At 46.1% G+C, this 57,671-nt stretch carries 49 protein-coding genes and 1 pseudogene (1 of these 50 running past the window's edge); 12 read left to right on the top strand and 38 right to left on the bottom strand.

Annotated elements, in window-relative coordinates:
* The 5 genes in view from RIF36_RS00250 to mnmA are tightly spaced (at most 12 nt apart) and all read right to left on the bottom strand, a layout consistent with a single transcriptional unit that may run on beyond the window.
* Positions 1 to 260, bottom strand: partial view of a TonB-dependent receptor gene (locus RIF36_RS00250; protein ID WP_350128283.1) — the 5' end (the start) only. The gene continues 2,125 nt to the left of window position 1, outside the view; the window shows 260 of its 2,385 coding nt (coding positions 1-260); it begins with the start codon at positions 258 to 260; the stop codon falls past the left edge of the window.
* Entirely contained in the window at positions 260 to 934 is a 675-nt protein-coding gene (rpe, locus tag RIF36_RS00245) for a ribulose-phosphate 3-epimerase (RefSeq protein ID WP_350149242.1), read from the bottom strand. Before rpe ends, RIF36_RS00250 begins: the two co-directional genes overlap by 1 nt.
* A 12-nt stretch (positions 935 to 946) precedes the next feature.
* Positions 947 to 2,602: a S8 family peptidase gene (locus RIF36_RS00240; protein ID WP_350128278.1), complete on the bottom strand. Its 1,656-nt coding sequence runs from the start codon at positions 2,600 to 2,602 to the stop codon at positions 947 to 949.
* Positions 2,589 to 3,287 carry a hypothetical protein gene (locus RIF36_RS00235; protein WP_350128275.1) on the bottom strand — a complete coding sequence of 233 codons (699 nt, stop codon included), beginning with the start codon at positions 3,285 to 3,287 and terminating at the stop codon, positions 2,589 to 2,591. Before RIF36_RS00235 ends, RIF36_RS00240 begins: the two co-directional genes overlap by 14 nt.
* On the bottom strand, positions 3,271 to 4,389 hold the full coding sequence (mnmA, locus tag RIF36_RS00230) for a tRNA 2-thiouridine(34) synthase MnmA (protein ID WP_350128272.1): 1,119 nt from the start codon (positions 4,387 to 4,389) through the stop codon (positions 3,271 to 3,273). The genes RIF36_RS00235 and mnmA overlap by 17 nt, the downstream gene beginning before the upstream one ends.
* A gap of 224 nt (positions 4,390 to 4,613) precedes the next feature.
* Between mnmA and RIF36_RS00225 the strand changes: the two genes are divergently transcribed.
* The 9 genes from RIF36_RS00225 (at position 4,614) to RIF36_RS00185 (ending at position 12,266) form a co-directional block, all read left to right on the top strand.
* Positions 4,614 to 5,222, top strand: coding sequence for a class I SAM-dependent methyltransferase (locus RIF36_RS00225; protein WP_350128269.1), 609 nt, complete (start codon positions 4,614 to 4,616; stop codon positions 5,220 to 5,222).
* Positions 5,219 to 5,965, top strand: a complete 747-nt coding sequence (locus RIF36_RS00220; RefSeq protein ID WP_350128266.1) for an ankyrin repeat domain-containing protein — start codon at positions 5,219 to 5,221, stop codon at positions 5,963 to 5,965. Before RIF36_RS00225 ends, RIF36_RS00220 begins: the two co-directional genes overlap by 4 nt.
* Positions 5,966 to 6,116: 151 nt before the next feature.
* Positions 6,117 to 7,073, top strand: a complete 957-nt coding sequence (locus RIF36_RS00215) for a hypothetical protein (RefSeq protein ID WP_350128264.1) — start codon at positions 6,117 to 6,119, stop codon at positions 7,071 to 7,073.
* A 309-nt stretch (positions 7,074 to 7,382) separates the two neighbouring features.
* Positions 7,383 to 8,240, top strand: a complete 858-nt coding sequence (locus RIF36_RS00210; protein WP_350078149.1) for a hypothetical protein — start codon at positions 7,383 to 7,385, stop codon at positions 8,238 to 8,240.
* Positions 8,241 to 10,925 carry a CHAT domain-containing tetratricopeptide repeat protein gene (locus RIF36_RS00205; RefSeq protein ID WP_350128261.1) on the top strand — a complete coding sequence of 895 codons (2,685 nt, stop codon included), beginning with the start codon at positions 8,241 to 8,243 and terminating at the stop codon, positions 10,923 to 10,925.
* Between the two features lie 80 nt (positions 10,926 to 11,005).
* On the top strand, positions 11,006 to 11,296 hold the full coding sequence (locus RIF36_RS00200; protein WP_350128258.1) for a nucleotidyltransferase family protein: 291 nt from the start codon (positions 11,006 to 11,008) through the stop codon (positions 11,294 to 11,296).
* Entirely contained in the window at positions 11,289 to 11,549 is a 261-nt protein-coding gene (locus RIF36_RS00195) for a HepT-like ribonuclease domain-containing protein (RefSeq protein ID WP_350128255.1), read from the top strand. The genes RIF36_RS00200 and RIF36_RS00195 overlap by 8 nt, the downstream gene beginning before the upstream one ends.
* Before the next feature lie 8 nt (positions 11,550 to 11,557).
* Positions 11,558 to 11,647: a hypothetical protein gene (locus RIF36_RS00190; RefSeq protein ID WP_350128338.1), complete on the top strand. Its 90-nt coding sequence runs from the start codon at positions 11,558 to 11,560 to the stop codon at positions 11,645 to 11,647.
* Positions 11,648 to 11,663: 16 nt separating this feature from the next.
* The gene (locus tag RIF36_RS00185) at positions 11,664 to 12,266 is read left to right on the top strand and encodes an N-(5'-phosphoribosyl)anthranilate isomerase (RefSeq protein WP_350128252.1); all 603 of its coding nucleotides are present in this window, start codon (positions 11,664 to 11,666) and stop codon (positions 12,264 to 12,266) included.
* A gap of 14 nt (positions 12,267 to 12,280) precedes the next feature.
* Here RIF36_RS00185 and trmB read toward each other — a convergent pair whose 3' ends face one another.
* From trmB to holA, 9 genes are all read right to left on the bottom strand, one after another.
* Entirely contained in the window at positions 12,281 to 12,937 is a 657-nt protein-coding gene (gene trmB / locus RIF36_RS00180) for a tRNA (guanosine(46)-N7)-methyltransferase TrmB (RefSeq protein WP_350128249.1), read from the bottom strand.
* Between the two features lie 2 nt (positions 12,938 to 12,939).
* Positions 12,940 to 14,232, bottom strand: a complete 1,293-nt coding sequence (locus tag RIF36_RS00175; protein WP_350128246.1) for a bifunctional folylpolyglutamate synthase/dihydrofolate synthase — start codon at positions 14,230 to 14,232, stop codon at positions 12,940 to 12,942.
* Between the two features lie 7 nt (positions 14,233 to 14,239).
* Positions 14,240 to 15,187 (bottom strand): hypothetical protein, encoded by a 948-nt coding sequence (locus RIF36_RS00170; RefSeq protein ID WP_350128243.1) that lies wholly within the window; start codon positions 15,185 to 15,187, stop codon positions 14,240 to 14,242.
* A 3-nt stretch (positions 15,188 to 15,190) separates the two neighbouring features.
* The gene (locus RIF36_RS00165; protein ID WP_350097880.1) at positions 15,191 to 15,580 is read right to left on the bottom strand and encodes an ExbD/TolR family protein; all 390 of its coding nucleotides are present in this window, start codon (positions 15,578 to 15,580) and stop codon (positions 15,191 to 15,193) included.
* A gap of 10 nt (positions 15,581 to 15,590) precedes the next feature.
* A complete protein-coding gene (locus tag RIF36_RS00160) occupies positions 15,591 to 16,256 on the bottom strand; it encodes a MotA/TolQ/ExbB proton channel family protein (RefSeq protein WP_350128240.1) in 666 nt (221 codons plus the stop codon).
* An 8-nt stretch (positions 16,257 to 16,264) separates the two neighbouring features.
* Positions 16,265 to 17,077: an SPOR domain-containing protein gene (locus tag RIF36_RS00155; RefSeq protein WP_350097878.1), complete on the bottom strand. Its 813-nt coding sequence runs from the start codon at positions 17,075 to 17,077 to the stop codon at positions 16,265 to 16,267.
* A 147-nt stretch (positions 17,078 to 17,224) separates the two neighbouring features.
* Positions 17,225 to 18,868 carry a hypothetical protein gene (locus RIF36_RS00150; RefSeq protein ID WP_350128237.1) on the bottom strand — a complete coding sequence of 548 codons (1,644 nt, stop codon included), beginning with the start codon at positions 18,866 to 18,868 and terminating at the stop codon, positions 17,225 to 17,227.
* 11 nt (positions 18,869 to 18,879) lie between these two features.
* Complete coding sequence (locus tag RIF36_RS00145; RefSeq protein ID WP_350128234.1) at positions 18,880 to 21,957, bottom strand: tetratricopeptide repeat protein; 3,078 nt, start codon at positions 21,955 to 21,957, stop codon at positions 18,880 to 18,882.
* A gap of 29 nt (positions 21,958 to 21,986) precedes the next feature.
* Positions 21,987 to 23,009: a DNA polymerase III subunit delta gene (gene holA, locus RIF36_RS00140; RefSeq protein WP_350128232.1), complete on the bottom strand. Its 1,023-nt coding sequence runs from the start codon at positions 23,007 to 23,009 to the stop codon at positions 21,987 to 21,989.
* Positions 23,010 to 23,988: 979 nt separating this feature from the next.
* Between holA and RIF36_RS00135 the strand changes: the two genes are divergently transcribed.
* Entirely contained in the window at positions 23,989 to 24,384 is a 396-nt protein-coding gene (locus tag RIF36_RS00135; RefSeq protein WP_350128229.1) for a TerB family tellurite resistance protein, read from the top strand.
* A gap of 44 nt (positions 24,385 to 24,428) precedes the next feature.
* Here RIF36_RS00135 and RIF36_RS00130 read toward each other — a convergent pair whose 3' ends face one another.
* Complete coding sequence (locus tag RIF36_RS00130; protein WP_350128226.1) at positions 24,429 to 24,881, bottom strand: MaoC family dehydratase; 453 nt, start codon at positions 24,879 to 24,881, stop codon at positions 24,429 to 24,431.
* Positions 24,881 to 26,218: an APC family permease gene (locus RIF36_RS00125; protein ID WP_350128223.1), complete on the bottom strand. Its 1,338-nt coding sequence runs from the start codon at positions 26,216 to 26,218 to the stop codon at positions 24,881 to 24,883. Before RIF36_RS00125 ends, RIF36_RS00130 begins: the two co-directional genes overlap by 1 nt.
* A gap of 130 nt (positions 26,219 to 26,348) precedes the next feature.
* Here RIF36_RS00125 and RIF36_RS00120 point away from each other — a divergent pair, with 130 nt between their 5' ends.
* Together RIF36_RS00120 and RIF36_RS00115 are read left to right on the top strand one after the other, a co-directional pair.
* Positions 26,349 to 27,116, top strand: a complete 768-nt coding sequence (locus tag RIF36_RS00120; protein WP_350128220.1) for a glucose 1-dehydrogenase — start codon at positions 26,349 to 26,351, stop codon at positions 27,114 to 27,116.
* Positions 27,117 to 27,259: 143 nt separating this feature from the next.
* On the top strand, positions 27,260 to 27,970 hold the full coding sequence (locus RIF36_RS00115; protein ID WP_350096872.1) for a YebC/PmpR family DNA-binding transcriptional regulator: 711 nt from the start codon (positions 27,260 to 27,262) through the stop codon (positions 27,968 to 27,970).
* An 82-nt stretch (positions 27,971 to 28,052) separates the two neighbouring features.
* Here RIF36_RS00115 and RIF36_RS00110 read toward each other — a convergent pair whose 3' ends face one another.
* From RIF36_RS00110 to RIF36_RS00005, 22 genes and pseudogenes are all read right to left on the bottom strand, one after another.
* Positions 28,053 to 29,201, bottom strand: coding sequence for a DUF2911 domain-containing protein (locus RIF36_RS00110; RefSeq protein ID WP_350128217.1), 1,149 nt, complete (start codon positions 29,199 to 29,201; stop codon positions 28,053 to 28,055).
* Between the two features lie 272 nt (positions 29,202 to 29,473).
* Entirely contained in the window at positions 29,474 to 30,010 is a 537-nt protein-coding gene (locus RIF36_RS00105) for a 1-acyl-sn-glycerol-3-phosphate acyltransferase (RefSeq protein WP_350090201.1), read from the bottom strand.
* A 23-nt stretch (positions 30,011 to 30,033) separates the two neighbouring features.
* On the bottom strand, positions 30,034 to 30,810 hold the full coding sequence (locus RIF36_RS00100) for a patatin-like phospholipase family protein (protein ID WP_350090198.1): 777 nt from the start codon (positions 30,808 to 30,810) through the stop codon (positions 30,034 to 30,036).
* Positions 30,811 to 30,872: 62 nt separating this feature from the next.
* Entirely contained in the window at positions 30,873 to 31,820 is a 948-nt protein-coding gene (locus tag RIF36_RS00095; RefSeq protein ID WP_151996491.1) for an acetyl-CoA carboxylase carboxyltransferase subunit alpha, read from the bottom strand.
* A gap of 149 nt (positions 31,821 to 31,969) precedes the next feature.
* On the bottom strand, positions 31,970 to 32,344 hold the full coding sequence (locus tag RIF36_RS00090; protein ID WP_350128214.1) for a response regulator: 375 nt from the start codon (positions 32,342 to 32,344) through the stop codon (positions 31,970 to 31,972).
* 262 nt (positions 32,345 to 32,606) lie between these two features.
* Positions 32,607 to 34,154 (bottom strand): M20/M25/M40 family metallo-hydrolase, encoded by a 1,548-nt coding sequence (locus tag RIF36_RS00085; RefSeq protein WP_350128211.1) that lies wholly within the window; start codon positions 34,152 to 34,154, stop codon positions 32,607 to 32,609.
* Positions 34,155 to 34,308: 154 nt separating this feature from the next.
* Positions 34,309 to 36,903 (bottom strand): ABC transporter permease, encoded by a 2,595-nt coding sequence (locus RIF36_RS00080; RefSeq protein ID WP_350128208.1) that lies wholly within the window; start codon positions 36,901 to 36,903, stop codon positions 34,309 to 34,311.
* A 4-nt stretch (positions 36,904 to 36,907) separates the two neighbouring features.
* Positions 36,908 to 37,240 carry a PadR family transcriptional regulator gene (locus tag RIF36_RS00075; RefSeq protein WP_350078108.1) on the bottom strand — a complete coding sequence of 111 codons (333 nt, stop codon included), beginning with the start codon at positions 37,238 to 37,240 and terminating at the stop codon, positions 36,908 to 36,910.
* 186 nt (positions 37,241 to 37,426) lie between these two features.
* Positions 37,427 to 38,299, bottom strand: coding sequence for a pirin family protein (locus RIF36_RS00070; RefSeq protein WP_350128205.1), 873 nt, complete (start codon positions 38,297 to 38,299; stop codon positions 37,427 to 37,429).
* A gap of 199 nt (positions 38,300 to 38,498) precedes the next feature.
* A pseudogene (locus RIF36_RS00065) lies at positions 38,499 to 39,749 on the bottom strand (MFS transporter).
* A gap of 938 nt (positions 39,750 to 40,687) precedes the next feature.
* Positions 40,688 to 42,895 (bottom strand): xanthine dehydrogenase family protein molybdopterin-binding subunit, encoded by a 2,208-nt coding sequence (locus RIF36_RS00060; protein WP_350128202.1) that lies wholly within the window; start codon positions 42,893 to 42,895, stop codon positions 40,688 to 40,690.
* Positions 42,896 to 42,907: 12 nt separating this feature from the next.
* Positions 42,908 to 43,363 (bottom strand): (2Fe-2S)-binding protein, encoded by a 456-nt coding sequence (locus RIF36_RS00055; RefSeq protein ID WP_350128199.1) that lies wholly within the window; start codon positions 43,361 to 43,363, stop codon positions 42,908 to 42,910.
* Between the two features lie 269 nt (positions 43,364 to 43,632).
* A complete protein-coding gene (locus tag RIF36_RS00050; protein WP_350128197.1) occupies positions 43,633 to 45,585 on the bottom strand; it encodes a hypothetical protein in 1,953 nt (650 codons plus the stop codon).
* Positions 45,582 to 47,111: an ATP-binding protein gene (locus RIF36_RS00045; RefSeq protein ID WP_350128194.1), complete on the bottom strand. Its 1,530-nt coding sequence runs from the start codon at positions 47,109 to 47,111 to the stop codon at positions 45,582 to 45,584. The genes RIF36_RS00050 and RIF36_RS00045 overlap by 4 nt, the downstream gene beginning before the upstream one ends.
* A 1-nt stretch (position 47,112) precedes the next feature.
* Positions 47,113 to 47,955, bottom strand: a complete 843-nt coding sequence (locus RIF36_RS00040) for a hypothetical protein (RefSeq protein WP_350128191.1) — start codon at positions 47,953 to 47,955, stop codon at positions 47,113 to 47,115.
* A complete protein-coding gene (locus RIF36_RS00035; protein ID WP_350128188.1) occupies positions 47,955 to 49,352 on the bottom strand; it encodes an AAA family ATPase in 1,398 nt (465 codons plus the stop codon). The genes RIF36_RS00040 and RIF36_RS00035 overlap by 1 nt, the downstream gene beginning before the upstream one ends.
* Positions 49,349 to 50,878, bottom strand: coding sequence for an ATP-binding protein (locus RIF36_RS00030; RefSeq protein WP_350128185.1), 1,530 nt, complete (start codon positions 50,876 to 50,878; stop codon positions 49,349 to 49,351). The genes RIF36_RS00035 and RIF36_RS00030 overlap by 4 nt, the downstream gene beginning before the upstream one ends.
* Position 50,879: 1 nt before the next feature.
* Positions 50,880 to 52,562 carry a hypothetical protein gene (locus RIF36_RS00025; RefSeq protein WP_350128182.1) on the bottom strand — a complete coding sequence of 561 codons (1,683 nt, stop codon included), beginning with the start codon at positions 52,560 to 52,562 and terminating at the stop codon, positions 50,880 to 50,882.
* Between the two features lie 2 nt (positions 52,563 to 52,564).
* Positions 52,565 to 53,719 (bottom strand): hypothetical protein, encoded by a 1,155-nt coding sequence (locus RIF36_RS00020; RefSeq protein WP_350128179.1) that lies wholly within the window; start codon positions 53,717 to 53,719, stop codon positions 52,565 to 52,567.
* Between the two features lie 340 nt (positions 53,720 to 54,059).
* Positions 54,060 to 55,064: a type II toxin-antitoxin system antitoxin SocA domain-containing protein gene (locus RIF36_RS00015; RefSeq protein ID WP_350128176.1), complete on the bottom strand. Its 1,005-nt coding sequence runs from the start codon at positions 55,062 to 55,064 to the stop codon at positions 54,060 to 54,062.
* A gap of 3 nt (positions 55,065 to 55,067) precedes the next feature.
* Positions 55,068 to 55,367: a hypothetical protein gene (locus RIF36_RS00010; protein WP_350128173.1), complete on the bottom strand. Its 300-nt coding sequence runs from the start codon at positions 55,365 to 55,367 to the stop codon at positions 55,068 to 55,070.
* 785 nt (positions 55,368 to 56,152) lie between these two features.
* A partial coding sequence (locus RIF36_RS00005) for a DUF4493 domain-containing protein (protein ID WP_350128169.1) occupies positions 56,153 to 57,671 on the bottom strand: 1,519 nt, incomplete at its 5' end.

Below are 57,671 nucleotides of genomic sequence, written 5' to 3'. Positions count from 1 at the left end.
GCGGCAAGGGACACTGGCTTTTGAACTGCCTTATAGCCTACAAAGCTTATTTCAAGCTGATAATTGCCTGGCTCAAGGCATAACAGGAACGTGCCGTCTTTTTCAGCACTGGTTCCTTTAGAAAGGGATGGAACAGATATAGTAGCGCCTTGTAGCGGCACATTCAGGGAATCGAGCACAATGCCCTGGATGCAGGCTTGTTGTGCCCAGGTGGCAAAAGAAAAAGCTAAAAAAGTAATGGTGAGTAAGCTCCTGCGCATCAAACGAATTTTTCCTCGCTGTTCACAGTTTTGAGTTGCGCAATTGTTGCCAATGGATCAGATGCACTGAAAACGAAGTTGCCAGCCACCAGAATGTCTGCTCCCGCCTGGCAAAGCTCCTTTGCATTGTTCATGTTTACACCACCATCTATTTCGATCATGGTATGCGTGCCGGCGTTAAGAATCATCTCCTTGGCATCCCTCACCTTTTGAAATGTTCTCTCAATGAATTTCTGCCCTCCAAAACCAGGGTTCACCGACATCAATAAAATAATATCGGTGAGTTCCATGATGTCCTTCAGTACATTCACGGGAGTGTGTGGATTTAGTGCGACACCTGCCTTGCAGCCCAGCTCACGAATTTCCTGCAACACCCTGTGAAGGTTTGGGCAGGCTTCATGATGCACGGAAATCACCTCGGCACCGGTCTCTACACACTGTTTGAAATAACGAGAGGGCTGCTCGATCATTAAATGGAAATCAAGGGGCTTTTTCGTGTGCTTATTGATAGCTGCTGTGACCGGAAACCCGAAGGAGATATTAGGTACAAAGGTACCGTCCATGATGTCGATGTGCAGCCAATCGGCTTTGCTGCTGTTGAGCATTTCCACATCTCGCTGAAGGTTACCAAAGTCGGCGGCAAGTATGGAGGGGGCAATAAGTGGAAAGTTCATGAATAGGTTTTCTTAGTATCTAAGCAGTTTTACCTGCTTCTCAAATGTGCTTGACGACAACCGTAAAAAATAAACTCCGGGAGTTGTGCCCGAGAATTCAAATATAACAACGTCGTTGATATCGTAGCTATTGTATTCTTTTTGGGCAATCATCTTCCCGTTGGCATCGAACATCTGTACGTAGAGCCCATTGACAGCCAGTTCATTATTGATTTTTATACTCAGCCTGTTCTCCGTAAACGGATTGGGGTATACCTTCACCTTGTCGTTGATCACATCATCCACTGAAAGGATTTTTCCGCCCGTTGCTTTGATAAAATCAGGGATGCCATAGCCAAACAAGGTGTCAGGTTTGGTTGACCTGTTGGCTGAGTTCAGAATATCGTTAAAGAGCTCTTCCCTTGTTTTTTCTGGTTCCGCCTGAATCAATCCGGCCACAAAACCGGCGACCATAGGAGCCGAATAGCTGGTGCCATTCGCAGTGATCAGCGAGCCGCTCTCTGCCCCCACTGTGGCGAAAACACCCAGCGCCACAACATCCGGCTTGATGCGGCCGTCGGCCGTGGGACCGATAGAACTGAAACTCGCCAGCTTGCCGCTGTTGTCAACTGCCCCTACCGACAATACCTTGGGACTGTCGGCTGGCGCTGTGGCCTTTTTCCAGCTATTACTGCCCTCGTTGCCTACACTGGCCACAACAAAAATGCCCTTATCGGCAGCCAGGTTAGCAGCTTGAGTGATGATGGCCGTTTTGCCATCCATTTGCGCCTTTGTGTAGTTCATTTGCGAATCGCTGAACACATTATAGCCCACAGAAGTATGAATGATGTCAGCGCCAAGGCTATCGGCCTTTTCAGCGCCAAAAAGCCAGTTGTATTCCTCGATCCGATACTCGCTTTTCACATCTTCCGTCACGAAAAGGGCAAAATCTGCTGCGGGAGCTGTGCCCAAAATCAGTGTGGTATCCTTGCCTTCTATCTGGACCATTTTAGCCCCAATGGTAGAAAATACCCTGGTGCCATGATCATCAAATGTGTATACCTGTTGCCCATTCGTGACAAAATCGTAGGTCTGGAGTATTCGGTTACTGCTGCGAACGTCCTCAAAAAACGGAACGGCATCAACGCCTCCAAAACCTCCGTCAAATATCGCAATCAGCACGCCCTGCCCGTAGAAACCCTGCCGATGCATGTGCTGAACCGAAAGAAGACTGTTTTGAAATTCGGTGGTGGCGAGTACCCTGGCAGTGGCATTTTTACTCTTGAAGCGGCCGTTAGCTGTTTCGCCTTTGGTAAGCCGTGCTCCCGGTGCTACAAGTTCGACTCGTGAAACGAATGGCAATGCATCCACCGTCAGTACTTTGTTGACGTTGCATTGAATCAACGCCAGGTTCATCCATTTGGAGGTATGATACACCTCAGCGCCGGTTGCCGCCAGCTGATCGAGATACGTTTGGCTGACTGGCAAATCGGTCTCATCTACTTCAACACCCTCTTTCTCCCTCCTTAAAATAGCCTTTTCTGAAAGGAAGTCTTCAGGCCTGTCAACGGAGTAGATGCCTCCTGATTTGTCTGTGAATTGAACAATATACCGATTGACCTGAGCTTTCAGCGAAAGCCCGGACAGTAGTAAAATCGAAATGATCAGAGCTCCTCTACTCCTTACCATGTGCAACAAGTTCCATGTACAATTTTCGGCCAGAATCTATGATCTTCTGACCAAAGCACTCCTCTGTACTGCAGTAATTTAGCTGAATAAATTCTTTTTTCACCAATCCAATCTCCTTGGCAAAGTACTCTCGTCTCACATCCTGAAAAACGATAGTATCCAGCACTTCCCTTTGAAGGATTGTTAGCGTGTTTTCGAATGTGGTGTCACCCACCTCAAGGGCCGCTCCAAGCCCGCTGACCTGATAGGTCTCTTCTCCCCTGTTGTTCAGCGCATTACCGTTCCACTCTTTGCCTTCAGCTAATGGAAAAGTGAGCTTGATAAAGGGCACATTATTTTCAATGCGAACCGCCTGGGTAGTAGAAAGCCTTGCCGTCCAAACGGAGTCGAGCCGCCAGTCTACTTCTGTAGTTTCACGGCTAAAGCGCTCCAGTCTGTAGCTCAGGCTGCCTGATAAATCAGTGAAGGTATCGGCCACCACCTCCCTGAGAAAGTAGTGCGACGGCATAGAGTCCAGCAGGTTGTAGGTAGTTAAGTCTACTTCATATTCCCAGTAGAGGCCCTTTTCCATCGGAAAGAAATCAGCGCCCAGCCTGGAGCTGTCGGGCACAATGGTTTCTTCCTGACAGCTCATTGAAGCCACCAGGAGAACCCAAAGTGTCGATATTTTAAACAGCCTTGGCATGTTGTCTGAAACTTGACTGAATCCAGCCGCCGCCTATTACGTCGTCGCCTTCGTAGAAAACCGCAGCCTGACCAGGAGCAATAGCATTGACTCCGTTGCCGAAGAAAACCTTCATCGTGTCGCCCACTTGCTCAATGACGGCTGGTGCACCGTCGTCGTTATAGCGTACTTTGGTGATAGTATCTAGTCTTTGGCCTGTAAGATCAGTGTATTTCATCATGTTGAGGCCTTTTACGTACATACCGTCTCTGGACAGTTCATCAAAGGTGCCTAACACTACCCGGTTTTTGTCTTTTTGAATTTCGGTCACGTATACCGGATACCCCAAAGTAATGCCCAGACCTTTCCTTTGACCTATGGTATAGAATGGATAGCCCTTGTGCTTACCCAGCACAGTGCCATCTTCCAGCACAAACTCACCTCCGTCGACTTGTTCCTCAAGGCCTTCCACCCTTCTTTTTAGAAAGCCACGGTAGTCATTGTCGGGGATAAAGCAGATTTCATAAGACTCGGATTTATTCACCAGGTCTATAAAACCTCTCTCACTGGCCATCTCCCTTATTTCAGGCTTGCGCAGATGCCCAACAGGAAACATAGTCCGGCTCAGACTCTCTTGCCCCACTCCCCACAATGCATAAGACTGGTCCTTGTTTTCATCTTTTCCTTTGGAAATAATGTAACGATCATTCTCCTGTCTCACCTTTGCATAGTGCCCTGTGGCGATAAACTGGCAGTCCAGCTTGTCGGCACGCCTTAGTAGCGCCTCCCACTTGATGTGCGTGTTGCACAACACACATGGATTGGGTGTGCGGCCTGCCAGGTATTCAGTGGTGAAGTTGTCGATCACATAGTCGCCAAACTCACTGCGAATGTCCAGGATGTAGTGTGGGAAACCCAGGTTGACGGCAATATTCCTTGCGTCGTTGATAGAGTCGAGGCTACAACAGCCTGTTTCCTTTTTGGAGCTGCCTGCGGACGCATAGTCCCAGGTTTTCATTGTCATTCCGATGACTTCATAGCCTTGCTCATGAAGCATCACGGCTGCCAGGGAGCTGTCAATACCACCGCTCATGGCCACCAGTACTCTTCCGTGTTTACTCATTAAGTGTGTCTTTCGCCAGGTTCAAAGCCTGACTTTTACATCGATTAAGTCTCTGAGGACGTCCCTCAAAAAGACGAAGCGAACAGAAATGGTTCGCTTGTGGCACAAAATTACGATAAGTTTTTGGGAAAAACTTTATGTTCTTCGTTCTGCATCGTTTTTAATAAATTAGTTACTTCACATTTCTCCCTTCACCATGCAAATTTTCTGAAACAGCAGCTTATATGGATCCAAAGGTTTTAGGCACAAAATATGATAAAATCGCCCAATGGTGGCATGACGGACACATTGCCTCAAATTATGGCATGGATCAAATCAAAAGGGCGATCAGCTATTGTTCCAACAAAAGAAACGCTCTGGATGTCGGCTGCGGCAGTGGCGGAAGAATAATGAAAGAGCTGCTTGCCAGCGGCTTTAGTATAACCGGATTAGATGTGTCGAGCCAAATGATTGAAATTGCCAGGGCCAATCACCCGGAGGTTAATTTCCTTAACGAAGATATTTGTACATGGCGACCATCAGCAAAATTCGACTTTATTGTTGCCTGGGACAGCATATTTCACCTGCCTTTCAAATCACAAAAGCCCGTCGTTTCCAGACTTTGTGCAATGCTGAATAACGATGGCATACTCATCTATTCATTTGGCAACGACTACGGAGAGCATGAAAATCAATGGAGAGATGACACTTTCTATTACAGCACGATCGGCATCACGGGCAACCTGAGAGTGATCGCCGAAAATAACTGCCAGTGTGTGCACCTGGAGCTTGATCAATATCCCGAGAAGCACGTGTACATAATTGCGAAAAGGATAACACCCCCCTCACAATGAACTCATTAAAGGACATCATCACCCAAATCGAACTCCATTCCATTAAAGGCATTAGGAAGTGCTTTGAAGAGGGAGTCAACCCAAATGGCCTTTTCCGGGATGAGCCCCTCATCTACGAGCTCACCAGCGAGTATACCCGAAGTCCCCGATTTAAGTCGTGCGTGAAGGCTTTTGTTGAAGCGGGGCTGGAGTTTGAGGACAAGGCTTTGCTGGCCGTACTTTTAGATGATGCCGAGGCTCTCGAGCAGGAGCTAGCCGCTAACCCTTCCATCGTTTCCAAAAGTTACTCTTTAAGGTGTGCTTATACACCCTTATTTGAGGCGACCCTTCTTCATATCTGCGCAGAGTTCAATCATGTAGCATGTGCAGCGATGCTGGTTGATAGTGGAGCTGATATCAACGCAAAAGCCGGAGTGGATACACACGGTTTTGGCGGGCAGACTCCCATATTCCACACAGTGAATCAAAACAATAATCAGTCGATTGATATGCTCAACTTTTGCCTGGATAATGGCGCTGACCTGCAAATTACTGCGTCTGGCATTATTTGGGGGAGAGGTTACCCCTGGGAAACCCTCATTCCCTCTGTCAATCCGATCAGCTACGCCATGATGGGCCTCCTTCCTCAAATGCACAGAAACGAGACCACAGTATCGGCTACTGTGAGCAGGCTACTTCACAGGGCTTATGGCATCGATTATAAACCTTTAAATGTGCCCAACGCCTACTTAAGGGGAAGTTGAGTGACTGCTCTTGGTGATGAATGTCGCCAGCGCTACAAATCACTTTCTTCTTTCACTTTCAAATTGGCTGATTGCTTATTATAGGCTAGTTTGATTTTGTAATCAACATGCGGCTCGCTCAAAACACGGGCACTTCCCTGATTATCCACCTATGGCGAAATATCTTCTATCGATAGTTTTCATCTGCCTTTCTCGTTTAGTCATCGCACAAGGTTGCAGCGATGCAGGCTTCTGTACCATGGGAGCCATGAAACCAGACCAGGGCTACAACAGAAGGATTCAGATAAAGCTCAGATCTGTCGAGCTAACCCACTACGTTGGCTTCACCAAATTTGGCGATGTGATCTACAATTACGTGCCAGAGGTCAATATTGGAATGAACGGTAAAACTACCCTGCAGGTGAAACTACCGTATGTTCGGGTCGACGGTGCCCTTGCGACCACTGCCGGCGTTGGGGACTTAAGCCTGAGTTTTACGAGAAATATTATTGAGAAGGAAGGCTATCAGGTAAATACCACCATCGGCACAAAGCTTCCCACTGGTAATTCTAATATAAAAACAGCGGAAGGACTATCGCTCCCGATGTACAACCAAACCGGACTCGGCAGCTACGATGCTATCGCTGGTATTTCCTTTATCAACTCAAAATGGTTGATAGCCACCGGCATCCAAAAGCCGTTTGGAGAAAACAGCAATGAGTTTCTCTGGAGCGATTGGGACGGAAGCCCGCTTGAACGCAAAGCCAACGAATATACACAAGCCAGAGCGCTGGTGAGAGGAACAGATGTCATGTTTAGGGTAGAGCGCAATTTCCGGTTCACCAATTTCAATTTCAGCACAGGCTTGTTACCTATTTACAGGCTCACCGCCGATGTAATCAGATTACCAAAGCTCGACTCAGAAGGAAACTTCATCAAATACTACGATCATATAGTGACTGAATCGACAGGCCTGGCCCTGACTCTGATAATCAGCGGAGGATACGAATTCAACAGCAGGCTGGGCATTAAAGTGATCAACGGCTTCAGGTTGAAACAAAGATTCAAAAACGCCGATGGATTGTCGAGGGAGCTTGTCAATAATATTTCCCTGGTCTACAAATTTTGATTGAACGTTGTCTACTATCTGGCAAACAAGCCGTTACCAGTCACGGAAACGGCTTTCAATGCACTCCAGTCCATCTCAAGAACCCGTGTTACTCCCATTTTTCTTTTAGAAGATCAAGTCAAAAGCGTTACATTTGAACTTTGGTCAATCCGATAATACGGATATTTTTTTCATATTAGTTCACCGAAGCGATTCGTAGAAATCACCATTTATTCTATGAAGTACAAACTTTTATTTTTTTCCTTACTTATCACCCGCTTAAGTTGGTCACAGGGCTGTAGCGACGCCGGCTTTTGTACCATGGGTGCTATGAAACCTGATCAGGGCTATAATAGCCGTATTCAGGTTAAACTGCGGTCGATAGAGTTCACCCACTATGTCGGTCTGACAAGGTTCAAAGACGTGGTCTACAACTATGTAGCCGATGTGAATGTAGGTCTCAACAGCAAAACTACTGTTCAATTGAAAGTGCCTTATGTTTTCGTCGACGGTGCGCTGGCCAACACCAGCGGAATTGGCGATTTGAGTGTCAGCTTAACCCGGAACATTATTAACAGGGAGGCATTTCAGGTAAACGCAACCGTGGGATCCAAAATCCCCACAGGGGATGCCAACATCAAGAATGTCGAGGGGCAATCGTTGCCTATGTATAACCAAACAGGACTTGGCACCTACGACGCTGTGGCTGGTATTTCCTTCATTACTTCCAAATGGCTGCTGGCAACTGGTATTCAACGGCCTTTTGGTGATATCAATAGCACCTTTCTCTGGAGCGATTGGATTGGTGATCCGCTGGAAAAAAAAGCACTGGAATACACGCAAGCCAGGTCTTTAGTGAGAGGAACGGATATCATGTTCAGGGTGGAGCGCAACTTCAGGTTTACAAATTTCAACTTCAGCACAGGGCTTTTGCCAATTTACAGGATCAATAAAGACGTAATTAACATACCAGTGCTGGAAGGTGATCAGGTGGTTGGCTACAAAGACAAAATCATTGATGGTTCGGAGGGTCTTGCGCTAACGCTGCTGATCAGCGGAGGCTATCAATTCAACACAAGACTTGGCCTCAAAGTAATCAATGGTTTCCGGCTGGTGAAACGACCTACTAACCCTGACGGGCTGTCGAGAGAGTTTGTCAACAATGTTTCATTCATTTATAAATTCTAAATGAAACAAATCAACCTATTTTTCTGGCTTTTTCTGTGTATCACATTTGTTACTCAAGCTCAAGAAGCTTTGATGGAGCAGGCAGAAAATGAGCAAATCAAGGCCAACTACTCAGCGGCCTACGATCATTTCGAAGAAGCCTCAGCCAGTTTTTTCAAGGCCAATGAAAAGGAACAGGCTGCACTTTGCCAGCTCCGTATGGCTGAATGCCAGCTGGCCCTGGGCGAGCCACAGCGGGCTCAATCCATTGTTCAGAGCAGCGAGCTAGCAGAGATTATTAAGGGGTCTGGAAGCCTCAGCGCTATCTCCCTGAATATCCTCGGCGATATTTACCTCAGATCTGGAAGAAACGACCTGGCGCTGGAAGAGCTGCTAAAAGCTGAGAAGTTGCTTCCTGCCAACAGCCTTGAACAAGCGAAGTGCTACAACGACCTGGGCGTGGTGTACTGGAACAACGGCAACCGGGAGCTTGCCCTGCAATACCACGAAAAGGCACTAAGCATTCGTCAATCGGCTGGCACTGGCAAGGCGGTGTTGCTTGCGGATTCCTACAACAACATCGGTCTTATTTATTTGCAAGACCTGCCCTCCTTCGCTGTCGACTATTTCAACAAGGCACTGGCCATTTACAAAGACAATCTAGGTGACAACCACCCCAAAGTGGCCAGCGGATACAGTAACCTGGCCTTCGCCACTGCAAACCAGGGAAGCTACGACAAGGCCATAGCTTACCTCGATCAGGTAATGACTATTTGGAATGCCACCTACTCTGGTGACCACCCCAATAAGGCCTTCACCACCAGCAACAAAGGCCGTGTGACTGAGATGAAGGGAGCACTTGAAGAGGCACTGGCATTCCAGGGAGCAGCGCTGCAGATGTACCAACATCTCTATGGGGAGAAACATCCGGAAATAGCTAACACCTATTTTCTCATCGGCTCGATTTACCAAAAGCAGAATAAGTTTGAGTTGGCTGTGGAGAGCTTCCAACAATCCATTTATGCGAATCTTTACTCCCAGAATTATCAGACAATCTACGATTTACCTGAGCTGAGAGATTATTACAATGCAGATATCCTTCTCTCGTCGCTGCAATCAAAGGCCAAGAACATGGAGGCACTGCATTTTGAAAAAACACTGAAGCTCCGGGACATTGACGGGGCCCTTGCTGCCTACGTTGCCTGTGATGAATTGATCACCGGCATTCGACAGATTCGGCTAAACGAAGCCGACAAACTCCGTCTTGGCGCTGTTGCGTATGAGGTGTATGAAAATGGCATTAGTACGGCACTCTACCTGAGCGAAAGAACGTTCAAGAAACAATACTACCAGAAGCTTGCCTTCAATTTCTGCGAAAGAAGCAAGTCGGCGGTACTTCTCGACGCCATCAACGATGCCAAAGCGAAGCACTTCGCTGGTATCCCTGATGAGGAGCTAGCGCTGGAAGACAGCCTGAAGGATCAAATTATTTTTATCGAACAAAAGCTTGCAGGAGGCTCTATTTCCGCTGAAAAAGAGGAAGAGCTGGAGGCAGAACTATTCACCTTTGAGTCCGCCCTGCGAAGCTTTATTGAAAAACTCGAAGATCAGTACCCGGAGTACTTCAAGCTAAAGTACAGCAATACCCTGGCCTCAGTGGAAACGTTGCAACCACTCCTGATTGAGGGTCAAGGCATCCTCTCCTATTTCATAGGTGAGGAGAATGTATATGTCTTTCTGGTAACTAGCAACCGGCTTAATGCCACCACAATCAAGAAAGACCCTGATTTCGCCAGGAACATTGTTGGCCTGAGGAACGCCATTAAGTACAGGCAGCAGGAGGTGTTCCAAAAGGCATCTGAAGCGCTGTACGAACAGCTCATGCCCAAACTGCCTGCCTCGATCAACTCGCTTGCCGTACTGCCCGATGGCCCGATTAGCGCTGTACCATTCGAGTCGCTGGTGACCGGTCGCAGCAAAGATGGCACTATCAACTACCTCATTAGTGAAAAAGTCATTTCGTATGACTACTCAGCTACGCTCCTTGCAGAACGAATCGCCAGTAAATCATCCAGCACGGGAAATGGCATTTTATTATCAGCGCCGCTTTCTTTCGAAAAGAACGAAGTGGTCATGCAGACGCTGCCAGACACGGAAAAAGAAGTGAAGGAGATCAAGTTTCTATTTACCGGATCCGATCAGAAGGCAAACCTTATGTTGAGTGCTTCCGCTTCAGAGAGCTTCATTAAGTCAAACCAACTGGGGCAGTACAAATTTTTGCATTTCGCCACCCATGGCATGGTGAATGAGGCCAAGCCAGAGCTTTCGAGGATTTTCCTGTCGCCAGGAAATGATGAAGACGGCAGCCTTTATTCCGGAGAGATCTATAGCCTCGGTATCAATGCCGATTTGGTCAACCTTTCGGCTTGCGAAACGGGTCTTGGCAAGGTTACCCGTGGTGAAGGCATTATTGGCTTGAGCAGAGCACTGATGTACGCCGGAGCCAAAAACCTGATCGTTTCCCTGTGGCAGGTGGCCGATGCATCAACCGCATCCCTGATGATCGAGTTTTATAAGCAACACCTTTATCATTCTGACAATAACCTCTTCGCAGATGACCTTCGAAAGGCAAAATTAAGCCTGCTCAACTCTGAAAATTACAAGGATCCGTACTACTGGGCCCCGTTTATTTTGGTAGGTTTGTGACGATTACAGCAGTTACTTTGTTCCAATTGGTAGTGAATTGCTAATTTTGTGATAGCAGAGAATCAATACTATCCGGCGCCATGAAATCGCTCGAAGACATCAAACTTACTCTTGGGAAAAATAAGCAATACTTGTTCAACAAGTACCCCATTCAATCGATGGCGGTCTTTGGTTCTTATTCAAGAAATGAACAGGTAGCTGACAGTGACCTTGATGTATTAGTCGAATTCAACGATAAGATTGGCATAAGATTTATTGACCTGGCCAATGAAATCGAGGAATTGGTAGGCTTTACAGTTGATGTGGTGTCAAGAAACGGCATAAAAGAAAAGTACTTCGAAAAAATCAAACCTGACTTGATCTATGTCTAGCCGTGATCTTCTCTTTCTCCTGGAAGATATTCTGGAATCGGCTTTAAAAATCAAAAAGTATACCGAGGGCTTGTCATATGAAACCTTCATTAATGATGACAAAACAATCGACGCTGTGACTCGTAATTTCGAGATCATTGGCGAGGCGTCGAGTCGAATTGACAAAGACTTTAAGATAAACAACCCACATATCGAATGGGATAGGTTAAGAGGCTTCCGCAATCGTATTTTGTTCATGAATACTTTGGGGTAGACTATGAAATTGTTTGGTCGATCATTGAGCAACATCTACAGGTGCTAATCGATAGCATAGAGGGTCTTATTAACGAAACCAGAAACGACACGAAGTAAAAAAGGAAGCATCTTAATGGCATTAAAAGCAATAGTAAAAGTAGGAAGTGTTACCAACCTGAGTGATGCAAGGTATTGTGCTGGCATGGGTGTGGATATGCTCGGCTTTGATATCAACCCGGCAAGCCCAGAATACGTCAATCCGCTAAAGTTTCAGGAAATAACCGGCTGGGTGGCTGGCGTAAAGCTGGTGGGTGAAGCGCATGGGCTTTCAGAAGAAACCATCAGGGCACAACTGGTTCAATACGAGCTTGATTGTCTTGAAATAAGTGATTTATCGCTGTTAGAATCACTGAAGCACACAGACTTAACTTTTATTATAAAAGCCACCACAGAAGCAAGCCTTAATACGGCCATGACTGTGGCCAAAAACACCCCGGCAGTAGCGTATATTTTTGCTGATCTTAATGATCAATTGACCGTCAAGCAAGTCGTTAGTGCAAATTCAGAGGTACCTTTGCTGGTAGGCTACGACGTCAGCCCCGAACAGGTAGAAGGACTTTTAGCTTCAGATAAGGTGAACGGATTTTCACTAAAAGGAAGCCAGGAAGTTAAGCCGGGCTTCAAAGACTATGATGAGCTGGCCGATATGCTGGAAGCCCTCGAAGCAGACGACTGACAAGACCGGGCTGACTAGGCAAACCGAAACTTCATGTACTTGATGGTTTCCCCCTTCTCGGTGAAAATCAACTCGTACTTGGTCTTGATCCCGTAGTGCTCTTCCCAAAGGTCGGACTGATAGAGATCAAAAGTGTACTCCATATCAACGGTAGTGTACTTCTCTTTCAACAAGTCTAATGTGTACTGAAAGAGTGGCGTGTTGTCGGTTTTAAAATACACCCAGCCGTCTTTCTTCAACATGCTTTTGTACATATCAAGAAACCTGGGCGAAGTAAGACGACGCTTCACATCTCGGTCTTTCGGCCTGGGGTCTGGAAAAGTAATCCAAATGGCAGACACCTCCCCTTCTTCAAAAAACTCCTCAAGCTTCTGAATTTGCGTGCGCAGAAACCCCACATTGGTAAGCCCCAGGGCTTGCGCCCGCTGACTTCCCTTCCAAATCCTGTCTCCTTTTATATCAACACCAATAAAGTTCTTGTCGCTGAACCGCTCCGCCAATCCAACAGAATATTCTCCCCTGCCACAGCCAAGCTCTACCACAAGCGGCAAGTCGTTATCAAAAAATTCGTCATTCCACCGTCCCTTAATCGCCTCAAAAAGCGGCTTCCCTTCTTCCAGCACATTCCTGCTTTCACGGTTCTGCTTGTACCTATCGGTCTTGTTTCTCACTACTACAACTGATCAATTTCTGCTACTACAAAAGTACTTCCACCTACAAAAACGACATCCTTTGCTCCAGCTTTTTTGTTTGCCAGGCCAATTCCTTCGTTTACGTCGCTCACCACCTCTCCTGAATATCCCTCCGCTCTTGCTTCCTCATAAAGCCGTTCAGCGGGCAGTGCTCTGGGAATGCTGGCCGCAGTGAAATAGTAGTAGGCATCCCTCGGCAAAACACTCCACAGCTTCGACCTGTCCTTATCGCTCACGACCCCGATAACGATGTACAGTTGCCCATGGATGTTCTCGCTGAGCTGTCCGAACAACTCCCTCATGCCCTCTTCATTGTGGCCTACATCGCATATAATCAGCGGCTGCTGTTGTAGCACCTGCCAGCGCCCTTTCAGACCGGTCAGGCCTTTCACATTACTAAGTCCCTTGGCTACGGCCTCACCAGAAATGTCAAATCCTTTCGTGCGCAGCACATCGACGACGCTGAGAATCCCCGGCAGGTTTTTGAGGTAGTATTGACCGGTTAGATCCAGATTCAATGCCATCAGATCAGAACCACCAGTTTTGGCCACTGTAACCTTTCTTGAAAACAAGCTATACTCCTTATTTTCAACCTTATAGATGTCTCTGGCAATTGTAACCGCACTGTCTTCCCTTTTTGCCTTCGCAATAAACACGGCATCTAGCAACCCGTAATAACCTCCAACCACAACGGGCGTGTTTTTTTTAATAATTCCTGCCTTTTCTCCTGCTATTTCTTCCAAAGTGTCGCCCAGCAAGTCCATGTGGTCATAGCTAATAGAGGTAATGAGCGACACCAGAGGACTGATTACATTCGTAGAGTCCAGCCGCCCACCGAGGCCCACTTCTACCACGGCAATATCGACCTGCTCAGACGCAAAGTGGTCGAAGGCCATGGCCACTGTGGTTTCAAAAAAGCTCGGTTTTACTTCTTCCAGCACCGGCTTCATTCTTTCCACGAAAGCCACCACTTTGTCCCGGGGTATCTCCTCTCCACTGACTCTGATCCGTTCTGTGAAGTTCTTTAAATGAGGGGACGTATACAGACCAGTTTTGTAGCCTGCAGCCTGCAAAATGGCTGCGATAGAATGAGCGCTGGTACCCTTTCCGTTTGTGCCTGCAATATGAACTGATTTGAATTTGTTCTGAGGATTACCAAGGGCCCGGCATAGCGCCAGGGTATTGGTGAGGTCTTTTTTGATGGCCACCTTGCCCACCCGCTGAAACATCGGAAGACTGCCGTACAGGTAGTCCAGCGTTGCCTGGTACGTCATTGGCTAATTAGCGGGATTTGATGATAAAAGTAATTCGGCCCTTAGACCTGGCAGGCATAACGGCGGTAGGATCTTTAGGAATAAAATACAATTTTTCGACTTCACGTTGGTACACCATTGCCACAGCAGCACTAACTCCCCGCTCAATGATTTGAAGTCTGATTATTTCTCCCTTATCGTCCACCTCAATTTCAAATACCAAACGACCACTTTCGTCGGATTTATCATCTGGCCTGGGAAGTTCCTCCCAATCCCAACCCGCCATATCAAGAGCAGCGCCACCTCCGCCACCCGGTGTTCCATACAGCGCACGGGCATCGACAGTTCCTTCTTTGCTTCCTTTATCACCTGTAGCAGCAGTGTTATCGCCCTGGCTGTTGGAGGCTACTACTTTATCGGAGGCAACACCTCCTGATGGTTTCTCCGCAGGCTTTTCTGTGGGCTCTTTCTTCGTTTCTACCGGAGTGGGTTTCGTTTCTGCCACTACGGGCTTGGTTTCCTTTTTCACCTCCTTCGGCTTCTCTTCTTCTTTCTTAGGCGTGGTCACCGGCGTTTTTACAGGTTCTTCCTTCCGCACATCAGGGCTGGCTACATTTTGTGTAACTACAGCTTCCTCTGGCGCATTAGTTGATTCTTCTACCGCCTCTGGCTCTGACGTCTCCTCTACTGGTTCTGTTACCTCAGTCTCGTTGGTCTCCTCAGGAACATCTTCACTGACCTCTTCAGCATCTGACGTGCTTTCGCTTTGCTCCACGGTAGATTCCGGCTGAACAGCGCCGGATCCCTGACTGTCAAGGCCAAAATTCAGCTCGATACCGTATTCAGGAATGGGGGGATTGGGCTCTTTCCAGGCTAAAAGAAAAGCAAATATCAACAAAAGCAAAGCATGGACGCCCAAGGAGACCGCCGTGCCTATTCTTTCATTTTTCTTTTCTTCTTTGCTCTGAAACTCCATTACCTAATTCGGTTTTGTCGCTATCGATACTTTAGCCTCAAGAGCGGTAGCTATGCCTGCCACATAAACCAAGTGCTCCGTAGGAACAGATTTGTCAACATGCAGCACAACAACTCCCTCTTTGCCAGCGAGTTCGTTCCTTAAAACCATTTCCAGGTTGTTCCGGTTCACCAGCTTGTCATTTACATAATAACGTAAATCGCCGCTAATGGTGACACTTACTTTTTGAAGTACAATTGTTGAGCTTTTGCTGGACGGTAAATTTACCGGTAAGCCTGACGGAGTAACAAAAGTGGCAGTAAGCATAAAGAATATCAGCAGGAGGAAGACGATGTCGGTCATCGAACTCATGCTGAATGATGCATCAACCTTATTTTTTGGACGTAGATCCATGCTTCAGTGGTTATTTAGGCTCCTGTAGCAGGTCAATAAACTCAATGGCACTGTATTCCATTCTATGGATGACCTTCTGCATTCTGGTCACGAGGTAGTTGTAGCCAAGGTAGGCAATGATGCCGACCGTGAGACCAGCTGCTGTGGTCACCATGGCTTCGTAGATGCCCGATGACAGCAACTTTGGACTAACCGAGCCTTCTTCCTGCGCAATGGCGATGAAGGCCTGTATCATACCCGTTACGGTGCCCAGGAAACCAATCATGGGGGCTGCGCCTGATATTGTCGCTAAAACACCCAGGTTCTTCTCCAGTTTGTAGATCTCTATTTTGCCGACGTTCTCAATAGACACCTCAATGTTTTTCAAAGGGCTTCCCAATCGGGAAAGGCCTTTTTCGATCATTCTGGCAACAGGTGTGCCAGTTTGGGCGCAAATCATTTTGGCACCATTTACATCTCCAGCCAATACTTTGGCTCGGATGTCGTCGGTAAAGTGGTCGGGAGTCTCACCTGCCTTTCTCAATGTAAGAAACCGCTCCACGAAAATGATAACGGCTACGATGGACAATAATAAAATGGGGATCATCCAGAATCCCCCTTTTAACATCAAATCAATAAGAGTGACCGACTGATCTTCAACGGCAAGATCAGCGGTGTCAATTTGCAGTAACATCATATGTTATATCAATACCTTAAAGCCCAAACTTCACCTCCGTAGGTTGACTTAGCTTTTTCGGCTTCATCCACTGCTTCCTGATAAGAGTCGAAATCGGAAATACTCACTCTGTAAAACCTCGATTTCCCGAAGGGCTTGATAACAGTCGAGTTCAAACCCTCCTTTGCCAGCTTCTTACCATAGTCATCGGCTAAATCCCCATCGAAAAAGCTGCCCACTATTACATAAGAACGACCAGTTCTTTCAGTTAGTGTAACGACTTCGCCGGTTGTGTTAACTGGCTTCTTCACAACAGGCTCTTCTTTTTTAACAGGCTCCGGCTTTGGTTCAACCGGCTTAGGCTCCGCTTTCTCGACTTTTGGCGTTGCTTTGGCAACTACTTTCTTGTCATCATCTTTATGATGCCAGTACAAAAAGGCAAAACCTATAAGAACAAAGGCAACCGCCCCTATGATAATAATCCTTGTGAAGCTCTTGGCCGAGTCGCCACCCTCATTGGCTTCCTGATAAGCCTGTTGTTTGAACGATGGAGGGGGAGTTCCGCCAAATACATTTGAAACCTCCTCTTGGCTTGGCTCCTCAACGTCAAAAATTGAACTCACCTGGCTATCATCTTCCTGAAAAGAAGACGTTTCTGGCTCACCAAAAACCGAGCTGGGTTCTTCAGTTGGAGTATCGCTGGAAGAATCGTCCTCAGCTTCGTCTTCATCGTCATCCAGTGCTTCATATTCAAGTTCCGGAAGCCCGAAGTCCTCATCATCCTGGGGTGCGTTTGAACCACTCTGTTCTTCCTTGTCTTTGTTTGCTTTGCTTTTAGCCATTTATTAAGAGGTTGAGAGTACTTTAGATTCGTTATAAGCTAAACTCAGTTGAAGTAACAATTCCGTAAAATAGAAATTTCTTATGTTTTAATGAAAAAATTCCTAGCCGCAAATAAAGAAACTTTTTTGGAATAATTTAAGAACACCTTAGAATGAATAAGAAAAACCTGCTTTGAAAGTAAGCCCCCTTACCGGATAATTTGAAAGTAATTGATACTGCTGGTTGGCTAAATTGTGAAACTGAAGAAATATTGTTGCTCTTTCAGATAGCAAATAATCAAGATCAATGTAAACGTCAGTCGCTGCTTTCAATTCTTTGGATTGTCCTAAATTCCAGTCGTAGGCTTTTATCCCTCCGAGGTATGCTAAACCTGCCTTTGTTCTCATTTTGTTAAAGGCAAGAAAACTTCCATTGAATGCTATTCTGTAACCCGGCATATGCCAGGCTTCTTCAAAAGTATCGGAGCTGTAATTATAATAATTGACTTGCAGACCCAAATTGATGGAACTTCCCAGGTAAAAGTCGCTGGCCATGTACAAATCCAACACCTTGAAATTGGCGGTATCGTAGGCTAAAATAAACTTTGACGGATCATCAGGCGAGTTGAGAAAAACGCCAAATTGTTTGAAGACCTTTTGCGAAAGGCCCACTTTATAGCTCATAAAAGCCAGATTCCCCTGTGCACCCAGCCCGAGGTTCAAGATATTATTGGAATTATGAATATCTACTCCCTGAGCTAGATAAGGATTGCGTGCACTCATGCCCTGCCATGTATTCAACTGGCTGTTTCCTGATAGTTCACCAAAAATGCCAAAGGATTTGCCGAATTGGTATTTCCCTTTCAAAACGGGGTATACCTGCGAGGCAGGCACCAATGAGTCGGACTGATACACATATCGAATACCAGCTGATACCTGATAATTGTCGCCAGTGTACACCACGGAAGGCTCAAGCCCGATTCTTTGCCTGCTGGTGCTCAAAGAATCTTTGTAACCTATTAAGTCAGCAAAAACGCCCACATGCCCGGTGAGTGCACTTTGCAATTCCATGGAAAGATCCGCATTCACTTTCACCCAGTTTTCCGAGATATCCAGGTTGTCATTTTGTCCATTGTAGGCAAGGCCTCCAGAAATACTGATATCAGACTCGGACGATGAGTTGTCGATATTTACAGACACGCCATACTTATTGAAGTTTCTCTTCAGGCTGTCCTCTCCCTCAGTTACTGAAACTGACGGGTCGTATCCATAAAAATTAAAGCGTGAAAGCTTGTAGTAAGCATCTCCCGATACAGTAAACCCATCCCCAAAATAGCTCGCCTCCCCTTTCAGCAGGGTCTCTCCTGATGCGCTGTTCTTGCCGTCAACAGGGCCTTTGCCAAATGAAAGATGTTTTGCCTGAAACCCGGCCAGGTACTGCTTGTTCCTTTTGTTGTAGAGGTAAAGCTCACCCAGCGGGGAGTTGTAGTTGCCATAGCCAAGCTTCACCAGATTACCATAATACTTTTCCAATGGCTCCGCCTGAAGCTTCAACGCCTTGATGTCGACGGTAGTAGGCGGAACCGTTACGTCGAGGGCGGGGAAAACGTATTCCTGCTTGATACCACCCGTTTCAATGGCTACAGGAGGTATTTTCTCAAAGCTTCGGGGCTGAAAGGGCAATACTATTTCCCTGTCCTTTTCTATTACAACTTCTGCTTCCTGTATTTCCCCTGCTTCTTCCCACTGCTCCTGCGACCAGGCCGACAGACTCATCAAAAGACAAATGCAGAACAGTAAGCTTTTATACATTTTCGGCATAGTTAATTTCTCTTTTGACTTGTGCTATCCTTTTTAATCGGCGACTCTTCGGTGTCTTTTTGTGTTACCGCTTCGGTCTCTCTTTTGTCCACTTCCTGCAACTTGGTTCTTGCGGCCGCTTTCATCTCGGGCAGCGGGCTGTTAGTAATCACCGACTCCAGCGTTGCCTTGGCCTGAAACAGCTCATTCAACGCCAGGTAGTTATCGGCAATAAGCAAAAATGACTTGCCTAACCAATAGTCATAAACTGCATATGACTTATTCAGGCCAAACAACGTTTCAAGCGAGCGCTTGTGCTCTTTCTGTCTGAATTGAATCAGGCCAACGTAATATTGTGACTCTGCGGCATTTATATCCTTAGCGGCATTTACCACAGCCAAAAACTCATCCAATGCAGCGCCATACTGATTACGCTCGAAAGCGATTTTTCCCATATAGGTGCCGGCTTTGTTCTGGGCATTGAATGCCACCTTATCGTCGCCCAGGATTCTCTCAGCATACAGCTGGGATGAATCCAGCGCATTGGCGGCAAAATGAGACTCCATCAGTCCTTCTCTGGCGGTGTACAAATCCCGTTTGCTATCGGACGACACCCTAAGCTTGTGCCAGTATTTGATGGCCACGGGATAGTTTTTGTTGCTATACTCCAATGCGCCGATCCGCTGGTATACCTTGGCCGGAGACACCGTCTGCATGTCTCCAATCAGCTGATAATATGCCTCTAGTGCTGGTGCTGTTTGATTGAGCCTGTAATAGCTCTCTCCTACGTAATAAAGTGCCTCGGCAGCATTGATACTTTGTGGGTACGACACCCTATAACCCTTTAAGGCGGCGATGGCTTCAGTATACTTTTGTTCAAAGTAGAGGTTTCTGGCCCTTTCATATTCGACACTTTCCAACGCTTTGTCATCGGGATTGGCCTTCTTATAAAGGGCTATGTATTGATCAACTTCATTGGATTTACCCATCAATGCCAATACCTCTTGCAGCCCCAACAGAGCACTATTGGCCAAAGTATGCTGCGGGTATTCTTCCAGCACTTTCTTATAGTCGTTGGCTGAGGCAGGATACTCTTTCAAATTGTAGCTGCTCGATGCCCTGCGAACCAATGCGTAAGGCATAAACCCACTGTTGGGGTATTTGCTAATAACGCTGCTAAAACCCGCTTTGGCCCTGGCGTAGTCGCCAGCTTCGAAGTCGAGCTGAGCCGATTGGAACGTGGCGTCGTCAGCATAGCGAGAGTTAGGAAAAGCCTTTGTCACCTGATCAAGCTCTCTCTTTGCATCTTCTCGCCTATTCTGAAAACCAAGAATCACCCCCCGCTGATAGAGCAAGTAGTCCCTTTCCTTAAATCCGTTAGAGCCTGCCTGCTGGTAGAAGGTCAGGGCTTCATCGTATTTCTTCTGAGCATAAAGGCAGTCTGCCAGCCTCACCTCTGCATCACGGTTGTTGTCGGGCCGACGGTTGTTTACATAAGCCTTGAAATAGGTGACAGCCTCAGGGTATCTGTTCAGGTTAAAAAGGGCATAGCCCATGCCATAGTTGGCTTTGTGGACGGTTAAGGAATTGCTCCTCCGTCCCTTTTGCAGTGCCATCGTATAGCTGCCAATGGCGTCTTCATATTTTTTTCCTGTCGAGAAGGCCTCTCCTTTCCAGAACCATGCGTCAATTTCTAATTCTGGATCCAGCGGGTAGCGCAGAGAGTTGTCGAACATCTGCACCGACTCATAGAACTTACCGCTGTTGAACAACTGAGTGGCATTGAGAAAGGCTGCTTTTTGATAGGCCTTTTTGATCCGCTGACTTCCCAGGCCCACTTTCTCGAAATAGGCCAGCGCCCTGTCGTAGTTGCTGGAGTTGACGTAGGCCTCGGCTATCATGTCCTGCGCATCGCCCTTGTCAGACGACTGAGGATACTCCCGCATGTATTTTTCAAGCACAGGAATGGCCTGCTCGTAGTTGCCCAGGTCCAAGTGCACCTGCGCCAACTTAAACATAGCCCGTTCCTTTACCTTCTCGTCGTATTCAGTGTCGGCAGCTTGCTGGTAGGCACTTACTGCAAATGACTTATTGCCCTCCATGATGTAGAGATCGCCCAGGTAATAAGAGGCAGCCTGCCCTATTTCATCTTTCTCCAGGGCCACATACTTAAAGTTCTCAATAGCTTTGGCGGGCTGTTTTGCCTGCATATAGCTGTAAGAAATCCTGAAGAGCACCGGCGCTACAGGCTTCTTGCGCATCGGCTTCATGTACTGCTCATAATAAGGCAAAGCCTTTGCGTAGTCCTTCTGCTCGTAGTAAGCTTCAGCAGCATACAATGCCACCTGATCAACATTCTTCGCTTCCTTCGTGCCCGCCAGGTAAGGCCTGGTATAACTAATCAGTTCTTTGAAATCATTTTTACGGTACAGTGTGGCCGCTACCAGTTCAGGAACAATCGTTTCATAGCCGTCGCTTTCTCCTGCCACCCTAAGGTCAGCCAGGGCATTGTCGTATTGCTTGAGCTGGAAGTAGATGTAGCCTGCGTAGTAATGGGCTGGCGCTTTATATTCTCCATCCGACTTCTTCACCAGATTAAAATGTGGCAAGGCTTCTTCAAACTTCTTCAGCGTGAATAGCGAAAAACCCCAATGGAAGTAAAATTCAGGTCTTTCGGCCGTGGGGAGGCGCTCAGGTTTGGCTTTGGCATAAAACTCTGCTGCCTTGCTATAGTTTTCCTGGCGGTAATAGAAGTTACCAACCTCGTAATAGCCGGTAAGCGCTCTTGGATGGTTTGGATATTCTGTAAGAAACCTCTCGAAAAGACCCTCTGCATCGGCATGCTGTAGTGAGAGTCCGCAAAAAGCCTGAAAATAGAGCGCATCAGCCACATTCGAACCACTCGGGTCTTCTTTTAAATAAGCTTCGAATGATTTTCGGGCTGCCGCAAACTTGTTTTGATTGAACAAGTTTACCCCTTGCTGGTAAAAATTCCCCTCACGGGAGTCGCTGATAGATGTTTGGGCCAACAGGAGCTCGAAGCTACCTGCTAACATCATTGCCATCAATATTAGAATACCTGTCCTTATCTGTTTGGTCACTTGAAAGTAGGTTTAACCCCTTGAACGATTTAATGCATCAACTTGTATACCAATTCTTTCATTAAATCCTCTTCACTTATTGAATTGCTGGTAACGCCCTTTACCTGAAGGTCAGCATTTTTCAGCAAATGGATATTGCGAATAACCATCATAGCGCTGTAGTTTCTGGCTGCCACCTTGTACTCTTTCACAAAGAACGGAGAAACTCCTATTTTTCGTGCAAGTTCGTCGTCGGACGCCTGGTTATTTTTGTGCAAGAGCAGCAGCTTGGTGAAGTAAGTGAACAGAATAACCAAAAGCGGGATAACTGGGTGACTCTTCGTGTTGGCTCCAAAGTACTGGACAATTTGAAAAGCCTTTTTATGGTCTTTCATCCCAATGGCCTTCTGAAGCTCAAATTCATTAAAGTCTTTGCTGATGCCCACAAACCGCTGGATATGATGCTCATCCACCACCGTGTCACCAGGCAGGTTGACCTTCACTTTCTTCAGCTCGTTATGTATCCTTTCAAGGTTGTTACCAATATGCTCTGAAAGCATATACACAGCTTTTTCGCTCAACTTTAGCTGAAGGTCGGCGGCAAACACCTTGATCCACTCAGGCACCTTGTTGTCGTAAATTTTTTTCTCGGCCAGCACCACACAAGCCTTCTCTAATTCCTTCGCCAGCTTTTTCCGGGCATCGATGGTTTTGTATTTGTAACAAAACACAAGCACGGTGCTTATATTGGGCTTTTCCAGATAGGCGGTTAGGGCTTTTTCGCCTTCCTCCCTGTTCAAGTCGGAAATATCCTGGGCTTCCTTCACAAGCACCACTCGTCGTTCTGCCATCATCGGAAACTGGCGGGCATGGTTCAAAATATCGATGATCTTGTTCTCCTTGCCGTAGAGCACTGTTTGATTAAAGCCCTTCAAACTCTCATCAAGGGCATGCTGCTCAATATAGTCGCCTATTGAATCAATAAAGAAGGGTTCTTCTCCCTGGAGCCAATAAATGGGCGCATAGGTATTGGATTTTACGTCTTTGAGAATCTCGTGGTAGCCTTTAGGCATGTAAAGCGGATTGATTTATTCGGCCGCTAAGATAGTTACTTCGAACAAAAGTGAAGACTGCCCTTTCAGGATTATCCCCTTTTTGAGAATAAAAGGTAAGGTTTGATTCGATCTTCCATTTAATGTCACTAAATGTATAAGCGGCGCTAAAAATTACGTTCACTGCAAAGCCCTTAAACATACTCAACGGGAAATACAAGTCCCATTTCAGTGCCGGTGCTCCGCTAATTGTCAAGAATTACCCAAAACCTTACACCGATAATGCTTCACTTTAAATGAGCGAATATGCCGGCCCAATGTAGCATACCTTTGAAATATCAAAAAAACAAAACGTTTACAGCTATGAGAATTCAACAAAGATTTGCCGACTTCAGTCACCTTGGACTAATGCTCGTTGAGATGTTCAGAGGAAAAAAGAAGAGGGGGTAACGCCATCTAAAAAGTTTTCGGCGACTATTATGTGTGCTACATCTAAGCAACACACCAGTTGGTCGTTATTTACCCAATAACAGTTTTATAAAAAATACCTTTGTCAAAAATTAGAAATCATGAGAGCAAAATCAGCCATCAAAGACTTAAATCATTTAGGAATGATTATCGTAGAAATCTTCAAGGGAAAGAAGAAGACACCCTCCAAATAAAAGTACTTTAGAAATACTGAAGAAAATATTTTGCACTTTTCACAGTAAGACAAATTACCCCAGCCTTTTTGGCACCCATGACATATTCCACCGAGAACCCAAATGATCATGGCACAATTGATATGCAAACGCATAGCATGAAATCTTCTCGCTATAGGCTGTGGCCAAAAATATCACAGGAGTGAATTTCCTTACCCATTTGAATATTCCTATGGCTTGCCGCAAAAGTTATATTTTGTAAAAAAGTAACAATAAATTTTGCAGACAAAGATTACAATTTGCGAATATTACGCACTAAATTGTTCATCTGAACAAGTTCACTCTAAAACGACAGACTAATGAATGTTAGAAAACACCTGAGTGCCCTGATAGGACTTGCACTTGTTGACCATGACTTTTCTGATAATGAGAAGCATTTAATACTGTCTATTGGGAAGGCACACAAAATAAGTGAGAGAGAGATTGAGGAGTTGATTCTGCGTCCGGAAAAGGTAGATATGGACTCGCTAAATGACGACCAGAAATTTGAGTTGCTTTATGACTTGGTGTTGCTGATGAAAGTTGACAGAGAGGTATATTATAGTGAGATTAACTATTGCCAGGAAATAGCTACGAGGCTTGGTTTTGACAAAGCCGTAATCGCTGAACTCTCTTCGAAAATATATTCTGATCCAGCCATCACATCCGACAAAGCGCAATTAAGACAGAAAGTTCTTGCGTTTAAGAAGGCATAACCGGATCTAAAATCTTAAATGTAGGCTCACTAGTGAGCCTTTTTTTATGCCACTAGCAGCGTAATAGTTTCCGCTACCAATGCATCTTTTTCACTTCCTTCTAACTCCAGGTTGTTCTTAGTGAATAGTTTAATGCCAGAAGAGCCCTCCTCTATTTTTAATAGCTTTGTCTTCAACCTCACCCTGGCATTTACTGGCACTGGTGCAAGAAATCTGATCTTTTCACTGCCGTAATTGATCGCCATAGCTGCCAGTTTAAACTCAACAAGCTGCGCTTTCAGCCTGGGAAGAAGGGATAGCAGGAAGAAGCCATGAACGATGGTTGTGCCGAAGGCCGAGGCAGCCGCCCTGGAAGTATCCACATGAATCCACTGGCGGTCGCCGGTAGCAGCCGCAAATGCATTGATCATGCCCTGGTCTATTTTCAGCCAGTCAGAGGTTCCTATCTCCTGCCCTACCAGAGCCTCCATTTGCTCAATGCTGGTGATTTCGATCATTAGTGCTTCTTTGAGTTAATCTTTCTTAAAAAGAGGAAAATGGGAAATCCAGCTAATAAAAACAAGGTGCTCACCAGGGCCGCCATCGGGTTTTCTAAAAGGGCGTTGAAAGAAACGATAAGAAGAAAGAGAATAAACACGACAGGAATGACCGGATAGAGCGGCACCTTGAATCCACTGTACGGTTCGTCTTTCATCTTTTTCCGGAGTACAAAAATAGCAGCGGCAGCCGTTGCCAGTATCAGCGTATCGTTGAACATCACCAGGTTGATGATCTGGTCGAACTTACCCTGCGTGATGATAAAAAACAGCACCAGCCCGGTAAATATTGACAGGGCAAACTCCTGTACCTGAGTTTTGGGGTTGACCTTCATAAACAGCCCGGGCACAGCATCGTCCTGTGCCATGGCGTGGTAAGCCCTGGGTAGCTGCATCAGTGTGGCATTGATGAAACCCAGCACCGAAATAAATATCGTGACAGACACGATCCTTCTTCCTACTTCTCCGAACACCACCTCAGCCATGTCGGCAGCGATGAGGTCGGCAGATTTAACCCCTTCAAAGCCAAGCACGGCCACGTACCCCAGGTTAATGGACAAATACAGAAAGAAAATAATGGCGACCCCTCCTATCACTGCCCTTGGAAAGTTTTTTCTTGGGTTGATCACGTCGCCGCCCATATTCATGATCGACTGGTAGCCTCCACAGGTATAAAACACGGAGATCAGGGCGATACCGATGCCTGCGAAACTGAATGCTGAAGGTTCTGTTCTAACTGTGGCCTCTGCAACTTCCGGTGCAAGAAGCCCCAAACCGCTAAAAAGCAAGATCATCACAATCTTGATCACCGTGATTGCGTTCAGTACCCGGGCCCCCATTTTAAGGCCTGCAAAATTGATAAGGAACAACAACACAATGATCATTCCAGCGAGCCATTGGAGACCTGTTTCTCCCTGAAAAAACGTCATGGGAACAAAAGGTTGAATGTACTCCGAGCCAAGTATGGCCACCGCCGCCATGCCGGCCCCCTGCACCAGGATGATCCCAATCCAGTTGAGCATGAAGGCCAGCGCAGGATGAAAACTTTCTGAAACGATCTTATAATACCCACCCGCCATGGGCTTTCTACAGCCAATTTCGGCATACGTCAAGCCCCCAAAAAGGGCAATCACACCGCCTATTACCCAGGCCAGAAAGAAAGCAGACTCCGAGCCTGCCGCATTGGCTACCAGAGAGGGTGTGCGGAAAATACCTATTCCAATCACCAAACTGACCACTATCATGGTGGTGTCGAACAAACCGAGCTTCGGCTCTATGTCGTTGATCTTGTCTTTCATCGTTGCCGAAAATAGGTATTTCGATCAAACAAATCGTACACAGCCCAATCAAAGGCGTGATTCGACTTTAAATGGGGCAAATTCATGTCGTGGGTGTATTATTTATTTATCTTCCCTAAAAAGACATCCAATGACTATTCAGGAAAAATTCAGGCTCGATGGAAAAGTAGCAGTGATTACCGGAGCCAGCAAAGGTATTGGGGAGGCCATGGCCCTGGCGCTAGGACAAGCGGGTGCCAAAGTGGTGGTGAGCAGCCGTAAGCAAGAAGCAGTGAACGAGGTGGCTGAAAAGCTAAAGGCTGAGGGCATTGAAGCCATTGGTGTAGCTGCCAATGCGGGCGACAAAGCTGATTTGGAAAACTTGCTGGCGGCGACAGAAAAGGCATTTGGTGGTGTCGACATTGTCATCAACAACGCCGCCACCAATCCGGTGTTTGGCCCTGTAGTGCAAACAGATGAAGCCGCCTTTGACAAAATCATGCAGGTGAATGTAAAAGGGCCTTTTATGCTGAGCAAGCTGGCTTTTCCTATCATGAAACAGCGTGGCGGCGGCTCTATTATCAACATCAGTAGTATTGAAGGCCTTAGCCCTGAGCCATTTATGGGCATGTATGCCGTAAGCAAGGCGGCGCTTATTTCACTCACAAAGGTGTTTGCACGGGAATGGGGTGCAGCTGGCATCAGGGCCAATGTCATTTGCCCGGGCCTGATCCAAACCAAGTTCAGTCAGGGCCTGTGGGCCAATGAGGCCATTCTCAACAAGATAGTAAAAGAGCTGCCTATTGCCAGGATTGGTCAAACAGATGAAATGGCTGGACTGGCATTGTATCTCGCATCGGAGGCTTCCAGTTATACCACTGGGGGCGTGTTTGTGGCCGACGGCGGGTATACAATCTAAATCGTAGAATCGCTACAAAAACGAGAAACGGGCTGGTATCGCTACCGAGCAATGATTCGGTGAAGAATATTGAAATAGAAAATGCAAAAATTTGGAAAAACACTAGTTTTGCTGTTCGCATCTGATTTTTGAAATAGACATATATGGGAAGAGCATTTGAATTCAGGAAAGCCAGAAAATTCAAAAGGTGGGGCCAAATGGCTAAAACATTCACCAGAATAGGCAAGGACATTGTTATCGCTGTGAAAGCGAGCGGCCCCGATCCCAGCACAAACTCCCGGCTTCGTGCCCTGATACAAAATGCCAAGGCCGCCAACATGCCCAAGGACAACATTGACAGGGCAATAAAAAGGGCGATTTCAAAAGAGGAAAAAGATTACAAAGAGGTGGTTTACGAGGGCTATGGCCCCTACGGAGTGGCGATAGTGGTAGAAACTGCCACCGACAACCCCACCAGAACAGTGGCCAACGTAAGGCATGCCTTTACCAAATACGGTGGCTCGCTCGGCACCAGTGGCTGCCTCGATTTCCTTTTTGACAGAAAAAGCGTTTTCAAAATTGTCACCCCTGAAAACGTTGACCTGGAAGAGTTGGAACTTGAAATGATAGACCTGGGCGTGGAAGAAGTGGAAGCTGAAGAAGAAAATGTTGTACTATATGGCACTTTCGAGTCGTATGGTGCTATTCAACACTATCTGGAAGAAAAAGGCTATGAAATAGTGAACTCTGAGTTTGAGCGCATTCCTGTCGACACCAAAGAGCTGACTGAAGAGCAGGAAGCCGAAGTGCAGAAGATTTTTGAAAAGTTCGATGAAGACGACGATGTGCAGAGTTATTTTCATAATATGAAGTAGCCGTCGCTGATTCACAATAAAGAAAGGCCCGAACCCGGGCCTTTCTCGTTTTAGTGCAATGTAGACTCTAATATAGCCTCCCCTAGTTAATATCTTCCCCCTTTTCCAGCTTGGCTATGCCAGCCACAAGAGCGTCTTTGTTGGGCTGGTCAGGCGCATTTTCCAGCGCCAGTTTGGCATACTTAAGCGCCGATTTATAGTTGCCCACTGCAGAATATCCACGTGCCAGTCCAAAGTTCACCGGCCAGGTTTTTGGGTTCTTCTTAGCATTGAACTGGAACACCTCCAGGGCCTTTTGTTTTTCTCCCTGAGCGATCAGCTGACGACCGTAGGCATGCACCTGAAAAACGCTTGCCGTTGGGTGATTGATGGCTTTGTCCATGACCTTGGCAGCCTCCTCTTTTTTATCTAACGCCGTTAACACACCTGCCTTGGCAGAAAGGGTGGTGAAGTTCTCTTCACCAATAAAAGAGTTGGTTGAAGCCGCTTCCGCCCAGGCAAGGGCCTCCTGCAGATTGATGTTTTTCGATAAACAAAATTGCACCGCAGCCACCCGGTTCTGCCAGCTAAAGCCCTGAGCGTCCTCCATCTCGTTTCTGATTTTGGCCAGGTACAGGTCATTCATGTTAGGTACCGATATTTTGAAAGGCACCATCAGCTCGTCCCAGTACAGCGCCGCCACAGTAAACTCAGGCTGCCTGTCGATAAACTCATAGCTCAACCACTCATGGTAGGGAGCTTCTTTAGGCTGCACTTCTACTCTCAGGGCATCGTTTTTGGCATCGTAGAAATACGCTCCCCAGGCTGTGGAGGTGTTGGACAGGATAAGTGTCCACGGCTTGTCCTTCTCGATGATCATGAACAGGCCATAGGTGCCTGCCTTAATGGGCTTGCCTTCTACCTGCATGTCGTGCGAAAAGGTGATGGTGGTGTTCTGGTTAGCTCCTGCCCTCCATGGCGAAGCAGTAGCTGTGCCAAATCCAAGGTAATTCATTCCGTAAGGTTCGAGCTGTCCCCATATTTTACCCTTTCTGTCGGCTCCATTGGGTGCCGTCACGTCCGGACTGTTGTAGTCGATTGTCACAGATGCAATGGAGCCTATATACTGCGTGACAATCGACTTTTGGTTGTCTCCGCTGGGAGGTAACGTAATTCCCTGTGCCAAAAGACCTGTAACACATAAAAATGCAAGGGCCGTAGACAAGCCCAACTTTCTTGTAGAGTTGTTCATAGAATGTTTATTTGTTGTAAAAAAAGCTTTTGACGGTTGGTCAACAAAAAAAATAATTCCACCTCGCAAGGAGGTCGATAAAAGTCAATAACGTTAGCTACGGTTGTGGGGTTGGTTCTATTTCACTATTAATACCAATGAGGTGAAATAGAATAATGGACTAACAGCCCGGACTGGTTTGGCCCCTATACTATATAGGCAGAAAAGAATAGCATGTTGATGCTGATGCTCCAGAAACGCTTTTCAGAAACAAAAACAGCAAAGACACTGTGTTATCTTAAATCCTGCCAGGGCCGCTTCCCCGTGATTCCCTTGTAGTAGGCCATGATCCGCTCCATGTCCGTTTCCATGTCTCCCGGCATAAAAGGCTCAAGCATTTCTACTCTTCTTCGCTTAAAATCAAAGCTTACCAAAACAATAGGGATATTGGCAGATTTGGCAATCCTCCAAAATCCTGTCTTAAGCTTGTCCACTTTCTTCCTGGTACCTTCCGGCGCCAGTGCAATGGAGAATGCCTCCTTCGAGTCAAAGAGGTCTACTACCGACTCGACAAGGCCGGCGGCATTGGTCCTGTCGACAGGGTAACCGCCCAGCAACCGAAGAAAAACGCTGAGTGGAAACCAGAAGAGCTCTTTTTTGCCCAAATATTTAGTATCAAGCCGAAAAATGGAGCGGGCAGCCACGCCAACAAAAAAGTCCCAGAAGCTGGTATGAGGCGCTACTACAATGATGAACTTCTTATCCGTAGGTTTGGTACCTATGGCTTCCCAGCCCAAAAGCCAAAACAGAAATCTAAAAACAGCTCTCATCAGGTCAGATGTTGTTTATATTTTCAAGATACGTCCTGCTTTAACTTCGACAACACAGATTTGTTGGAAAGAAGGTCGGAAGCATAGTCGTAACCGACCTGAAAAATCTGTTTCGCTTTTCTGAAGTCAAACACATGAAAATTTTTGAGCTCTGTTGGCTCAATGAACAAATCGCATTTGGGCTTACGTGCCGCCACATTCTCGTTGATGGCCAGCAGCAGGCTTCTTTCCATCAGGCGCCGCATATTGCGCCCCTGATATTGGTCAGAAATAGGATTGCAATGAACGCCGACAATTCTGTCGACATTGCCCAGCAATGGTTCCACAGGCAGGTTGTTGACCACACCCCCATCCATGTACAACTCATCGCCAATGGCCATTGGCTCATACACCACCGGAATGCAGCACGACGCCAGCACGGGACGAACCAGTTCTCCGTCTGAAAACACCCGTATTTTGCCCGTCCTCACGTTGGTGGCGGACACATAAAAAGGTGTGTCGAGATCCGTAAAAATTGCTTCTCCAAAATACGGTTTGATGATCGATTCCACACTCCCTATTTTGAACAACCCCCTGATGTTAATAGCGGGCCTGAGAAATTTGTACACGCTCGTTTTGGTGAAAATCTCCAGAGCCTCGTCGGGAGAATAGCCTTTGGCCAGGAACAAGCCGGCCACGGCACCAGCTGATGTGCCCGAAATCACGTCAAAGTGAATGCCTTTTTCCAACATCGCTTTCACTACCCCAAGGTGAGCAATGCCCCTTGCGCCTCCCCCCGATAAAGCCAAACCTGTTTTCATCACACCTCCTTTAACAAAAAACCGGCACTAGGCCGGTATACTTTTAACGAGTTTGCTGATCGCTACTCAGACACAACACCCATCGCACAAAATTTGTCGATGCGGGAGCTAATTCTTTCTTCAGCAGACATCTTTTGAAGCTTTTTCAGCTCAGCAAAAATCACTTTCTTTATTTCAGCTGCCGCCGACTTCATGTCGGTATGCGCACCGCCAAGGGGCTCCTTAATAATGCCATCGACCAGGTTCACGCCCAGCATATCTTTTGCCGTCAGTTTCAATGCATCAGCCGCTTGCTCTTTATAATCCCATGTGCGCCATAGAATGGCTGAGCAGTTTTCCGGCGAAATCACAGAATACCACGAATTTTCCAGCATCAGCACCCTATCTCCAATACCAATACCCAGGGCTCCGCCAGATGCCCCCTCACCTATGACGATACATATCACAGGTACTTTTAGCGTCATCATTTCTTTCAGGTTCCTGGCAATGGCCTCTCCCTGTCCTCTCTCTTCAGCTTCCAGCCCAGGAAAGGCCCCGGGGGTGTCGATAAAGGTGATGATAGGCACGTTGAACTTTTCTGCTGTTTTCATCAGCCTGAGCGCCTTGCGGTAGCCATCAGGATTGGCCATACCAAAGTTTCTCATCTGGCGCTGCTTGGTGTTGCGACCTTTCTGCTGACCAATGAACATGACCGATTGCCCGTCCATTTCGCCCAGTCCGCCTATCATGGCTTTGTCGTCACTCACGGCTCTGTCTCCGTGCAACTCTATAAATTCGTTCGTTATTTCGTAGATGTAGTCAAGGGTGTAGGGGCGGTCGGGGTGTCTCGACAGCTGAACTCTTTGCCACCTGGTCAAATTGGTAAACGTCTCTTCTTTCAATCTAATGATCTTGTCTTCGAGCTTGTGAACTGCGTCCGTCACGTCCACCCCATTGTCAGAAGCCAGCCTCTTCATTTCGTTCAGCTTCGCCTCTAAATCTACTATGGGTTTTTCAAATTCTAAATGCATCGCCTAGTGGTTTTATGCTACAAATTTAGGATTAAATTCTTAACTACTCGCAACTGTATGATAAACCTAATTAACGACATTCTATCGAAACAAATGCATTGATTGGAACTGAATGATAGCGAGGCAATTAACTGCAAAGGATGCAGACTCTACTTGCGTTCCAGCAATTTCTTAACCATTCGCACCAACTCTCTGGGAATGACTGGTTTGGCCAAAAACTCAGTAATTTCACGGTCAAACCCCTTCAGCACAGTGTTCTTGTCAGTGTTCGACGACAAGATAATGACAGGTGTGCGTTGGCCCAGGTCATTTCGAATGTATTTGATGAGTTCCAGCCCCGAAACAAAGGGCATCTGAATGTCGGTAATAATAAGACCATAGGGAGTTTTGCTAATCATCTCCCTGGCTATCCTCCCATCAGCTGCAATATCGCATGCTGTATATCCCACCCTGGCAAGTTTGAACTTTGTCAGCGTGGAGACTGCCTCATTGTCTTCGCAAATTAATATTCTGGGTTCATTCATAACCAAACTAAAAAGTAATGCTGTTTCGGTAGAGGTCAAACTGCATAATGTCACCGATCATTGCATCACTCTCTCACTTTTCACAATCCGTCAAGTTACAAAGCACAATATACTCTTCCTATATCTGCAGGAGTTCTTTCTTTTAGCCAAAAACGCCATCCAAAAGCTTTAGCTGACTAGAGGAAGAGTTTGACCAGAAAAAACATCATGTTGCCACAACCGAAACTGATCAGAAACAACTTTACTCAACTTCAGTTGCTCATCAATTCCCCCCATCCCTGTTTGGCGACCTTGGCTCAGGCCAGGTCATGGGCTCGCCTGTCCGGGGGCTGAGGTGAAGCACTGACTTTTCCCGGGAAGTCCTTTCCGGATCTTCACTGGCCTGATAGGCCAGAATAGCTGTCAGGATGGCGTTATTGCGCACATCATCGAACACGATTTTGTCGTAGGTGTCGAGATTGGTGTGCCACGTATAGTTGCCATAGCTCCAGCTCAGGGAGCTGAGCGAAAAGCCGGGAGCACCTGCTGCTACAAACGAGGCGTAATCGGAGCCGCCGCCACCAGGAGTGCCGGGAAAGGTAGTTTCAATTTCGTTTTTAAACTGCTTGGGCACAGCCTCGAGCCAGCGGGTGATATAGTCATACGAATGAAGGAAGCCCTGGCCAGAAATACTGACCACCCTGCCGGTGCCGTTGTCCTGATTGAAAAGGGCTTGCAGGTTTTCTACGATATCGGGATGATCTTCTACAAATGCCCTTGAGCCGTTCAATCCCTGCTCTTCGCTGCCCCAGTGGCCAATGATGATGGTGCGCCTGGGGTTAGGATACACTTTCTTAAGGATACGAGCCGCTTCCATCATGGTGAGGGTGCCGGTGCCATTGTCGGTAGCGCCTGTACCGCCGTCCCACGAATCGAAGTGAGCAGAAAGCATCACATACTCGTTGGGAAGTTCTGTGCCCGGAATAGTGGCGATGGTATTGAATGTGGGCACGGTGCCCAGGTCTTTTGACTCTGCCATAACCCTGATCACCGGCGCATCGCCTTTCTCCACCATGCGGTACAGCATGCCGTAGTCTTCAAGCGACAAGTCCACTACCGGTATAGCCTTGGTGTTGGCTCCGAAAATCTTGTTGGCTCCAAAGCCTTTCGACCATCTCGACTGCACTATGCCTACTGCACCGGCAGCTTCCAGTGCTTCATTGATGTTGCGGGAAGTGTAGCCTGTGTTTTTTATGTTTTGATTCCACTTCTCTGTCTGCGCTTCCCGCTGCTTCTTCATTTTCTCGAAAGACTCTTCAGTAGCAAACTCTTCCCAATTATAATCGGGGCGGCCTGTGGGCTCAAGCATCGATACCATCACAAATTTGCCTTTCACACTGGGCAGCCAGCTTTTGAAGGATTCCTCATCAGCTACTTCCGGCAATGTCACGAGCCCAGCAGTAGTCCCCTTCTTTGGTGTTGGCGGGCTCCAGGCCAGCTGCGTGCCGTGCAACGTCGCCACCCGTGGCGACACCATATCGATATGCGTAATGCCTCTCTCCCAGCCTTTCCATTTGCCCCACTCCTCATTTTCGGCGGTAATGCCCCAGCCAGCATAGGTCTTCACGGCCCAGTCGTTAGCGGCTTTCATTTGTGGTGTGCCCACCAGGCGTGGCCCGATCACGTCCATCAATTGATGGCCCAGTATTTCGAGTTGGGAATTGTCGGTACCTTCAGCGACGATTTTATCTACGATGGCATCATCTTGTGCAACGGCCGCCTGAACCACAAAAACGAATAGCAGCATTGCCAGCTGGAATATCTTCTTCATAAGTTGATTGGTAATCGGTTGAAACCAGAATTAACGAGCCGCTAAAGTATCGGATTTTCAACCTTGAAGAAGCCGGTTTTGATGAGTGGTGGCCTGTTAGTTTGACACCCTGTGTATCAGGAATGGTCAAGCTGCCTGTAATGCTGCGAATCACCTATTCATACCGCAGGCTCTCCACCGGACTGGCTTTCGATAGGCTAATGGTTTGCCAAAGCACGGTGGACATGGCGACCACTAATACCAACACCGCCACACCGGCAAATATCCACCAGCTTAGCTCCACTCTGTACGCAAAGTTGTCTAGCCACATGCGCATCAGGTACCACACAAGAGGAGTCGCCAGTACGAAGGCCACAGCCACCGATTTTAAAAAGGAAAGGTTCAACAGCCAAAACACCTGCTCGAAGCCCGCACCGCTTACTTTTCGTATGCCTACTTCTTTGGTTCTTCGCCTGGTCTCGTGAAAAGCAAAAGTAAACAAGCCAATGGACGACAGCACCAATGCGACCACGCTGAAGGTCAAGTAAATACTGCTCAGGCGTTTTTCGGCAGCATACTGGGCATCTATCTTATCTTCCATCGTTTGATAGGTGAAAATGCCACCCGGGTTCACCTCCCTGTAAAGGTCACCCAAAAAAGCAACCACCTCGTCCATATGTCCCTCCTCTACGCTTAGCAGCACATCCGTGTCCTGGTAAATGGAATAAGAAAGAATCAACGGCCTGATCTTGTGAGAAAGGTGTTGGTAGTGGTAATCTTTCACCACACCTATGATGGTGTAATCCACTTGACTGGACGACCTGGTGTTGGTGGTCAGCTTTACCTGACTTATATCGTCAATGCCCCAGTACGCTTTGGCGGCTTCATTGATTACCAACTTGTTGTCATTGTTGTTGTCGAGCGTGTCAGAAAAAAACCGGCCTTCTACCAATTCCATACCAAACACGTCGGCGTAATGAGGGTCGGCGGGCATCGTATACACAGGCGTATATTCATTGCCATCGCTGGCGATTTTCCACGAGCTTTCGAACGCCATGTCGATAGGAGTCGTGCCCTGCGACACGGTACGAATGCCGGGGTGGTTATTTAACTGATTGAGCACATAGTCATGCTGCCGCAGCATTCGTTCCAGGGCCACACTGTCCTGTGCCTGATTAGGCATCATTTCGAAGAAATCGGTTTGAACAATATTGCGCTGGTGCAGCCCGGTGTCTTTGTTGAGCATGTAGCCCAATTGCAAAAACACTACAGTAGTAGCCGCCAGCAGCAAAATAGTAATGGCATACTGTAGCGTAGTAAGTATCCGCTGCAGGCGGGGAATCTTCAGACTGAGCTTGCCTGCGATGGCCTGCGACGTTTTAAGACGGTACACCTGCACAAACGATACCAGCCACGATACCAACACAATACCGCCCATTACAGCGAAAATGCTAACCATATCAAATGATGGGGTACTGTCAAGATCGAGATCGAGCAGGCCCACGTAATAAGGAAACAGCCATTGATACAGTAAAAAACCAAGCCCGGCTCCCACTATGAGGTAGATAAGCCTGCTGACTGCAATTTCCAGCCCGACGTCAAAGCGGGAGGCGCCAATGATGTACTTGACCCCAATTTTTCGAACCAAAGTAAGCTGAAGGCTCGTTTGCAGGTTGACGAAACTAACCAGGGTAATCAGCACCAGCACCAGCGCTACGCCTTCCATGGTTTGGTTGTTGGTTCGGTTGCCATACTTGGCGAACAGCGGAATCTCCACCGACCGGTCGAGGTAAATGGATTTCAGCGGAAAGGACGACAACACACTCTCAGGAAACCGGGTGCTTTCGGCTTTCAACACGGCCATATCGTCGTCGAAAGTGGCCTGGTCAAAGAAGGAGTCAGTCAGGATAAGGTTCTGCGGCATCCGCCTCCAAAACCGGCTCGATTGGCGGGGTACAAGGAAGTCGAAGGAGATAGAACTATTGGATGGAATCTTTTCCACTAAGCCTGCGACTTTGTAGGTGCCAGTTTGGTCGCATTTAATATCGACAACCTGCCCCATGGGATCTTCTTTGCCAAATACCCTGCTGGCGAAGGCTTTGGTGATCACGATACTCTGCGGATCATTCAGCACATCACGGGCACCCCTTGTGAGCTCAAAATCGAAGAAGTCAAAGAAGGTACTGTCTACGATCAGCGCTTTGCCCCTATGGTCCATGCCCTTGCTCACAAGTTTGATTTCATCGGGCCGGTAGCTGTGTACTACCATGCTTTTCTCCACATGAGGAATTTCAGCGTAGTTGATATTGAACATACGCTGCACATCGAAGGCATTCCAATCGGTATCAGGGTTCAGTTTGCCCACCACCAGATGAATCCGATCTCCTTTCGAGTGAAAATCGTCCATAGACTGCTCATTCCTTATCCAGGCGTACACCAACTGAAAGCAGACTACCCCAAATACCAGCGTGGCCAGGCTCAAGCCCGACACCAGCTTATTTTTGGAATAACTGCGAAAGGCCATTCGAAGATTTGCTCTGAAGAGTCCGAAGAAACTGCTGTTTTGTCCCATGGGTAGTTTTTTGATCATTCTGGGCCTGAGAAATTGAAAGCTGTGGAACCAGTAATGCAGGTGGCGCTTCCAGGTTGGCTTGTGGCTGAGCAGCTCATAGTATTCGTACATGTCGCCCATGATCTCTTCCACAAGCTCCTCCCGACATAACCTGCCAAGCAACCATTCGGGCAATCTGGGTGGTTGTCTTCGTTTCATGCCTTTATGATTTGTTGACGGCCAGCACAGGAATCTGCTGCCATAAGTTCATTTTCACGTCCTTGCTCCTCTCCAGGGCTTTCAGTCCAGCCGCTGTCACGGTCAGTATCCGCTTACGCCGACCGCCCCTCTCTTCTGTGGCACCGCCGTACTCCGACTCTATCAGGCCCTTGTCCTCCAGCCGGTTCACAGTGCCATGCACCGCACCGATAGTTACTGAGCGTTGCGCCTGCCTGATGATCTCCTGCCGGATGGCCAAGCCATAGGCGTCTTTCTCAAGCTTAAGAATAACCAGTAGTATCAACTCCTCTAATTCGCCCAAATGCTCCTTTGACATATTTTATCTATTTAATAGAACAAATATACGGGAGCTATTTTAATTTGTTCTATTAAATAGATGAAATGTTCGGTGATCACCAAAAACCAACGCTAAACCAGCCACACAAAAGGCGTAACAGCCATAAAAAAAGCGGCATGCCCTGCCGCTCTTCTATCTGTTTCCAAGCTACACGATGGTAGTTGTTCACCATGTCATCTTTTGCTCTTCCTCCACCATGGAAATGTGATTCATTTCACCGTTTCGATATTCCCTGTACAGTCGCCTGATGTCTTCCTCAGTGTCGGCAATGAATGGGCCATGAGAAACAATTTCATCGTTTTGCGGCTGCCCGGCATACAAAATTGCACGGGCACCCGTTTCACCTGCCTCCAACCGAAGCTGGCTGTCGCCCTCTGCCGAAGGTCTGTCTAACCATCCGACCTGATTCGTCTTTAGCTGCTTGCCCTCATCTCCGACCAATACGTTTCCATCGATCACATACAGAAAGGCCGTGTAAGAAGCCGGTACGTCCAGCGTCGTGGAAATGCCTGGCTCAAGGGTAATGTCGGCCAAAATGAGTGGCGTATAATTTTTGATCGGAGATGTTAAACCGGCCAACGATCCGCTGTATAACCTAAGTGCCAGCCCTTTTTTGCTTTTGGTCGGCACATGTTCAAGAGAAATATCTTGCACCCTCGGCAAGGCCTGTCTGTCTTTTTTAGGAAGGTTAAGCCACAATTGCAAGATCCGCATTTTCGCTTCCTTGTCGATGGTTTCTGTGTGCACAATGCCGCTTCCTGCCGTCATGATTTGTAGGTCGCCAGCTTTCATTGTATGCTCCTTATCACCCATTTCTCCCTCAAGCATAAGTGTCACCGTTTCAAAACCGGCATGCGGGTGAGGCCCACCAACCGGAATATTGTCCTTTTTATCAAGCATATCGTCCATTAGCATGATAAAGGGGTCGCTGTCGGGATAAGGCACTTGAATCACGGCCCTGGCAATGTGGCCCGGCCCGAGAAATCCTTGCTGATTGGCAGGTGTGTAGGTTTTTCCTAGTTTTCTATGTAAGCTCATCTTTTTGGATCTTTAGTTAATCATTGTCTTCCTGGTGCACTACAATCACTAACGCAAGTCAGACGGATTATTTACGATACTATACTTTGGTATAGCGCTATCAAAAAGGAAAGTAATGGCGTTGAAAACTGGAAGAGTGGCAATAACCGATGAGCTTGTGTTGGCGTATATAGACTCGGAGCGTGAACCACTCCCCTTCTCAACCCCGCCTCTCCGCCAACACCTTCTGCGGATTATCCGCCCAAAAGGCCATGATGGTCAGGCTGAAGTACACCGCAAAGCACAGCCACCCACTCACATTGTAGGTGCCGAAGTACGACAACGAACGGCTGAACAACATTGGCCCCAGGGCACTGCCGAAAACGATCATCATCATGGCCTGACCACTGATAGCACCCAGATGAGCACGGCCGTAGTACCTTGGCCAGGTGACGGTGGCCAGTACAGCATAGAGGCCTGTCATGAAACCATTGCCAATAATGATCAGGTAGTAGCCCCAGCTGGTAGTGCCCAGGAAGATCACGCCAAGGATGCCCAGGCAGGCTCCCCCTCCTTTGAAGTATAGCAGGTATTTGAGCGGAATGTGGTCGCTCACGCTGCTCGCCACCAGCGTAACCACCACAGCGATGATGGCCACGGGCTGGAAGATGGTGATGGCCATGGTATCGGGCAGCCCGGCCTCCGCAAAAACGGACATCACATGAAAAGTGAAGCCCGTGAAATACAATGCCTGCATGGCCATCATAAGGGCGAACACCCAGAAAGGGAAGTTGCGAATAGCTTCAGCAGCGGTAAACTCCTTGATCACCGGGAAAAGGATCTTTTTCTTCTTTTTAGCAGACACAGTCAGTTCTTCCCCCGGCGGGCGACCATCGGGTAGCAGGCCGCTGTCTTCAGGTCTATTACGGAAAAACACAATGATCACGACAGGAAACGCTAAGCCGACCAGCAGCGCCATCACCTGCTAGGCACCTTCCCAGGTATAGGCCTCGATGAGAGTGAAGAGGAAAAGTGGAGAAATAGAAAAGGCCAGCGACACGAATACATTGCTAAAGCCTGTAGCGAATCCACGGCGCTGATCGAACCACTGAACCATCATGTTGCGGGACACGATGGTGAGCACACCCTGCCCGAAAAAGCGCAGCAGCAGAAAGGTGGCAAACAACGTGATGACGATGGCGGTAGTGGCTTGTGCGGCGATCCAGCCCGACAGCAGGCTGTCGATATTGCTGAGCCAAACGAGGATCAGCCCAAGCCCAATAGCGGCGGCCACAGCCGTGGGGCGCACGCCCAGGCGGTCGTACAGTCGGCCCGCCCAGGGCAGCATAAAGGAGCTGCCGATGGTGCCAAGCATGTAAGCGAAGCTCAGCTCATCCCGGCTGATGTGCAGGCTACCCAGCAGCGAATCGGTGAATACCGACACGCCCATGGTTTGGCCCGGGATGCTCATCACGATGCCGAGTGATCCCCACAGGAGAATCATCCATCCGTAAAAAAAGGGCCACTTTCCGGGATGAAACGGAAAATTCGCCCACTCTCGTCTTTTCATAGGAAGGTGTGAAGGTAATAAACTTTGGAGGGAGTTGGTTAGTTACAAGTAGGTTGCTTCGAGTGGCTGCCAATTGAAACGATTAAAGAGGTCACTCTGCCACAAAGCAAATAGTGACCTCTTTAATTTGGTGTTAGCGGAGCGGCTCTAAAGCGTTGACCACCCCCGCCGGCAATTGATTGTAGTCAGCAATTGTATCTTCGAGCCAAGAAAGCTTGCTCCTAACTGCCATCTACCGTGGTTGAGACTCCGAATTAATACACGCCAACACAAACTCATCGATTATTGCGAGGGAGTTACATAATCTCAATTGTGAGTAGCTCATTTCAACGACTGAAGCAATCTGCCTGTTACGAAGCTAAATCGTGGACTTGCGTACTATGGGTGCCCTGCTCCAGAACGGGATAGAACGGCGACTAGGATCGATTTTCTCTCAAGGTTTCTGCACATTTCTTAATTTCTGTCCCACTAAAGGTTAGCTTTTTGCCCTCAAGCCGGACTGGCTGTTACTTTTTCTTGCCGTTCCCGGATGGGACAAAAAGTAACCCGCTTCGGCGGACCGAAAAGTCAAAAAAATTAACGCACAAACCAAGAGCCCGCACCCAGCCACCATTTTTCGCCCACCCGCCTGGTAGGGCGTTGCGTCTTAATAAGATTTCGTGACAGATAAAGTTATTGTTGCGAAAACTGGAAATGGCAGAGTGGGCAGTCGTTCTTAAGTGAAATCGTCGACTTGCGCCCTTCAAGGCCACCCATTGCACGTCCTCCCACTTCGCAAATGCCCCCCAACAAAAAAGGTGACCTTTCGATCACCTTTCGTTTTCTGGTGCATGTACCCCCTACATCACCTCTATCTTCTCCGGCGTTTGGTCAGCCGTGCTGAAAGGCGTGTGGTAGTAACGCTTGCCCGTGGCTTTGTACAAAGCGCTGGCCAAGGCTCCTATTGCGGGCGGCAAACCTGGCTCACCCAGTCCTGTCGGGCTGATCTCGTTCTCCACAAAGTGTACTTCAATCTCCTCCGGTGCCTGGCTGTGCCTGATCAGCTGGTAGGTGTTGAAGTTCTTGTGCACCGACGCCCCGTTCTCGAACGTCAGCTCGCTGTAGAGTGCATGGCCAATGCCATCGACCACACCTCCCTGAATGATGTTGACGGCACCTTCCTTGTTGATCAAAATACCGCAATCCACAGCGCACCACACCTTTTTCACTTTGGGCTGGTTGTCCTCCATCACCACGTCCATGACCTGGGCCACGTACGAGTTGTGGCAGAAGTAGGCAGCCACACCACGGAATACGCCGGGCGTTTCCACGCCCCAGTTGGCCTTTTCCTTCACCATTTTCAGCACACCGGCGTAGCGCTCGGCATCATATTCGTATTTTTCACCGACCGGACTGGCAATAGCTTTGTCAAACAGCTCCAACCGGAAGTCAATCGGATCTTTGCCAGCCAGCTCAGCCACCTCGTCGAGGAAGGACTGCTCTGCCCCTGCGGTAAAGTGCGACCTTGGTGCCCGCCAGGCTCCTGTGGAAATGTTGGTTGTTGAGCCGATGCTCTCTGCCGTGTAATTAGGCACCGAGCCCGCAGGAAACCTGTTGGGGAACACCGGGCCTTCTGGCAGTCCCGCCCCTCTTACCGAAAAGGCAATCAGGTTGTTGTTTTCGTCCAGGCCAGCTTTGTAGGTCGAGCGGTAGGCTGGGCGGTAGGTACCCTGGGTCATGTCGTCTTCCCGGGTGTAAATCATTTTGATGGGCGCTCCCATTTTCTTGGAGATCGCTGCCGCTTCCACGCCAAAGTGCACATACAGCCTGCGGCCAAAGCCACCGCCTATGCGGGTCATTTGCACCGAGATCTTTTCTGCAGGCATGCCCAGCAGCTTGGCCACTGAGTCTTCCAGTGCCTTCGGCGTTTGCGTAGGCCCTGCCAGCTCTGCTCCGTCTGCCGTCACATTGGCGTAGAAGTTCATGGGCTCCATGGTGGCATGGGCAAGGAATGGCGACGTATACGTCCGCTCGATGACTTTGGCGGCCGAGGCAAAAGCAGCCTCTGTGTCCCCGTCTTTTCTGTTGCCGCCTACTTCGCCGTCTTTCAGCGTGTCTTTCAGGCGCTGCACGTGCATGGCTGTGTTTTCGGGCTCGGTCACAGTTTCCCAATTGGCTTTAAGTGCCTTCTTGGCTTTCATTAGCTGCCAGGTGGAGTCTCCCACAATGGCAATCAGGTTATTGAAGGCATTCACATCCGACCAGGCTGGTTCGGGTATGGTGGTGTCGATGATGAAAGCGTCCCTCACGCCATCCATCGCCTTGATTTCGTCCACGTTGAAGTCCTTCACCTTCATGCCAAATGCCGGTGGGTGCTCAATCATGGCCAACAGCATGCCTTCTTTTTTGAAGTCGATGCCAAACAGAGGCTTGCCGGTCACAATTTTGGGGCCTTCCACGTTCTTCTGGGCGGTGCCCAGCAGCTTGTAGTCCTTCGGTTCTTTCAGCGCTATTTCTTCCGGCACGGCTATGCCCACTGCCTTGGAGGCAATGGCGCCGTACCCTATCGTCCTTGTTCCGTTTTTCTCTTTGATAGTTCCCTCACTGGCTGTCAGGTCGTCCACCTTCACGCCCCACTCTTTGGCGGCGGCTTCCAGCAGCATCCTGCGGCCGGTGGCTCCGGCCATTCTTAGCGCATCCCAGCCCAGCATAATGGACAGACTGCCCCCTGCAAACTGTGGATTTTTGAAAGCATCCTCATCCAGCATGCCTTGTTCTACCACCACATGGTCCCAGGCCACGTCCAGCTCCTCGGCCACTATCATGGGCATGGAGGTCATCACGTTCTGGCCTATTTCCGGGTTGGGGTTGAAGATGGTGACCAGGCCTGTATCGCCAATTTTGATGTAGCCGTTCATTTTGAACCACTCGTTGGGCACGGCCACCAGGGGCTCCGACACCGGCGAGCACCGGGTAAGCCAGCTAAAACCGATCATCAGTCCACCGCCGGCGGCTGCCGAGGTCTTCAGAAATGATCTTCTGCCAAATTTCGTCCTTACTAATGTCATAAGCTGATGTTGTTAAAGGTTGGAGGCAGTTTTCACGGCGGCTTTGATCCTTACATAGGTGCCGCAGCGGCAGATGTTGCCATTCATGGCCGATTCAATTTCTTCATCGGTAGGCTTGGGGTTGGATGCCAGCAGCGCTGAGGCTGTCATGATCTGGCCTGCCTGGCAGTAGCCGCATTGGGGCACGTCGTGCTGCAGCCACGCTTGCTGCACCGGGTGGTCTCCGTTTTCGGAAAGCCCTTCAATGGTGGTGATTTTGTTGTCGCCTACGGCCGACACAGGCAGCTGGCACGAGCGGGTAGCGTTGCCATTCACATGGATGGTGCAAGCGCCGCACTGGGCTATGCCGCAGCCAAACTTGGTGCCTACCAGGTCGAGGTTGTCACGCAGCACCCACAGCATGGGCGTAGCGGGGTCTACATCCACCTGCTTTTGTTGTCCGTTAATCGTTAGTTGGAAAATTGCCATCGGTAGTTTAGTTAGAGGGATAATGTTAAAGATAGGGTTATTTGGGGAGGAGTGAAAGTCAAATATTGTCATGGGTGGCAGGTGGTGGCAATCTGTCCACCTGCACCATGCTTTCAACCTGTTTGTTATTGGTACGAGTTAATTTCTACTAGCAGCGTTCCGTTCTCGAATTGCCCTGGAGGATATATATTTTAACATTAAGCTAGTGCCCCCTAAATGCCAGCCTGAAATAATGCTTTCGTTAGCATCTTCTCTAGTTGGCATTCGGGTCACTCAAAGTCGTATGTCAATGTCAAGTCTATGAACATGTCCTTTTTTACCAAAGTCTCAAATTTCCTTTTTAGAGTATTTAACTCCCCGTCCTCCAAGTTAACGTCTTCATAAGTGATCGTATAATGAGTCAAAAGTTTGAGAACTTTGGTACTGGTCGCCTTGGATTCCAAACCTTCAAAATCATTAGTCTCAATAATGCTTTTAGCCTCCACAATCTCAACTTCATCAAGAGAATTAAAATCATTTCGCCATGCATCAGAATATCCCAAATCCTCAAATACTTTGCGATAAACTATATAGGTCTCTGGCATATACAATATCTCAAAGTACTCCGTTAAATCCTTACCGAATGCACGGTAGAAAAAGCTTTCCCCAGGCGCAACAATGCCTTTCGTTACATTCAAAACACTTTGAATTGCTCTGATGAACTTCCTGTTCCAAAACTTGCCGATATAAAATCGATGCTTCGCATCTTCTCCAAACAAGGGGATGTATTTCATCGGAAAGGAGAATATTTTTGTTCCCAATTTCTTATTGAGTTCAACATTTATTCTCATTCGCTCATACAAATCTTCAGGCTTATCCTTGAAGTTATAAAGCAAATAATTTGACAACTGAATCAGTCCATTTTTAGCTGCTAGCTCGACAGCATTTACATACTGCTTTTTCATGCCAATGTAGTCAAATGCAATCCTCAACGGATTAATTGGTATTTCACTCATCAACTTCATATTCTCTTCGTTGACATAACGAGCATCCGTCCCTTGATTGAAATCAACATACCTAAGTCTTGGGGACTTATCTCGATATTTTTCGTAGTACTCCTTAATTTCATCATAGGCTAGAAGAAGGTTGTCTTTTGTTACGTAATCGAACTCAATGAGGCAATACTTGTCCAATATGTCGTAGAATATTTGAGCATTCTTACCCTTGATTCTTGTTCGTAGTAAGTCATGCAAAAGAGTATATGAACGCTTTATGAACGCCAGGTCGTTAATCCCCTCACTTAAATTTTTTATCGAAATATCTAGCTGATTAGGCTCAATGAAGGTCGCTCCCTTGTAAAACCCCATGGTTTTAATCTCAGCGATGATTTCTGGAAACTTAGGTGAGGCAAGCACATTATTGTCCATTAGAAGCAGGTGCTGTTGCTCACCGTATCTGCTTTTAATCACCTCAAACTTGTCGATAGTAGGTACTTTTTCCTTGTAAGTAGGCTCTAACTTCGGCACCGAACAAAAGGCACATGTTCGTGTACAGCCTTTCGTCATAAATGTAAAATAGGCACTTTGGGTCGGGTATTGGTAATCAATCTCCAGAAGGATAGAATAATCAAGAGGCAAGTCGTCAATAATAATATCATTGTCGTCTAGAACTCCCGGTTTATCAAGTAGGCCGGTCATTGGTTTAATCCCTACCTCATGTTCTATTTCTTTGGGAAGAAGGGAAGCCATAACACCCCCTACTTTCAATTCACTGACATCCTTAACTAAGTGCTTGGCGAAACTGATAGTCTCAATTGTGACTTTCCAATAAAAAGTAAAAAGTGTGGTTACATATATTCGGTCATATTTTGGAGCTTTACTGTATTCCTTTTTTCTGTAGTAGTCGCTGAAGTATTTAAGCCATTCGGTTATCAAAGGTTTAAACTCTGTTGAGGAGTCTAGAATATCTTCCAGAAGCGACTTTCGCTTTGTCTTGATGAAAGCCTTAATTGAATCCTTCTTGCTTGACCAGAATACAGTAGAATCAATGCTCGCTAACTTTGCGATGCAGTCTGTATATATTTCAGCAACGAGAAAATCCTTTAGGTCTCCCTTATAAAAGGTTATACTATCTCCGAGGATACGGTGATAGGTTGCAATCTTCATAAGCCCTATAGGCGGATATTTGTTCTTATAGTTCGGTTCAATCAAAAGAATATTGCGCCCGGTCTGAGACTTAGTCATCTGTATTTTTCAATAATTATCTGCTTTATCCTTTCGGCGTCTTGGCGGTCAAGATTTCTATCTAGGACGGAAAAAATTTCCAATACGATCTCTTCTTGACTATTATTTATTTTAGAAAAACCGACAGCTGTATAATTCGATTCGTGCTGCCGTTGATTTATTTCTCCAATAACAATATCAGAATCTCCTACCAGATGTCTGACCAGTATTCCTTCAGCACTATTATAGTCATAACTAACATCGATTTTTTCAATAATTTCATTTGCCTTAATCGCTTTCTTTCTGAGATTATTCAACTGATCCTGATAATGAATCTTCTCATCTTGGCTCACAAAGGTCATAGAATCAAATGCCACTTGCTGCTCCTTAAAAATTGCTATTTCTTTCAAACGACTATGGATTTTTGAAGAGATATGAGCAAGTTTAGTCAGTTGAGTAGTTACATCGTTCCTTAACTTATTTTGAAATTCTTCAACAATTTTGCCATCATTAAAGTAATCTCTTCTAGCATTTGGAATAAATGCGTCTCCGAGAACATGTATTTCACCCACGAAATGGTGGTTGTACCTATCTTCTTTAAAAAACTTATTGCAAGTATCCTCATCACCAATTTGAATATTGCTCTTTCTAATTCTTAGGCCTCTTTCAATATTGTTTGAATGTAGAACCTTATTAAGTCCATCAGAAATGCCATACCATCCTAAAGCGACCAGTTTTCTTTCGCTAGAATGAATTTGAAAGAAATCAACATCCACGATAGTTGATTTCGTTTCAAAATCTTTATCAACAATATGTAACTTATAGGCTTTACTAAGCCTCTCTTCATTGACATTAAGCTGAACATCGTACTCCTCAATTTTAAAGCCCCGCTTAAAGTAGAAATCTTTAATTTTCTCCTTAAAAATGAAGTCATTGGAAAACGGGATCGGCGCAACTAACGAGAGGTAATCTTTAACTAATTTGGGGTCAAGTAGCTCATTTTTAGTGACATTTACCAGATGGACTCTGAAGTAATGGTCATCCTTTTCGGCTTCGCCACCTTCCAACGTAGTAATTAAGCTAATCACTTGCGCAGCATCCGCATCCACAAACCTGTCCGCAAGTAGTTCCTTTAGCTTTTTTGCATCAAGAGAAATTACAGTTTTGACGAATTCCCCTGAGTAAGAAGTTTCAAAAACCAGTTTCTCACAGTATCCCAACCCGCCAAGCCGACCAATACCCCGAAAACCTTTCCGCTTACTGGGATCCTTTTGAGAATCGGCTATATCGCCTAAAAATCTCAAAGATTCTTCCCTCCTTATACCGGTTGCGTTATCTTCAATTGTGATTCTATGTTCTTGCTTATCTATTGAGATTGCTATTATTCCATCACTCTTCTTTTCAAGTATCCTTTCCTCCACAGCTACATCAATCTGATCAGCTGCATTTTGAACATACTCTCTGTAGATGAAAAAGGGATTTTCATACATTCCGAGCGTTAATGTCTCAATAACGTTTTTTCCTATCCGTGGTTTGAAATCCTCCATGTCAATACTTATGGATATAGAAAATCTCTTTTATTTCAGTTGGTATTTTGTCAGGGTCATATTCATCAAAACCGTGATATTTGTTGTCCATATGGGCCATAAAAACCACATAGGTTTCGTTACTCTGATCATATACGTATCTCCGATCACCAAACTCCTTGCTGGCGTCTAGGAGTTTTTGTGGTAAAATATTGTCCATTCCATTATAACAGCTCAATCTTGATTCAAAATTATCTTTGCTCTCACGAGCTTTCCAACCTGTTTTGTCGTTTCCAGGCTTTTTGTCGTGTTTCTTATTGTGCTCAAAAGTTGGCCTGATACTCTCAAAAAAACTCGCTAGGTTGTTATCACAAACAACAGTTGTATATTCTTGAGTTCTATCATCGTCGACTGTTGCAAGTTTGTCAACGCCACTCCATAAGTAAGCAAATGTAAAATATATCGTTTCAATGTCATTTGAAACATGCATTTTTGATATTAAATATTCACTCTCATTGACTGTATTCCTACTGAAGTGACCTTTTTTAATTTCTGGTATAGTTTTAATGTTTACAAGCCTTATTGTTGCAAAGGAAACGATTCTCGGGCCAGCCTTAGCCAAAAACAATGTCAATCGAGTTCTAAATTCATTGAATATGCTGGGCACTTCCTGCCACGGAAAGGCTAGCGATATTTCATCGATGAGCTCGTTTCTGAGCAATACTGGCAATCTTTCCTTTTCCAGCATACTGAGAAGTAATGGGAAGTTAGCCACTAAGCCATAATAGTTATGTTGCTTAGATAAGAAATCAGCCTTGTCCCATATTAGCGCTGAAATGTCAATAACTGCATTCGGCTTAACCATCAAGAACTGATTTTCTTATTCATTTGTGCTGATATAATGGCATTCAGTTCCTCTGAAGAAGCCTCAATAAAATCAGCCGGGAAATAGTCTAAGGTTCCAAAGTCATCCAGTTGTATGCTTCTGAATGCCTCGTCCTCAATAAATGTGAGATTGATTCGTTCTTTCATCGAATTGCCAATATCTTCAGCGACTCTTCTTCTCATTCTAGTGATAAAGTGGCTACTATGAGTTTCCACGACAACTCTTTTTTCTTTCAGGGTGATCCCATATAAGAAATCAAATAACAGGCTTTGAACCTTGGGGTGCAGATGGATTTCAGGCTGCTCTAAAACAAGCGTGCCATTTTCTGAAAGCAAGAGCCCGTCAACTAGAATCGGCAAAATTTGACTTATGCCGAATCCAACATGGCGAATATTAACTTCTATTTTTGATTGATTGGTTAACAAGATTCTATAGGAGTCGTCAACACTATCAATGTGGATGTCAAGCGCTAGTTTAAAGACCTCACACAACCAATACTTAACAAACTCAAGTAGCGGCAATCTTGTGCTTAAATAGGAAATTTTTCCTTCGTCATTTACTCCAATTTTGAAAAAGTCAATTTCCTTACCGCCCAACTCACTGAGTATTTGTGCTACAAACTCGCCTTTCGTACCTACTTTAATATTTTGCCCCGAAATAAAATACTCCTCTTTTGGTTCTTCTCTCAATGGGCCGATGTAAGAAATTTCCCGAAGAAACGAATTTGTGATCTGCTTGACCCCCTCAAGTTCAATAAAACCTTTTTTTTCTCCGTACTCTTTTCCCCCATCTGAATCAATGGTTATCTCCTCATTGAAGAAAGTAGGGTAAATCGATAAGAAAGTAACCTCTGCGCTCTTAGGCGCAGTCATCAAAAATCCCTTTCCAAAAATCTCGTCATTACTATTTATTGAATAAATATTATCAGTAGCAGAATTTATTTCAAGGAATGGGTTCTTTCCCTCGGAAAATGTGTACTTCACAGAAAAATGAGATATTCGGGCTTTTCCAGAATCATCAACTGAATAGTGAAATTCAACCTTACAGTTAAAATTCCCCAAACTATTCAAAATTGAAATCGCACTTGATTTTATCGGCGCAAAATCCTCCTTAGAATATTCAAACGATATTTCTAAAATTTTGGTAATGTTCTTCTCATGCAACAAATCAACCATTTTTCTTACTTTGAAGTACTCCCCGCTTAAGTATAGGGGCTGAATAGCCGACTCTAGTTCGACAGTCTGTTTCAATAACAGAAGCAACTGAATGAACGAAGATTTTCCCGAGCTATTAACTCCGGACAAAATCGTAATTGGCTTCAAAGTGAAGTTCTGAAGGTTCTTGATAGATTTGAAGTTCTTTATCGAAATTTTCATTGAAACCCTTCCTTTACTTTTTCTTTTAAGTTTTCTGCCAACTCCTTGGGTAGTACCTGATCGATAATTGAAAAAACCCTTGATATTAGTTTTCTTTCTTTTCGATCCAATTTACTCAATGAATCAGTGATAAACCGTGTTTCCGTTAACTCCTCAATTTCGACATCTTCGATTTTATTGGAAAAGCTTCCGGCTAAATGATTGAATATCTTTCCCTTGGAGGTGTTAGCATTAATTTTTTCTCCTTCCTTTTGGAGATCAAGTTCTGCTTTCCTTGCCTTTTCCTTTAAGTCGTCAAGCTCCTCTCGTACTCTCTTTTCTTCCGTTTTGTCGGTAAATCCTTTGTTTTGCTTTTCGTCGAACTCTGCCTTCTTTTCAACAAACTTTAGGATATTATTCCCAATAGATTTGATGCTGGAAGCATATCTCACCAACTTACTTAAATCTATCCAAAGCAAGCTGCGTAAATTTTCCTCTAGCGCTTTCAGATTATCGTTTTCAATAAAATAGTCCCGCCGTGCATTTGGAATCAAGTTTTTATCGAAAACATGGATTTCACCAAAAAAATAATAATTGAACCTTTCCTCTGCAAAAAATTTGGCAAGGGTTGAATCGTCGCCAATTTGAATGTTCCCTTTTCGTAAGCGAATCCCTCGAGCAACATTTGCCTTTGCTGGAATTTGGACGGTTAGATTATCCGAAATGCTGTACCAACCCCAAACAGAATTGTCTATTTCAAAGCTTTGAATGTCAATTACTTCCGAAGACCTTTTTCGATTATTTCCGTCGCCACTGTAGATCGTTGAAGTGTATGCCTTAAATACTTGGTCATGATTTACAAAAACATTATAAACATCAATTTGGTGACCAGCGTCGGCTGCACTCTTAATAATTTCGTTGGAATAGATAAATCCTTTATCAAATGGAACAGGTGCCACCATTGATAAATACTCTTCTATGTGTGCCTTTTCTAGTAGCAATTCGTTATTAACCCCTATTAATGTTACCTCAAAAAAATGCTCGTCGGAGGAGCAGTCCTGATATTCCACAGTCGTGACCTCGTCAATTACACTAGAAGCATCCTGTTGCTTGCTCCTATCGTTAATTATCTCCCTCAGAAGTTTTGAGTTCCATGTCAAAATGGTTTTACAATCTTCTCCCTTGAATGACGTCACGAAAACAAGCTTATGACAATAGCCCAGCCCTCCTAGTCTCCCAATCCCACGAAATCCTTTGTTCTTTGTCCGATCCTTGGAGGACATGGCAATGTCCTTAAGCAGTTCTGCGGCCCTTTCCTTCTTAATGCCAGTGGCGTTGTCTTTTATAGATACAACGCCTTCATTCTTGCTAATCTCAATATCTATGTATCCCTCTTCATGAGAATTTAACAACCCAGTTTCAACAGCTAGATCAATCTGGTCAGCAGAGTTTTGAACATATTCCCGATAGATAAACCTTGAGTCCTCATACATCCCCATGGTTAGTGACTCAATAACATCCTTTCCAATTTTTGTCTTTGATGCCATATTACAAATCTTGATTATAGACAGGCTTAGGAAAACGAATGTTTAGAAGAGATCGTAATACTGGATGCTCTATTATGTACTGTCCTGGCTCCAACCTAGTCATCATATTTTTGTAAACAGATGGAATAAACCGATAATCATTTTTGCTGATTTCTATTGCATTGGTACGGCCATAAGCGTGAGTGGCATTGTTCCCTTTTACTCGATCGTGTATGGCACTTTTAAATTGTTCTGCAGAGAACAATATTATTCCAAGTGACCTACCTCGTTCAGTGATATCTAATAGCTGTCTCAAAATAGGCGAGCTCTTTGGTACATCATTGGAAGCATATTTGTTCAGCTCATCCACAAATACAATGATTTTCGAAGGTATTTCAAACTCGTCTCTATCTTCTTGACCTAGCTTTAAATCATAAATTGAACGGATGACATCACCAAAAACAAAAGCTTGCGTATCTTGGTCTAGCTTGGCAACATCTACAACAAAGACCTCACCTTTCTTTATTTCGGTAATTTTATCTTTAAGTCTGACTTCGTTGTCTTCAGGGACAACTCTTGGAGCAAAAATATCATGGCTTACTGCTTTGCTTATGATTCTTTTAAACTTTCGCCAGCTTGTAACAGTAATTTCGGTGGCCTTTGTCCCTTTTCGGCAGTGCTCATCTATCTCCTCTTTGAATTGATTCCAATTTCTAATGTTGCCAAAATCTCCCGCACCATTAATTATGTAGTTCAGTATAGAATCCATGGTACCAGTAGAGTCATCAACATTAGAAAACATCATGTCGATGCTCTTTTTTATATCTTCATCATAAGGATATTTAAACCGAAAAGCCTTCCCTTCATCTACTTGCGATAGAATATGCCTATTGTGCCCATAGCTAAAAGTTGAGCTTTCAGACTTATCCTTTTCAGCGTATGGGTAGAAATACTTGACTGAGGTAAATGGCGTCGGGTCTATCCCTAAGTATTCATATCTTCTTCTTTGGTCGTCTTGCAAATTCTTATTGGCCTCATCAATACCTAGCAAGTCCTTCCCTTTTACATTAAAAATCACAAAAGCCACGCTCTCATTTCTATTTTCATCTTTGGCAAGTTCCTCTAGTTTATTCTGGTATTTATGTTGAATTGACTTGAGCAGGAACATTGCATAAGATGTCTTAGAAGCCAATCCAGATATGCCAGATATATTAAGGTGTGCACCCTCTGGGCCTGTTAAAAAATTAGAATTTATATAGACAGGGAGTTCGATCTTATCTTCTCCTTCATACATTTCAAGGTATCCACAACTTAGTTTGTTGTCGATTTTATCAAGTCCTAATGCTTCGGCAACTTCATCCTTATTTGCTAGACTTACTAAGGCACCATCAAGAACTGGAATGTAAATTGACTTTGAATTGCCAACTACTTTCGCCTTCACGAAATTCATCCCAATTCTATTCGTGTTCGGGTTTACAGTGACATCTCCAAAATCACTTGATATAAAATTGGCTAAGTAGCTTGAGCTGTCCGTGATATGGGAAATTTCCTCAATAACTCCGAAGGTTGATGAGCTATTTATATGGTTTACCTTTACTACGTCAAATGGGCTTAGTATTCGCTGCTTGTCAGTCCAAAAATAGAACTCATCAATTGTCGTAGGTGCTTTTTCCGTTGCAGCAATTTTTCCTATTACTTTACTCATAGTCAAAAAAGATTCTCAAAATGAATATCACTCAAGTAGTGACTTTTTATATAGCTCTCTGTTAAATGAATGGGGTAAATATGTTTAGCCCATCTACTGTCTTTACCATAGCTCACCGGGAACCTCTCGTTCATTAGGTTCGCACTAATCTTATCTATCTCATCTGAATCAAGGCCTTCGGATTCCTCCTTTTCTGAAACTAGAACCTTCTCTACCTTAACTACACCGTCAAAAGGGCTGGCAGTATCTCTAAGCCTCAAGTACCAAATTGCAAAATAGGCGTCTCCCACCCTTGGAGTTTGGTATTTGAAGGCTGGGGTTCGTTCAAAGGGCTTCAATTCAGCAATTATTTTTGCAATATCTTTAACATTACTTGATAGTGCCTCTGGGTTAAAAGCCTTAGAAACGCCAATAACACAGGCATAATTCGATTTATAGGCGGATAGGCTGGAGAATTCGGTCTTTGGCATCCTCTGATATTCCAATGAGCCATCTTTAACCAAATAGGCTCCTGCATGAAGTTTTCTTTCAAGGGCCAACTTTTTAACTAACCTCTTTTCAGATTCCAACATTTCATCATGGATACTCGATATTCCCTTATGTTCGTACTTTTCACCTTCCTTAAGCCTATCCGAATAAGGTAAAATCTTACCAACATAAATGCCGCTATTTTTCAAAAAATCCCCGTCGTTGATCTTACCAGTTAAGTTGTTAAAAAACAACTTATCATCCTGTGATGAAGGATTGGCTATCACTGGAACTGATACCACAAGTGCCCTTTCAAAAAAGGTCGGTGAAAAACGATCCGGGTTTATTCGTTCACAGCATCCTACACCAATCTGTCCAGCAATTATGGGGTATAGCCTGCCACCATAAGCGATGTCATCTACCTTGTATGTCCTTCTAGAACCGTCAAGAAAAAACCTTAGAAGCGGAGCATCATTCTCAGCAATGTATTTTGCAAGTTTTTCTACCGACCTGGAGCGTCTAATCCCTTTATCAGATTCCCCACTTTTTTTGAATACTATGTCCTTTCGGTCATCATATTCAACCGAGGGTACTTTTACATCTTCGAGACAATACCTAAAGGACCGATAGCTTTTGCCCTTAGTGATAGAAGCTAAAGAGGAAAGGATTTTAGAACTGTTATTTCCCAAATTGATATGCTAGGTTGATGCGTATTGGTAATCTGAAAAATTACGCAAAAGAAATTAAATAATATACAGTATTATTTAAAAGGATGAGATGGAAGATCTGTCGGACACTTTTTGACCTCCATTATTCGATATCTAAGCCTCCAAGTTGAACTTGAAATGGTGGCCTATTCCCGGCCTTGCGTCTAGCCTCTCAACATTTTAGCCTGCGCATGTCGAACCGGTAATATTGGCCGATCTCTGATCAGATAACCTATTTCCCGCCCAGCGCAAATGCCTGCTTGTATCTGGATAAAAAACACTCCGCCCCCTCCTGCCGTAACCGACCATCTACATCGACCATCTACATCGACAAATCAAATGCATAGTTCTTGTAGCTGATCACCTTTCTCTCCTTTTCGTTTTCAATCCAGGCCTTTTCCAGATGGCTGAGGGCTATGATGTTTTTCGTCGAGACATTTTTGAATTTGAGTACTACTGTGTCCAACACCTCTAATTCGAGTTGGCTAAAAACCTCCAGACGACATTTGCGACTGGGCCGGCCCTTGAACTGTTCCCCTTCGTTCCCATCGGGAAATGGCGTCACCCAAATATCGATATCATCATTATTGGCCATGTATTCAAAAATGCTGTTAAAATTATTGGGTACCGGCCCCATGTTGATGGCCCGGTACTTTGCTCCACTGATAGAAAAGCAGGATCGCTTGAAAGTCAGGAAATCGGCGTAAAACAGCAGCTTATTGAGTTGAGTCTTCCAGGGCTCAAGCTTCTCGCTAAAGAACACCACCATTTCGGTGAGCTTGGATAAGTCCGGCCTTCGGTAGCCTGAGAACTCATCAGCAACAAGGCTTCCCAGCAAATAGTCCTGTAGCTCGAACGAGAACAAATTGGCCTGCTGCTCGTCAATAAGCGCCGCCAGTCTTCTTATCAGCTTTTTCCTGAAGGCCTTATCCAGGCTTTCGCTCAATTCCACCAAATTCAGGAATTTAGCCGGATCGGCCGCCAGCTGGATCAGCCTGGCATTGGCAAGGCTGGGCACCTCTCCTGCTTCATAGTTACGGTAACTATTGACTCCGAAGCCGAGAATTTCCGACATTTTGGTGGCAGGAAGCCCATATTGCTCCCTTACTACCTTTATTTCATTCGGGAAAGGCAAGTTGTGTTTGGCTCTGTACTGATTATAGAGCTGCAGCATGTTCAGGTCGTCGAGCGATGTGGTAGTAAATTGCTCTCCACTGTCTTCGCACAAAAAGAAGTGGTAAGACACCTCAAATGATTCCTTTCTAAAGTCGAGGACTCTTGATTCGATCTTCACAGGCATTGGGCGTCCTGTAATGGGGCTGTTCATGGGTTAGTTTTTAAATGGGTACTGCATAGCACGCTCTGAAATATGGAATGAAATACACAGGACACCACTTTGTCCGTATCCAATGGATATTTTGATGTAGATCTCATTCTTCTTTTCCTCCTTTCCGAAGACCCACAACTCACTTTTGTTGTATAGTGTGTCTTCCAAAGGCCCCTCCGAATAATCTTCTATTTTTAAATCGAGGAGGGTTTTCTCACGATCAATCGGCCTTATTTCCAGGTCTGCCAGCGTTTGGGCATTTTTTCCCCTATCGTCTCTAAAAAAGACCGTAGTGAGTTGCATCTTTTGTTTAAACGCTCGAAGAAATTTTCAACCTCTGTTTTTGTGGCCATTTACTACAGTCATGAACAAAGGTAATCTTCATAGACACATATATCAACTTTAAAGTTTTCTTTTTTAGATTAAAAATAACAAAAATTAACTTTAAAATTACGCTGTGCTTGAGTCATGATGAGGACAGAGACTCAAAGACTACAAAAGTTTTGTCGGTTGCACACACCACCAATTGTCTGGCAGCTACCCCGCCGAACCTTGCTTGCGCTGGGCTCCCAAACTTTTGTAGTCTAGCCGCTCCGTAGCACAGCCTTGCCTTTGCGTCACTACCTGTTAGGCCTTCGTGTGGGTAGGTGATAAGCCTTTATGCCGGTGGGTGATAAGCCTTTATGCGGGTAGGTGTTAAGCGCTTATCACATAGGTAGTAAAGGCGTTAAAAGACCTGAGACAACGCCTTATCGGAGGTGAGACAAGCGCTTATCAGGAGCCTACGGTGCGCACCATACATAGTGAATAGTGCGCAGCACAGGTAGTGAGTGGTGCGCAGCAAACGGGTTCGCTAAGGGCTTGGTGGAAACGGAGCAAAAAATAAGGTGAAGCGGCTCCTGTATGTATGAATATACGAAAATCAGGCTAGTTTGGGTGGTTGAAAGGATCACAAATATCGCATTGGCAAGACTCAGCGTGCCTTGTGGGAGGTGCTGAGGGAAAATGCTGACGAAAAATGTAAAGAGCAAACAGACCGCATGACGGACGGTATGAAGCCGCATTTTTGAACCAGGAGCAGTATGCGCTTATTGAAGAGCTCCATTTGCGTCCAGCCTTAAAATCCAAATATCTTCCCGTCCATAATTTTGATCAAAAATAGCATCCAGGCCTTCAACATTATCTGGCCCGCTGACCCCAACCAGCGCATAGCCATTGCCTTGAATGGCAGTTATGGCCCTCCCGTAATCATTGGTGATACCGCCAAAAATAGATTCGTCTATTATATCCCCGGCCGCACTCACTCTTACGAACCACATATCGGTCGAACGACGGCCGTTGACTGTTATTCCAGTCCCAAACTTATAGCCGGTCAGTACCATTGAACCATCAGCCATCAACTCCATGTCTGCAAAACCGTCACCGCTGTAAGCTCCATATGATTTGAGCGATAGAATTGTTCCAGATTCATCGGTGGTAAGGATAAAACCATCGTCACCACCATTATTGGGCCCAAAGTCACCATTAGTGGATCCTGATCCCCCTGCCAATATAACCGACCCGTTGCTGCCTTTTTCAACTGATGTGGCAAATTCATTGCCAGACCCACCAATGCTCTTCTCCCACAGCAGTGATCCGTTACCATCAATGCCCATCATCCAAATATCGCTTCCCCCATGCGACGAGCTAATGTCGCCATCAGTCGATGTGCTAAATGACGTCACCAACAAATTATTGTTGCTTGTCTCTATAATTTCTGTTGCATAGTCCAACCCACTTCCCCCAAAATTGTAACTCCATAAAAGCGCACCATTGCTACTGTGCATGGAAACATTGCTATTCATGTCGATTTGGCTGAAAGACCCACAAGTGGCTATATTACCATTGGCCATTTCATAGGCATTCATTATCTCAAAACTGTTGTTGTAGGAAACCCAAACTACATTTAGTGCCAGGTCTAGTTTGACAAGTACGCCACCAAACCTATCAATACCAGGCCTTTGAAAAAAAAGCCCATCTGAAGAACCACTGTAACCCATAAGAAGGTAGCCGTCGCTTATTTTGACCGCATTCAGAAGTCTGTCATACCCCTGACTACCTATCGTCATGTTGCGAGCCATTTCACCGTCTCTGGTTATTTCAAATATCCAGAATTCCCCTCCGTTGGTGGCAGGCGAATCGAAATCGGTGGAGAGGGTTTGAGCAAACACAAGCAGGTTTCCATTTGTTTGTTCAAAAACACCCACTGGAACGTCATTGGATGAGCCCCCCACATGCACGATATTAGCACCGCCACCTTGCGGGTTTCCATTGTCCCCCAAATCTATGTCCACTGTATCAAAACCTTCATCTACAGTGATATTGAAGACAATCTTTCCGTCTTCCAGGGTGGCGTCGACATTGATATTGTACAGGGTCCTGGGCTGCGGATCGGCAATCGTGGCTGTGAACGTCCGGTCGATAGTAGTGCCGTCCAGCTTGGTGTAGCTCAGGTTCACTTCAATATCGAGCGGAGAGGTTAAAAAATAGCCTTCTCTCGTTTCGCCCTGGGCGTAGAAAAGGCTGGCTCCGCTGCTTGCCACTGTTACTGTGCCGGTGTAGCTGTGG

Origin of the sequence: Imperialibacter sp. (assembly GCF_040222815.1) — a bacterium.
GTDB lineage: Bacteria > Bacteroidota > Bacteroidia > Cytophagales > Cyclobacteriaceae > Imperialibacter.
Note: the sequence above shows the minus strand (reverse complement) of the source record. Positions and strands in the feature narration are given on the sequence as shown.

What these genes read in the sequence shown, in the direction of transcription:
- rpe (WP_350149242.1), bottom strand. Translation starts at nt 934, where the DNA reads ATGAACTTTCCACTTATTGCCCCCTCCATACTTGCCGCCGACTTTGGT.
- RIF36_RS00240 (WP_350128278.1), bottom strand. Translation starts at nt 2,602, where the DNA reads ATGGTAAGGAGTAGAGGAGCTCTGATCATTTCGATTTTACTACTGTCC.
- RIF36_RS00235 (WP_350128275.1), bottom strand. Translation starts at nt 3,287, where the DNA reads ATGCCAAGGCTGTTTAAAATATCGACACTTTGGGTTCTCCTGGTGGCT.
- mnmA (WP_350128272.1), bottom strand. Translation starts at nt 4,389, where the DNA reads ATGAGTAAACACGGAAGAGTACTGGTGGCCATGAGCGGTGGTATTGAC.
- RIF36_RS00225 (WP_350128269.1), top strand. Translation starts at nt 4,614, where the DNA reads ATGGATCCAAAGGTTTTAGGCACAAAATATGATAAAATCGCCCAATGG.
- RIF36_RS00220 (WP_350128266.1), top strand. Translation starts at nt 5,219, where the DNA reads ATGAACTCATTAAAGGACATCATCACCCAAATCGAACTCCATTCCATT.
- RIF36_RS00215 (WP_350128264.1), top strand. Translation starts at nt 6,117, where the DNA reads ATGGCGAAATATCTTCTATCGATAGTTTTCATCTGCCTTTCTCGTTTA.
- RIF36_RS00210 (WP_350078149.1), top strand. Translation starts at nt 7,383, where the DNA reads ATGAAACCTGATCAGGGCTATAATAGCCGTATTCAGGTTAAACTGCGG.
- RIF36_RS00205 (WP_350128261.1), top strand. Translation starts at nt 8,241, where the DNA reads ATGAAACAAATCAACCTATTTTTCTGGCTTTTTCTGTGTATCACATTT.
- RIF36_RS00200 (WP_350128258.1), top strand. Translation starts at nt 11,006, where the DNA reads ATGAAATCGCTCGAAGACATCAAACTTACTCTTGGGAAAAATAAGCAA.
- RIF36_RS00195 (WP_350128255.1), top strand. Translation starts at nt 11,289, where the DNA reads ATGTCTAGCCGTGATCTTCTCTTTCTCCTGGAAGATATTCTGGAATCG.
- RIF36_RS00185 (WP_350128252.1), top strand. Translation starts at nt 11,664, where the DNA reads ATGGCATTAAAAGCAATAGTAAAAGTAGGAAGTGTTACCAACCTGAGT.
- RIF36_RS00175 (WP_350128246.1), bottom strand. Translation starts at nt 14,232, where the DNA reads ATGACGTACCAGGCAACGCTGGACTACCTGTACGGCAGTCTTCCGATG.
- RIF36_RS00170 (WP_350128243.1), bottom strand. Translation starts at nt 15,187, where the DNA reads ATGGAGTTTCAGAGCAAAGAAGAAAAGAAAAATGAAAGAATAGGCACG.
- RIF36_RS00165 (WP_350097880.1), bottom strand. Translation starts at nt 15,580, where the DNA reads ATGGATCTACGTCCAAAAAATAAGGTTGATGCATCATTCAGCATGAGT.
- RIF36_RS00160 (WP_350128240.1), bottom strand. Translation starts at nt 16,256, where the DNA reads ATGATGTTACTGCAAATTGACACCGCTGATCTTGCCGTTGAAGATCAG.
- RIF36_RS00155 (WP_350097878.1), bottom strand. Translation starts at nt 17,077, where the DNA reads ATGGCTAAAAGCAAAGCAAACAAAGACAAGGAAGAACAGAGTGGTTCA.
- RIF36_RS00150 (WP_350128237.1), bottom strand. Translation starts at nt 18,868, where the DNA reads ATGTATAAAAGCTTACTGTTCTGCATTTGTCTTTTGATGAGTCTGTCG.
- holA (WP_350128232.1), bottom strand. Translation starts at nt 23,009, where the DNA reads ATGCCTAAAGGCTACCACGAGATTCTCAAAGACGTAAAATCCAATACC.
- RIF36_RS00135 (WP_350128229.1), top strand. Translation starts at nt 23,989, where the DNA reads ATGAATGTTAGAAAACACCTGAGTGCCCTGATAGGACTTGCACTTGTT.
- RIF36_RS00130 (WP_350128226.1), bottom strand. Translation starts at nt 24,881, where the DNA reads ATGATCGAAATCACCAGCATTGAGCAAATGGAGGCTCTGGTAGGGCAG.
- RIF36_RS00125 (WP_350128223.1), bottom strand. Translation starts at nt 26,218, where the DNA reads ATGAAAGACAAGATCAACGACATAGAGCCGAAGCTCGGTTTGTTCGAC.
- RIF36_RS00120 (WP_350128220.1), top strand. Translation starts at nt 26,349, where the DNA reads ATGACTATTCAGGAAAAATTCAGGCTCGATGGAAAAGTAGCAGTGATT.
- RIF36_RS00115 (WP_350096872.1), top strand. Translation starts at nt 27,260, where the DNA reads ATGGGAAGAGCATTTGAATTCAGGAAAGCCAGAAAATTCAAAAGGTGG.
- RIF36_RS00110 (WP_350128217.1), bottom strand. Translation starts at nt 29,201, where the DNA reads ATGAACAACTCTACAAGAAAGTTGGGCTTGTCTACGGCCCTTGCATTT.
- RIF36_RS00105 (WP_350090201.1), bottom strand. Translation starts at nt 30,010, where the DNA reads ATGAGAGCTGTTTTTAGATTTCTGTTTTGGCTTTTGGGCTGGGAAGCC.
- RIF36_RS00100 (WP_350090198.1), bottom strand. Translation starts at nt 30,810, where the DNA reads ATGAAAACAGGTTTGGCTTTATCGGGGGGAGGCGCAAGGGGCATTGCT.
- RIF36_RS00095 (WP_151996491.1), bottom strand. Translation starts at nt 31,820, where the DNA reads ATGCATTTAGAATTTGAAAAACCCATAGTAGATTTAGAGGCGAAGCTG.
- RIF36_RS00090 (WP_350128214.1), bottom strand. Translation starts at nt 32,344, where the DNA reads ATGAATGAACCCAGAATATTAATTTGCGAAGACAATGAGGCAGTCTCC.
- RIF36_RS00085 (WP_350128211.1), bottom strand. Translation starts at nt 34,154, where the DNA reads ATGAAGAAGATATTCCAGCTGGCAATGCTGCTATTCGTTTTTGTGGTT.
- RIF36_RS00080 (WP_350128208.1), bottom strand. Translation starts at nt 36,903, where the DNA reads ATGAAACGAAGACAACCACCCAGATTGCCCGAATGGTTGCTTGGCAGG.
- RIF36_RS00075 (WP_350078108.1), bottom strand. Translation starts at nt 37,240, where the DNA reads ATGTCAAAGGAGCATTTGGGCGAATTAGAGGAGTTGATACTACTGGTT.
- RIF36_RS00070 (WP_350128205.1), bottom strand. Translation starts at nt 38,299, where the DNA reads ATGAGCTTACATAGAAAACTAGGAAAAACCTACACACCTGCCAATCAG.
- RIF36_RS00060 (WP_350128202.1), bottom strand. Translation starts at nt 42,895, where the DNA reads ATGACATTAGTAAGGACGAAATTTGGCAGAAGATCATTTCTGAAGACC.
- RIF36_RS00055 (WP_350128199.1), bottom strand. Translation starts at nt 43,363, where the DNA reads ATGGCAATTTTCCAACTAACGATTAACGGACAACAAAAGCAGGTGGAT.
- RIF36_RS00050 (WP_350128197.1), bottom strand. Translation starts at nt 45,585, where the DNA reads ATGACTAAGTCTCAGACCGGGCGCAATATTCTTTTGATTGAACCGAAC.
- RIF36_RS00045 (WP_350128194.1), bottom strand. Translation starts at nt 47,111, where the DNA reads ATGGAGGATTTCAAACCACGGATAGGAAAAAACGTTATTGAGACATTA.
- RIF36_RS00040 (WP_350128191.1), bottom strand. Translation starts at nt 47,955, where the DNA reads ATGGTTAAGCCGAATGCAGTTATTGACATTTCAGCGCTAATATGGGAC.
- RIF36_RS00035 (WP_350128188.1), bottom strand. Translation starts at nt 49,352, where the DNA reads ATGAAAATTTCGATAAAGAACTTCAAATCTATCAAGAACCTTCAGAAC.
- RIF36_RS00030 (WP_350128185.1), bottom strand. Translation starts at nt 50,878, where the DNA reads ATGGCATCAAAGACAAAAATTGGAAAGGATGTTATTGAGTCACTAACC.
- RIF36_RS00025 (WP_350128182.1), bottom strand. Translation starts at nt 52,562, where the DNA reads ATGAGTAAAGTAATAGGAAAAATTGCTGCAACGGAAAAAGCACCTACG.
- RIF36_RS00015 (WP_350128176.1), bottom strand. Translation starts at nt 55,064, where the DNA reads ATGAACAGCCCCATTACAGGACGCCCAATGCCTGTGAAGATCGAATCA.
- RIF36_RS00010 (WP_350128173.1), bottom strand. Translation starts at nt 55,367, where the DNA reads ATGCAACTCACTACGGTCTTTTTTAGAGACGATAGGGGAAAAAATGCC.